The sequence below is a fragment of the Paenibacillus sp. NPDC055715 genome (assembly GCF_053617595.1).
Window position 1 is genome coordinate 1 of the sequence record NZ_JBSHGA010000001.1, and the last position, 57,671, is coordinate 57,671.

The window sequence follows — 57,671 nt, forward strand, 5'->3', positions numbered from 1 at the left end:
TTTTTCCACTGATCATCTTGGATTTCGTATCGTCTCTTCATACTTCTTAATTTACCACGATTTAACTTTGTTTTGTAGTTTGAATACACGCCCTAGAATGAGATGGATTCACTTTAAGTGACAAGGCATGTCCAAGTCTAACAGTATGCATACCATTAAATAAATGGAGAAAACAAAAGTATCCCTTGGCCTTGTTACATGGGTTTCGGGATACTTTTTGTTAAGATAAGTGATTGGGATTACCAAATCAGGCTTGCTTTTGCAAGGGTGGCGGGCCTCCGGTCGGGCGGGGACGAACTCGAAGCCCGACTATCCATTTTCCCAGAGGCAAACGTGCCAGTAGCCATGTACCAGCAACAGAAAAGGCCATACAGAGAACGAACGAAGCCAGGGCACGAAGAACGTGGCTCCAGTCTGCAAACAACGTATCGTCAAAATAATATGTCACACGCAGCATAAAGGCGTGCATCAGATACGCTCCATAGGACAAGGTTCCGATGGCAGTCAGCAACCCCGCCGCACGTCCGCCCCTATGAGCAATCCACGTCGCTACACGATAAGCCACAAAAATAGATGTGACACAATATACAGCCATGACCGGACGCAGCAGAGACAAGTAGTTAAAGGAAAGGACCGTGCCTGTCGGCGTCTGAAACAGACCGATCATCTCATACAGCAAGTAGCCTGTAATCACAATAAACAGCGGCCAATATACGATCTGTGCCTTGGTTACCCAAGCATTCCAGCGCTTGACGTTCATCCCGGCCGCCGCCCCTAACACAAAATAAAAGAAAAAGTAAATCACATTCCGGTCAGCGTAAATCGTGAACCACGAGGTGATCGCCGGGAGCTGGAGCATATCCATGGCTCGGTATATTGGTCCAACGGCAAACATGAGCATGATGTACAGCACGCCGACTCCAGCCAATGCAGCGGGTCGCCATGCTGACGGCAGTAACGCTGACAAACGTCGAACAGCATAACGGAATACTGGAAATAGTACATAGCACTGGATAATCATCACGATATACCACAGATGATAGCTGCTTTTCCCATTCAATAGCTTTTGGAAAAAATCTAGCGGGTGAAGATTCCCTCCACTTTGGACAAGCTGATTTCCCAACTCGTATAAAAGAGACCATATGATATAAGGAACAACGATATCCATGAACCTTTTACGTAAAAACGTTCCGTATTTTAAAGCTCCATCATAATTGTAAAATAACACCATACCGGTGATAAACACAAACACGGGAACTGCAAATTTGGAACACAGCAGTAAAAGTGTCATCAAAACTCCGTCCTGAATGCGCGCCCCATGCGCAACCGCAGAATGTGCGATAGAATGCTGAAGAACAACGGCGGCAAACGCCAGCCCTCTCAGCAAAGCGACTTCGGAAATTCTCTCTTTTTGACTCATGTCACTCTCCTGTTATGTCTAGCAATATATATGTCTATTATAACTACAATTCTGTAAAATATATAGAAGGATACACGTCCAGTCCAAGCAAAGCTTCGCTGATCTCCGGTTTATCAATAGGAAACATATGGAAAATCAGCAGCCTTTCCTTTCGGGGAGACTGCTGCTGTAAGAGTAAGCTACTGTGATGATCAGCAGAATCCACTAGCACTAATCTTGCCCTGATTGACGTATGTCTCGTGTTGACGCGCATCATCTTCCGGAATGCCCAGCCCGACCAAGCCACCTGCTCCCGCTCCAACAGCCGCTCCGGTAAGAGTAGCCGCGATAGGTCCAGCAGCGAGAATAGGTCCGATGCCCGGAATAGCGAAGGCCCCGATGCCTACCAGCAAGCCAGCGCCCCCGCCGACAACGCCGCCTGTAGCTGCACCTGTCGCCACACCCTCCGGTGCTTTGGTGCCTGTCAATGGTCCAATCGCTCGGGATGCTTCCTGTTCTGTATCAAAAACACCGACAATTTTCTTTTCGTTATAATTGTTTACGTTATTAACCATGGTAGTTCCCAATATTTTGGTGTTGAGTAGTTCGGCCTTCATTACTCGGCTGTCCTGACGTTTAAACCATTTTACGAAAATTCAAAAATAGATGCATGAAAACAGAACTTTATTTCAAACCAAACATTCGTATAAAAAAGCAGCTGTTCAACGCTTGGGCTTCGTTCTGTTGGTCGCCACGGCTTCCAGTGGATCATCTGGCCAATAATGCTTGGGATATCTGCCCTTTAGATCCTTTTTGACTTCAAAATAAGCCTCGCTCCAGAAACTGGACAAGTCGGAAGTCACTTGTACAGGTCGCTGCGCAGGTGACAGCAGATGCAACACGATTGGCACACGTCCGCGCCCAATACGCGGCGTATCCCGCATACCGAACAGCTCTTGCAGCCGCACTGCCAGCGCAGGCGCCTCGGGATTCGAATAATCGACAGGAATACGGGAACCGCTAGGCACATGGATATGCGTCGGCGCTTCCTGCTCAAGCTGCTGCCGTTGTTCCCAATTCAGCCTGCCCAGCAGCAAGGCAGCACCGTCCAGCCGTTGCAGATCGGATACATTTTTGGCTCCAAGGGCAAAAGGCAGCAGCCACGAGTCCAGTGAATCCAGTAATGCTGGCTCGGTGCTGTCTGGCCAATCCTCGGGCGATGAGAAATGCATAAAAATCAAACGCGCTTGCAACTGGAGGGTTTGCCGATTCCATGACAGCAGCTTTAGACCGCGTTCACGGACACCCTGCATCAATGCGGCAGCGATTTCTTCTGTCGGAGGACGCTCATAGGATGTTTCCTTTAAAACGAGAGATCCCAGTTGTAACACCTTACGGGCTCTTACTGCTGCTGCTGCGCTGTCCCAATATACGTTGGCTTTCTCCAGCAGTAATTCGTTGCAATGCTCGATCAGCTCTTGTAGTTCAATCGGTGCCGCCAGTTGAATGGCACCGTCTGCTCCCTCGTCGTCCACTTCGGCGGCGACGAGATAGGATGAACGCGACATCCACTCCACCTGTCGGAGTCGCGCACCCCGGCCGCCGCTAAGCAAAAAGCGGCCATCCCCCCGGCCCTGCGCGATCCGGTCCGGATACGCAAAGGCCAGTAGCAGCCCGCAGGCCCCGGAGCCATCAGGCTCGTCCTGCCCTGCGGCTGCTTTCGGCAGCGTGGCAAGTAGCTGCCGACTCTCCTGCACGATACGGCGAATCACCGTATCGTCTGCCGTCCGCAGCAGGCTGTGCGTGCTGCGGGCGTGAGCCGCCTCGCGCAAGGCGTCCAGCCGCGGGCGCAAATCCGTTCCGCCATGGGCGCGGAACGGGTCCCGCTCTTGCAGCAGCGCAGCAAGGCGGCTGGCGGTCGGCGCCAGGCCGAGGGCGGCCGCGCGCAGCAGCATGTGCCCGAGGCGCGGGTGCGTGCCCAGGGCGGACACCTCGCGCCCGTGCGCGGTGATGCCGCCTGCCGTGCCATCGGCTGCGGTATCCAGGCAGCCGAGCTGGCGAAGCAGGCCCGTGGCCTGGCGGTACGCCGCCTCAGGCGGAGCATCCAGCCAGGCCAGCTCGGCGGGCTCGCGGACGCCCCAGGCGGCCAACTCCAGCGCGAGCGGGGCCAGATCCGCCGCCACGATTTCCGGGCGGCTGGTATCGGGGAGCGCGGCATGTTCATGCGCGCTCCACAGCCGGTAGCACACGCCCGGCTGAAGGCGGCCCGCCCGGCCGCGCCGCTGATCGGCGGAAGCCTTGGACACCTTAACGGTGGTCAAACGGCTCATGCCGGTTCGCGCGGAAAACACGGATTCCCGCGACAGCCCGCTGTCTATCACTACCGTAATCCCAGCTATCGTCAAGCTGGACTCGGCAATAGAGGTTGCTAATACAACCTTACGGCTACCCAAAGCCGACGGACGTATCGCCTCATCCTGCTGTTCCAGCTTCATACTGCCGTACAGCGGAATAACCTTGACGTGTGCAGGCAAATTCCTTGAAGCCAGCTCACGTTCCATTCTATGAATTTCTCTGGCACCCGGGAGAAATACCAGCAGATCGCCTTCATGAGCATGAAGCGCCTTGTCTACCGTCTCTGCCGTAAAGGATTCTAATGGGATCGATGAAGGCTTGGATATATGAAGAGTCTCTACCGGAAATACCGTGCCCGGACATTCCAGCAATGGAGCGTTCCCCAATAGTCGGCATACAGGCTCTGCCTCCAGTGTCGCGGACATGATTAATATTTTTAAATCAGGCCGCAATAGCGCCTGACTTTGCAGGGCAAGCGCCAAGCCCAAATCTGCATGCAGACTACGTTCATGAAACTCATCAAACATGATCAGGCCGATCCCCTCCAATGCCTGATCATGTTGCAGCATCCGGGTCAGCACGCCCTCCGTAACCACTTCAATCCGCGTATTCGGCCCTACTTTTGTATCCATACGAACCCGGTAGCCCACCGTCTGCCCGGTTTGTTCTCCCAGCGCTTTCGCCATTTGCGCCGCTGCTGCACGTGCCGCCAAACGTCTTGGCTCCAACATCAACATTTTTTGCCCCGCCAGCCACGGCTCGTGCAGCAGTTCAAGCGGCGTGACCGTCGTCTTGCCCGCGCCCGGCTGTGCAATCAATACGGCAGCCGGATGGGATTGCAGCGCATTTTTAAGCTCGGGAATAATTTGAATGATAGGCAGTTGTTTATCTGACAATGAAATCTCTCCAATGATACGCGGATGCGTAGAATCTAAGTGTTGTTTCTATACGAGCAACAAATTCGCTTTATTGTTATGAATTTTTCACTACCTGTAATTATTATGGTTTGAATGACAAAGCTCCGCTTCTATCCCTCCAACCGCTTACGCACAGCCGATTCATATTCATAAAATACCGACGAAGCGTTCAGCCCTCTTTCCTCTAGCAGCATGCGTAGACGAAGCAATTTTTCAGTCAGCTTGCGACTAATGCGCTGTTGCTCTCCCGACTCACGACAAGCGTGGAGCAAATCGCGTAGCTGGACGCACTCCTTTTGCAATTGAAGCTCCTCCGGTAAAATACCCGCATTTTTCAGTAGCTTGTACGACATACGCAGCTCCTCTGGCACATGTGATAAATCCTCAATAATCAGCGGCTTGCCTGCTCCTGCCAGATTGTCAAACTCGCCTTTTGCCATGGCTTCGGCAATTTTTTGCTCGGCCATCCTGGAGAACATTCCCATAGGTCAACTCAACTCCTGTATAAACATATGTACAACCATATTGGATCATAAAAATGGGGTCTTTCGTCACTGTAGCATAAATCCCCAGAAGATGTCCTGCATTCATGGGGAAAAGAGGGGAGGGATTACTCTTCTATTCCAAGCAATTGGGATACTTGTGTTCTATGTTTCTTGGCCCTACGTGTTCCGTGAATGAGATTGGACAATCGGCTAGGGGGTATATGATATGTCTCACAAAATGTTTTCTGGTCAATTTGTTTTTCAACCAGCTTTTGTTTGATTTTCCACCCAAAAGGGGTTACAGCATTGCGTTTCTTCAACTTCATTACCTCCAGGTTAAGTTTTGCTCTAATTAAAAGTTAGTTAAGATTTTGATTTGCACGTTTGGTATTGATTCAAAAGATCATCCAGTTTCTTGGATTGTTCAATCACTTTGGGATGCGTTAAAAATTCGTATTTTTTCTGGAGTTGGTACAGTCTTTTTCTAGCCCGCTCGACACGAAGTAAAGTCACACCTTGATTCATCAGCATGATTCCCCCTTCTGTGTCATATCCTAATGCAAACCGTCAACTTTTGGATTATTTAATGATTCGCTCAACAAAAAAAGTGCTTCTGGAACATTCCAGAGGCACTTTATGTCGATGTATGTTCATTTTCAGTTGTGTCCAAGTTGCTCAGAGATAAACTTGCAATCAACAATACCCTCGAACCGTACGGTTAGCGAGTGTTATTTCTTACTCTCCCTTTTAAGCACCTCCAATGGTAACGTAAGGCTGAATACTATGGTGGTGGTTAAGGGCTTGATCCGGCACAGTGACAATAAACAAAAAGCTAGTTGCGACGATCAGCAGTACCATTTTTCTCAACATTGTTTATCCACACCCTCTCAATGAAATTGAAAAACTCTGCTTTGGTTTCAGGAACCGCATGGGCTTGAAAACGAACAAACAATCCCATACAGTTTATAAAATAATCCTTATTATTTAGTGTATGATAACTTACCATTGCATACATCAAATGTTTAAAACCATCACTGTAAGAACCTCGATGTAAATAATAATAAGCTAACTCGTAGCCAAACCACGCGATATAGTCCGGTATCACCTGTTGGGTATACATATCATCGGATGGAGGCTGTTCAGAAAACGAATTAATCTCTGTTTCAAACCGTTGAAGTATATCATCCACTTCCAATTCAAATCGGTTTGCTGCAATTATAACATTCAACAATTTGGAGATTTCCTCTTGTTCATTAGAGCCTGATGTTGCTGCAATATATTCAACATAATCTTGAAGCACACTTATATCTCCTGACAACAGCTTATATACGTAAGTATTACCTTCCGCCCAATGTTGAAACAAACCGATCCAGTGTCGGGTATCCTCGTCCGTCTCTTTGACCCAATCTAAATTAGCGTAGGCGTATGTATATTCTAAAGCTTGTTGATAATCGCCTTGGGCTTCACAGACACTTGCACACAACAAATCGGCATAGGTGATGTACACAAACATGGGACGACTTAGCTTCTTTTCAGACTCATTGCGCTCTCGCTTCTTCTGTTGATGTTTCATCGAATATTGAATTTCCGCTTTCTCCTTCATTTTTCTCGCTATTTTATCAACATTGTCCCATAGACGCAAAGACCTATACACGTTCGCCAAGTCCTTCAATGCGTCAAGCTGGTCTATTTCATCTAGGCGCTCAACAAAAGCTTTAAATATCGTAGCTGCATCGAGATTTTGGCGTTGATCGTCTCCAATCTGAATCGTGAATATACGATATTGACAGATTGCCAAGCGTTCAGAATGTTGATATTTTTCCACTTCTGCTACATTCTCATAGAGCAGCAACGCAGCAGCATGTCGTCCCTGTGCAAATAGCGCTTCCGCAATGTCAAATAGTCTGGGCGAATACAACGGATTGTCCATAATATGTCCAACCATTCGACGGATCGCATCCAGCTTGTCCAGCTCCGCACAACGATATAATAGTGGCTCGATTCGCCGCCAATTCGGGGAAAGGTCGATGATGTAATTTTCTATGTATCGTTCGTAAAAATAGCCCTCCGATAATCCCATGGCCAACGTGATTCGGTCAAGCTGTTGTACGGAAACAGGACGATGTTGAATAACCCAATTACTAAGCGTTCTTTGATAAACACCTGAACATTCCGCAAACTGGGCTAAAGTCAATTCGTTTTGCTTTAGATAATCTTCAAACTCCGCTAAAATCGTAGGTGTATGCTTCAAGTCATAACCACCCTCCACATAAAAATTCCATAATTTTAAAGATCAATTACTATTTTTGTCCAAAAATTAACAACTGTCAACATTTTTTTGCAACTCATGCGGAAAAACTACGTTTGGTATAAGTTATCCAGAAAAGACATGGTGACACGAGCGAGAGGATTAAAAGTTGGTAGACCCAAGGAAAAGATTTCACACGGGTTTTAAATGCTATACAAACAACCCCCGCATTGTGGAGAGTTGGGATTGAGCGACAGGACATTCCGCCGTATAAAGTCGGAAGCCCTTAATATTCTTGCCGCTGCCTTGAGGGTTGAAATGATTGATGAGGACTATAAAAAAGAAAAGAATGTATAGCTAAGATGCGTCATCCGTTATATCAATGGTTCGGGGCTCATTTTTCTTTTTTTCATTCTTTTTTTCATCCAGCGTTTCGGCAATATATATAAGGATGCCAATGATCATGACCAGTAAAATGTAAATCAGTTCATCACCTTTAATTATATGAATATTAAACAGAGAGAGGATGAAAACCAGGACATAAAACATGATGAGACTGACAAGCATGTATAAATGGACCATATTTATTACCTCCAATTTATTCAAAGGTACCGGGTGGGAATTATCCGGCACCTTATTCTTTTGTGAATTATTTTAGTAAGAAAGGCATTCCTCGTTTCAATGAGGAACGCCTTTTCAAAATAACTTTATAATCTTTATTTTTTAATTTGTAGCTCTTCCAAACCGTTATTATCTACTCCGGATGGTTCAGCAGTAATCCCTTTTTCAAGTGTCGCCTCAACTTTGTCTTTACTGTTAGCAGACTTCTCACTTTCAGGCCCGGAGTTCGTCCAAGTTTCACCGCCTAAAGCATCAGATTGCCACCAATAAAAATCACGATATACTAAATCTGCTGTCAAATAGAATAATACTTCATTATCTTTACCATCCATACCGTTTCCTTGCAATTCACCATAAACAGCTTCCAGAACCTTTGTCGACTCTAGGGAACCTTGGATTTTTTTCGAAAAGTCCGGGATATGAGTAACATCATTAGAAACAGCATCATAAATCGTTTTTCCATTCGCACCTTTAATAGCTAAATCAATATTTTTGATTTCATTGGTCCCGTTGACTCCACTCCGTACTTCATTTCGAACCGCGCGGATCGCTTTAATGTCATCAATTGTAGCTTTTCCAGAACTTGAAGCTGATTTCGTTTCCACTTTCAAGTCCTCCTGTTGGGCACTAATACTTGAAATAGATACTCCTTGCTGAGAAAGCTTGGTTTGAATAAGCTCAGTAGGACTCTCGGCAGAAATGGAATTAATATAAAATGCCCCACTAAGAATGCTAAGTGCAGCCCCAACGAGTAACAACTTTTTATGTTTCAATGCTTTCAGCCTCCTTTACAATCATCGTTTAATAGACTTTGTAATTTGCATTATCCGTTTTGCTGACATGATATGGACTATCGGCAGACGGGGCTGTATCATTTGCTTTCCACACACCACTTGTATTTTTGTATTGCACACCAGTAAATTGGAATGGCCCCATTTGAGTATTTGTTGAATGGGTTTCTGCTTGCGCTTGTACATTATTATTTGTTCCTAAGCTCCAGCTCCCCTTATCATAACCCCCAATATATGCATGCCATTTACTGTAAGAACCATATTGAACCATATATTTTACAGATGAAGATAAAAGGTGAGTCCCTATTTCCTGCATACCATAAGCACCATTAACAGTATGTTCAACGTAAGTTGTAAATCCCGAATATCCTGAATAATATCGGATACCTGTTTGAATCCAATCTCTATTTGGAGTGACATTTGTTACCCAAGCTGACTCACCACTAGTACCAAGCGTAGGCAATTTACCCGGAGTTGTAATGGTAGCAGTCATACCTAAATACTGACTTCCGTACTTGTTGACCCCAGCATAATAACTCTCTGCATAAATAGAACTAGAGCCAAAAAGAAGGAAAACAGTGCAAATAACAGAAAATAAAGATACCCACTTTTTCGTCATAATCTTTTTCTCATCCTTTCATGATATAGCGATAGGCTTCCCCTCATCTATATACAGGAGTTTGAATAAATTTACACTTAATTTCAATCTTAATTAGATTTGGAAAAAAAATCCTCAATGGATAGTAGACTGATCATGGATGGAAAAAGTTGCGGAGAAAAAACACTTTTCATAGAAAAGTGTTTCCGTGGCCTATATTTGTCCTGAATATGGCCTTGAAGTGGCCTGCCACTGGACTTTTGCTGTGGTAAATTTGTATCATGGAAAATCGAATAAGACGAATCGAGGCGCAACGCTTCAGTGATCAGGTCGGCCAATGTGCTGGCCTTTTTGATTTTTCGAAATACCATATTAGGAGGACATGAACCATGTCTGGATCGGCTACACTACCACGTTTCGCATTTTTGGATTCAGAAGGCTCCTGCATCTTCACGATGAGAAACATGCCTAGCAGCACTGGCAAACATGTATAAACTTCACTAACTGATGATGTGAGCGGCTATCCAGTTGTTGAGGGTCAAGGCGTTGTTTACTATGCCCGCGAGGTCAAGGCTTATGTTAAAGGCAACAGGTCGAAAGGCCCTCTCATCGCTACGCCGCCAGTGCTCAAGCAACTCGCAAGCAGAGCTTCTGTAACCAAGCATCACCAGAGTCATTCCACACTCTCATATAGAGTGCGACGATTCTGCTACTAATTTTTTATAACCCAATATGAAATTTCAATCCACGCACTCCATACAGAGTGCGACCACCTCCTACTTTACTGGACAACGTAACAAATACCGTAAAATTTCAATCCACGCACTCCATACAGAGTGCGACCTGATGATCGCCAGGCAGGACGGCCTGTGCTGTGAAATTTCAATCCACGCACTCCATACAGAGTGCGACCCGGATTCTCCAGACGTACGAGCTCAAAAGCTCCTGATCATTTCAATCCACGCACTCCATACAGAGTGCGACTTATTGGAGTGCATCACGCAACCGATAGTTAAGCTCTAATTTCAATCCACGCACTCCATACAGAGTGCGACGATGATACCGGGAATTTGTTGAATGGCTGTTATTACATTTCAATCCACGCACTCCATACAGAGTGCGACTGTAAACATTGTGGAGGGGCTATGGTGACAATGAATTTCAATCCACGCACTCCATACAGAGTGCGACAGCGAAAATGCAGCAATTCATACCTTATTGATATCAATTTCACACATTTCCGCAAAAAAACGATGCCAAAAAGGTTTGAATCAACCATTGGCTTTTACCGAATTGAACTAATTATATTTCTTTTCGACAAATTTCGAGGCGCGAAGGATCCGGGGTTTTTATGTGAGCTTCACATTCGCACCTTACAGAATCAGCGGGCTTTCCAAATCGTAAGGTTCTTTTGCCCTCATATGCTCTACTTTCTTTTTATAGTTATCTCCTAAATTGTGGAATCGAAGGTGAGCATGGCATTCTCATCTCGAAATATAATGTCTATCTCCTAGTATTATAGCTGTTATCACTACGTTTTGTCTTTTATTTCACCTTTATCTTTTTTAGCCAATTAGATGCATAATTAGCCGACATTTCTTCTTGTATAGTAGGTAAAACATTCTTATCACGCTCCGCGTTCTTAGTAAACCATCTATGTGAAGCCTCTTCATTTACATTATTTCGCTGTTCTCTAGGATCTGTCGTTTTCTCCAATCTTATTTGTGGATACGAAATTGTAGCCGTGGGTTTACTCTCCCAACCTGTGATAAGCTTCAAATCTTTCATAGCATCACTTTCAGGCAACTCCTCACGACATTTATCAGGAAACTGTTTCATTAACCATTCTCCTGTTTGTGAATCAATAGTTCGTTGCATGACTTGTTCAATTTTTAACTGTATGCTTCCAAAACCCAAGGGTTTACCTCGCCCAATTTTGTGAGAACAAGCCGAATCATTAAAATCAAGACTCCACTTTAATTGATTCAATTCATTCCATGTCAAATGTTCATAGTACACCTTAAATTTAAAAGCTGGACACTTTTCATGATTAAGAGGGCGCACGCCGACAGTCATACTTGTATTTACTGTTTTCCTAGGCAATTTACCATGTAATTCGTCTTTGAGCTGTTTCCAATTCTCACTATGCCAATAGAATTTCCGTCCGCGAATACCAAATGCTGAATCTTTGATTTGTGTCCTTGTCTTCTCTCCCTTCTTAACCAAATAATCATATGTCCAAAATAGCGCTCCTTCTTGATAATCCGACGGTTTTTTTGTATAAAACTCCACGGCCCCAGGTTTGGGTTCTCCCATCGCTGGTAAACGAATATCCCCGCGATAGTAATCTTTTCTTTCTTTCAACAGACTCGACTCCAATATGGTTGCATCTGTAAATCTAACTCTTGAGCCTAGAGCCTGCCTAGCTGTATGGCTCCTTGTTTTCTGCTCATCTGGAGGGATCATACCAAACAGCGCACAAGCCGGACACACACAATGACGATCTTCACACGGTTCATAACCACCATTTTTAGTCAGCATTTCTTTGATTTTTGTATAATATACTTGCTGTGAGATCATAGAGGGTGATAGATATTGAGCTTGATTTCCATTTGCTACTGAATAGAACACAAGGATGTCTTCTTTATTCTTTATTTTGGATAACGTTTGCTTTTTATAAGCTGCATATCCGGTATGAGGTGAACCAGCTTTTTTATTTCTCTCATAGAGATCTAGGACCGCCTCAAAATTGTATATTGTCTTCTCATCTACCGTTAGCTTGTTATACTTTCTATGACTCTCTTTTTCAAAATAAAACACGGACTCGTGATGCTTTTTCGTTCCAAAAGGTTCACCCTTGTGTAGATATCCCTCCTGCCAGGAAGAATCCATTGTCGGAGGGGATTCCTCAACAAGGAATTCCTCAATAACATGAGGCATATAAAAACGATTGGCATACCTAGCACCAGAAGGTTTAAAATTAATTTTTTGGCCTTCATCGCACTGATCGTACTCCTTATTGCTCATAAATTTGCCATGTTTATTTTTATCGCCGGGTTTATCATACCGCCTGTTCAACATGATTCGATCACACGAATAAACGAACCATTTTTCTTGATCTATGTCATATCTTAATATACCAGGCTTTTTAACATCATTTGCCGCTGAACGCCGATGCAAGACTCGCCCAGTATCTGTGGTGGATAGACACCCATTAAACGCTGCCTCAAATACGCTTCTCACCACGCCACGAATCTCTGAACCAGGAATGACAGGTACGCTATATACTTCCTTACGATCTCCTGGCTTACAATGGCTTAAATCATCATAAGAAAAGAAATCATAGCTCTTTTCATATTCAGCAACATTGTCTTTATCAACATCGTCTTCATCATCATTTTTGTTCTTCATATTACTTAAGACACATTCTCCTGAAGAATTTGGAATGAATATAGGCGTTTTCAGATGAATTGAACAATCTATATAACCCGAGTAAAGTTCCTTCCCCTCTTTGTAGGCATTCATAGGTTGTCGCTCACATTGAGCTTCTAAAGGAACAAAATTATAAGGATTAATGAATCGCTCTTCTGGAGCTACTCCCTGATTTGACTTCATTTCACTTCTCTCCTCTCAATCACAATCAACGAAATCAACAAAACGTTCATCTATGAACCGATAAATTGGCGTATAGGTTCCAAGTCCATTAGCAACCGGATTAAAATCAATATAATTCCGAATCTGAACTGCTTTTTGTGCACCTTGCTTAAGTTCTCCTGGAAAATACAGCCTGGTTCCCCGCGCGGCAACCAAAGGTGTCCATTTGTGTTCTTGTATGTCGTTGAGCTTCGATTTGGAAACATCCGCCGAACCCCAAAGTTTATGTTTCTCGTCGAGGCTACTCCAAGTCTGTGGGCCTGACTGTTCAAAATCACCTGATAACTCGGCCTGATCTGATAGATTTACTTGATCATGCTGATCGTCAGAAGCAGAAGCGTGACTATGATTGTCTTGGAGCAACCGCAAACGGAATTGTTGACCCACACGAAGGGCACGAAGCTCCTGATCCACATTGAAAATTCTCAACTCACGTAATTGCTTCACATCTTCTATTGATTTTAACTCCTTAACGTCCCAAGACTGAGCATGACCCATCCATAGTTGTTGATTATAATACCGACCTATAGCTACCTGATCATTCATGACCCCATATACATAAGCTTCAGAGGTATCGCTTGGCATGACAAACCACTGCTTTAACAATTCAAGAAGATTACTTTCTTCTACTGTCTTGTAAGATACAAAGGTTCTTTGTTCCATGATGGTTAAAGTACTCATGTATTCGCTCCTTGCTCTATATGTTCAGCTTGACACCACTTCAAGGCAGCAAGATAGTAAGGGCTATATGCTGATTCTAGTAAAGGCTGTCCGTCCAGGGTAATCGGTTTAGTGCTATCTTTTGAAAATAATCCACGTCCAATTGCTGTTTCCCCACCGACTGCAAGCAAGCCTTCTTCCAAGTCACGCACAATCCATAGTAGTAATCCACAAATAGCCGCATCTGAAATCAGGTAGCTTGCTCTTTCCCAACGTAGCACTAGCTCTGTAGCTCCACCCACCCAAGGTATAGACGTGAACAAAGCACCTTCAACCGTTCCTCCGGTGAATCGATCAATTTTGTTCCTCGTCATGGTCAGTGGGTGCCCACCCGCTACGACGGATTCCTCTACTCGAATGAGTGATGCAATAAGAGAGTTGGAATGGGTTCTACCCTTGTCATTTCTTTCAGCACCGATACGAGTCCCAAATAATTGCTCCAGCTTCCCTCGTCTCATTTGCCCATCTGTCACACCCACTTCTTCGAGCAGAACATTAAGGCGTTCTCTGATGGCACCCATCCAACTGGTTCCGGGGATCACTGCTGGATTCTCCTGTCCGTTCCCTGCTTGGCTACTCTTACGAAGTTGCTCAAAAACTGGAACCCCATTTTCCTGAAAACCTTTTGTCAAATAACTGCGAATCATAAGGGTATGACGAATTTGCAAGGGCACCACCAGCTTGCAGTACCTTGAATTGCCCGGTTCTCCCACACGTACAAAACCTGGAAGCTTACTGCTACCTGGTTGCCACTGCTTGATTTCCGTTTGTTTGTCAAAAGCATTCTCCTGTCGCCAATCCCATACAAGCCATTTCGTTGCTTGCCTTCGGTCGGTATAATCAAATCGGCGCATTTGTACCTGGTTAATCTGTAATTTACCAAATCCTCTGCGACCTTTGGCTCCAATTGTAAGATCACCGCTTACCAAACCATCTATTAATTTCATTAAAAGATTGGCCACTGATGCAGCAATATCTACATGTCCGGACTGTTGTCCAAGATGAAGGTTGTCGGTATCTCGTCGCAGCCATTCCAATCGCAATATAAAGCCTGCGCCAGCTTCAACCATTTGTACTTCGTATTTCCCTTCATCTTCTGCTGACTTATAGGAATCAAGCTTAACTCCATCACGGATTCCTATCACTGCGCTCTCATCTTCCAGAGACATATCATAAATGATCAACCGGCTTTGTTGTCCAGCATCCGTGAGACCCGTTGGAGTGGATATTGCTGAAGATCCGCCGAATAGAAAATGAAGAACCTGCTGATCAACAGATGTGTTGTCTGCCCCTTGTACATTCTCTTGCAAAAAATGACGGAATGCGCCCGCTAATGCACTTCCTGGTACGAAAGGACGACCCGTATAATCGACAATGACGTCACTATCTGTATTCCGGTCATCACCCGAGCCTGCAAGTAAGGGGGACCCCAGACGACCTGTTAATTGGATACAATATCGCTCGGTAATCTTACCCGTCAGTTTGAGATGCTCTGTAGGCTTTGATTGCTTATTCATTCTTTTCTCCCCTCACCTTCCATATCAGCGTTCTAAAGTACCCATCTTTAAAGGCCTTGCTATTCAAATTCCCTTTTTGAAAAATTTCAACGACCCCCTTATATCGGGACTTCACTTCTTCAGCAGTCATTTTTTGGAGTTCTTTCTCTAAGGTTTCTTTAGTGGTCAAGCTTTGGAATAAGTCCTGTAGCTGATGAAGCTTGGTCAATCCAAGCCCCTCGGTTTTCACTTTTCCAGCACATTCCCGTCCTTTTGCATAATCGCGATCATACGTGCTGATTCGCTTTTCCAGCTTTTCATACGCAGAATCTGATTGAAGCTCGTCTTGTATGGAATGACCTTCACCTTGTTGATGATCATCAGCATAAATAGTAGTGACATTCCATGCTTCTGCTGCTGTTGGGGCAGCTATTACCTTAACTTGTCCATAGCCTTCCTCGGTCAACTCTCCCCAGCGTATTTGCTCAATTTGTTCAGGCCCTACCGTTTGTGTATCTTCCAGTGTAATCGTGAACACCGAACCGACGTCCAGCATTGGACGTTGCGGTTTAGGCATACGCCATTTCGAGTTGTAACCCGAGACTGTACCAAATTTCAGTTGGAGTTCTGTAGTCTTAATGTCAAGAGCAAGCCTTGTCTTCAATTCTTCCAGGAAGAAAGCAGGATTCGCCTCCACGCGCCCACTTGCATCAGCCAGAACTAGTGGAGTGAGCAGGATAATTGTAAAACAATTCAAAGGATTCCGCTGCCCACCCACGGACATCAATAGATTAGGCTGTGAAGCTACAGAATCTGCCTTAAAAGTGACATTCCCATACTCTGCTGTACGAGAGCGCCCTAGCCGAAGCTGGTACCCGTTTTGCTTAATACATGATAATAGTTTATTTAAATCTGCTATATTTCCACGAAGCGTTCCTGAGAAGGATTGATCCTTTTTCAGTGCTACATACTGATAGAATTGCCCCATATTGGGGCCATGATCAGAACCCAGTGCATGTCCATATGACCGATCAAGTGGCCGTGCATGATGCATACGCACTTCTTTTTCCGGTTCGTATTTCAGTAATTGTGTAGTTCCTGAATTTCCTTCTGCTGAAAGTTGATCCAGATAGACATAGGAGTTAATGCCTCTAAACTCCATATTATTCAAATTTTTATTACTAGAGTTCCAGTTCGCTATATTTGCCTTATCGTAAGCTGCTTCTTCGTTTTTAACGCCTTGCCAGCTAACTGGACAAGGAATGAATACTCTGTCAGCTACGGTTGGAAAAGCATATCCGAACTGCACTCCTCCATTCAGAAAGATTCGTGCAAAATCTTCATTCGTATGGGCTTTTCCACCCAGCCCCTGCTGGTTTATATACATCCCTGCCAATGCCCCCAACATAGCCGAACCTGGAATGCAATTCGCACTACTGTAATATAGCCCGCCTTGACCAGGGATTAATACCGGCTGATCCAGGTGCAATGTATACGGCAGTTCCGTGATTTTCTCTGGAGGACCGGAAAGAATGGGTGTTATTAGCTGTTCTTGTTGCATCTCATCATGTGATTCATTGATCCAGATTAGCTGACAACTGACCTCACCTAGCCCTCTTGTATTCCCAAGCCCTATTCCACGTAAGCCATTGACACAATCTGTTAGTAATTTTACATAGTTTTTAGTTTTATTCGACCGATTTTTCTTGTCGCTCTCTTTACCGTTACCAAGACTTTCTTGAATGATAACTTGACTTCTGAGCACAATTCCCTTATGCAACACACGTATTGTACGTAATGAATGGGGTTGTGCTGTTCCGCTAATCGGGTCCATTGCAGTGCGAGTACGTAATTCCGTTAGTTCATTGAGAATATTCTGCTGTTTCTGTTGGGACTTACTTTGAGCCTGACTTAAAAATCGGTCATAATCTTCAATCCGGACGACGTCACCTCCTGAATCTTTGTCGGGGATTTCGTAGAGATGAGCGTCGTGAACTTGTAGTAATCCACCATGCTGTTGCCCAATTGTTCCAAAAAGAGCGTTCATCTCAGAAGATCCGGCTATCCCCCAATCGAGCAAATTCTGCCCAACGGCGCGTAGACAGCCTTTAATTCGCTTGGATGGAATGATAGGCAATCCTGCTTCAGTCGCTATATCTGTATCCACCATCCCAGCGATGCTATCACCTGTAGCCGCACATAATTCACTATGAAGTGTAATTTCTAACCATGCTTGTATCATTGAGTCTCCCCCACTCCGTCAAAACTAAACACCGCTGACTTATACAAATCTATCAACTCAAGTGCATCAAAAATAGTCGCATGCGGGTGATCAGACAGTTTCTCTTCAGCATAGTCCAATTGCCCAACATTATTTTGCTCCTTAGCTTGATAAAGCTGCTTAAGATGCAGGTTTCGAGAACGCAATTCGTCGATTAAAATATCCAGTTTCTCCCCATTAGCAAGATACTCACGATAGAGCCTGTTCAACCACGTACTCGGCCAAATACTCTCCTGATCGCTCTGCCCCTGGATACGTTCCAGGCATGTATGCAGCAAGTTAAATGAATCGGCTGCCATTGGATCTGTTGATAATTTTGGAGCCGACACGAGATACGGGCGACCGTGCTGTTCATCTTTTTTAAAGCCGAGATTCTTACGAATGTCCTTCAACTGTTGTACATAGCTTCCCCGAACCAAATGAAAGTCCAAATAGCTATCACTTTCCCGGTGACAGTCCTTCTCTTTGTGTCTCTTCTTTTTGGCTTCTTTACAGCATTCTTCGGCAATATCATAGGCAATGCTGAACGGAAAGTGACTATGTACTATGGCAATTCCGGCACAGGCAGACAGCGAAATGCGTTTATCTTGTTTATCCGACTTAAGTTTCGTTGATTCCAGATCCTGTAGAAAAGCCGCCGCCATCGGAACCGCCAAATCAGCGCGGCAAATAAATGTTAAATCGTCACCATCCATAATCAAGGGTCGAATGGGTAACATATTTTCCTTTAAGATTGAATCAACACATGCAATATGTTTGATGACTCGGTAGAAATTCTCACGGTACCCCTCGGATATCTCCAACGAAAGTTTCCTCATTTCTACAACAGCTTGTGCATACGAAACATTATCATTTTGCAATACTTCCATCTTATTCTTAAGCTGCTGCCCCATCCCATTACCATCAATATGTACAACGGCTACATAACCATCCTCTCCAGTTGAACGAACCATATCTTTCATTTCAAAACCCCACTTCAAACCCTTCAATTCTTTGGGCAAAGGGAATATTTCATTGAAGTGGCTGCTAGCATCACTCACTTTTGGACGTTCATCATCCGCCGCCTGACGTTTTAGTGACTGGACTGTCGAAATCCCTTCTCCGCTCTTCCTGTCATGAGAGGTGACTGGTAATCCGCCAAAGCTCTCTTGCTCGGATATGGGAAAAGCACCCGCCGGACGTTGACGTAGCATACCCGCTTTAACCCGCTCCAACTCCCCTTCCAGTCGCATTCGGTCAGTACCGAACTGATCAGATTTACCAAAGTTAGTCTCGATATGCGCCACTGCCATGGAAAGTGTGTATGTTGTCTCAATGATCCGCTTTGCAAACTCAACGTTCACCTGTTGAAAGTAATTCCGATCTCTGTATGCAACAATGGCACTCCCCCCACCGATATATACAATTTCAGCCGCTAATATAGAATCCTTATGTGCAATATCAAAAGATTCCTCGGCTTCTCGTTTACCTTCTCCTACCATCTGGTACCATTCGAGTTTCACTTGGGCTTGGGTTTGGTCAGCAACAGCTTGCATGACTTCCGGCAAGTCATTTTTCAGGATTTCCCCTACAATACGAGATGCCCCAACATTCTCGCGCAGTCGATTGGAGGCAAAAATATATTCCTGAATACCACTGATGTCATAGATCGCAAGCAGTCCTTGTGTGGAGGCTGTCATCGTTTCGTTTCACCCTTTTCTTTATTTTTTTGTTCCTTCTTTTGTTCTTTTTCCTGTACTATTTTTTTGTACTTGGCATAGTTTTCGTTGAACATTGTCGCATAAGCTTGATGTGGAAACGGGATGGGGTTGTTGAGCAACATAAGTAGTTGGTTCAGTTGAAAGGTTAGCGACAGAAGAACGTTTTCTACTTTTTCATCAGTGTCAGCCACTTTTTCACTCACTTTTAATGAGGATAATTTCTTGCCTATCGGCTTGATCGCGTTCTCATTCACAAGTTTTCTATACTTCTCCTCCTCTTTCCCATAACGTTTAAGACCGTAATGATTCAAATCTTTATACCAATCGCTATAGTCAAATTCATCTTCGTTGATCATTGTTTTTTTTATGGTATTGTTCTCACCCGCGCTTAACACGATGTCAAATTCCTTATAAGTATCTTTAGTAATACTTGCACCCTCTACAGATGTACAGAGAATCAGGATTGGGCGTGTCGAGGTCTGCCCCTTAGGTGGTGTTGATTGCTCGAGTCCATTGTCACACAAGCCACCAATTATGCGATAGACAGAGTCAAGGGATGTTCTGAGGGGCTTTATCGTCCCCGCCCAGTCACTAGCATTGCTAGTAGATTTACTCTTACATTGAATTGCTACAGCAACTGCCTCAATAGGGATAAACTTTATATTTCCAAAACAAAAAATATACGGGGTGTACTGTTCATCAAAAATAGCTAAATCTACTTCCGCCGAAATGTTACCAAATGAATCAATAATAAACACACCCTGGTCAATACAAAACTTCTTGGGGATCATAGATCTAAACAATTCGCCCCATACTAGTTCACGAGTAGTCCCAGTGGTTAGATTATGACTAGGGATTTTGAGCTTTAATTGACTAACAATCGCTTTCCCCTGATCAGTATAATTTTCTGTAATAGCTTGAATTGTTTCTGCAGGTGATACATGCGATTCAGTTGAATCTTTTTGATCTTTTGTTTGTGTTAGCTTACTCATTTTCAGCTTCCCTCTTCCTAATTATAATTCACCTGATAGTGCCCAAATCCAATCGTGGCGTTTTTCCCAATATGAAGTTGTTCACCCGCTTTAAGAATTGGTGTAAAAGGTGTTAAATCCCCCTCGTACTGCGCCCAGCCTTTGATGGCTGGAAGAGGCAGTTTTCCCCCTCTGGTCATAGAATAACGTTCAAAATCCACCTGTTTCCAATTTGCTGCAACGGTTCTAATTTTGTTCGCTTCATTCAACATCGCCTGCTCATCCCATTGCAGGATGTGACCTGTATAGGCGTGCGAAAGCAACGCAATCCTCCGCGTAAGAGAATGAATCATCTCCGCAAAAGTTAATTGCCTGCGCAATTGCTTACTTACCAATATGCGAACCGGGCTATCAAAGCGGACGACGGCAGTATGAGCACGACGTTGCTCACAACTTAGTGGACGTGGTAGACAATTCCTCATCCATAATTTACTTGAACTCCAAATCAGAGCCTGACGTTCAGGGTCTATGATCTGCTGAAGTCGAAAGGGTAGTCTAGCCGATCCCCAACCTTTATTTTCCATTTCTAGTAGTGCATCAATAAAAAGACCTGCATGTTCCGTTGCATCACCAATTAGCGTGATATCGAATTGGCACTCATCCTGTGGTTCCCATCGTAGCTTGTCTCTGGTAAGTGAGTGAATCACATAAGGATTTACAGCACCTGCTTCATTTCCTGGTGAGCAAAAGTTTTTAGCATAAGCACAGTCTGGCGACAGTTCACATTTATGACATTGTACATTAGGTCGCGTGCACACAAATTCCCGGATACAATGACCCATAATTCCACGTAACGTAGAACCCAGGTAGAGAGGTAATTCTCCTTTGCCCTCAGCGGTAAAAACCACTCGAAGTGTTAAAATATTGATGTGTTCAAACATGTTGATCTCCCAACTGTATATTTTTTCAGAGAAACTCTGTACCCTTGTGATTCCTTGAAATGCCTCTGCATAAGCATAGTGAGAGAATAACATGGGATTATTAAGCAGCATTAGGAGCTGGCTCATAGACTTAGTAGATTTGTTCTCCTACCCTTGCTTCTTCAACAAATAATATCCCACTAAGAAATACGACTTTAAACCTAGTTCCATACAAACCCTATAAGATGAATATACAAGTCTAAAGTACCAGTAACATGAAATATTATACCTTCAAAAGACAATAATAGACATATTATTCTTCGTAATTCTACATTTTCATATTTACTAGATTTTCATCAATCATAAAAAGCCCATTCCAACCGTATTTTCGTACAGTCTCGAATGAGCTCTTCATATAATTCTTATAATTTCTCTACTAATGCTTGGACTTCGTCCCGGCAAGATAAATCACTATGTTTATTATGAAAAAATTGGTTCCACAATCGACAGCCTGTGAAATAGCGTAAGGTACCACACGATATGTTCATGTCAATACTTGAGACACGACACTGATTATACCAATGCTGAACTGACAGTAATTTCAATCTACGCAACTCATATGAAGTGCGACGGATGGAACTGAAAGTCAAGAAGTGGGTTGGGGAATTTCAATCCACGCATTCATATGGAGTGCGACGGAATTGAGCAAGTTGGTACAAGGTGGAGTTCAAGAATTTCAATCCACGCACTCATATGGAGTGCGACTTCTGTAAACCCAAGCAACTCTTCGTACTGATGGATTTCAATCCACGCACTCATATGGAGTGCGACATGATCATTGAAGGATATGGCGTTTTAAGAATTTCAATCCACGCACTCATATGGAGTGCGACGAGTTTGGTTTACCTGAGCTAATGACCATGAAGATTTCAATCCACGCACTCATATGGAGTGCGACATCGTCTCTCCATTTATAGTTATCATCCAAATATTATTTCAATCCACGCACTCATATGGAGTGCGACTTACCCAAAGAAACAGTCAAGGAGATTCGCAGATTATTTCAATCCACGCACTCATATGGAGTGCGACCCGATGAATACAGGCAAGGTAAATGCCTGCGGAGTGGGAATTTCAATCCACGCACTCATATGGAGTGCGACTACGTAGGAAGTAGGTCGGTGGTGTGGCTTTGAATATTTCAATCCACGCACTCATATGGAGTGCGACGAAATTAGTGTTCCCAACCTTTTGTACATACTAATTTCAATCCACGCACTCATATGGAGTGCGACGTTAATACTGAAATACGGTAAGTATTGGCTCAAAATTTCAATCCACGCACTCATATGGAGTGCGACACTAAGCTTGTCTGGGGCTGGCTCTCTTGCGGGGATTTCAATCCACGCACTCATATGGAGTGCGACCAGGTAGTGATCGACAAGATCCATCAGGAGCGGCTGATTTCAATCCACGCACTCATATGGAGTGCGACCGAAAGGGAACTTGAACGCGAACTGCCTGCGCTCATATTTCAATCCACGCACTCATATGGAGTGCGACTGCGCAAAAGGGTCAAAACAAACCCGTTTCAATTCATTTTAGCGTAATTTTGACCATAAGGCATCAAAAAAAGCATGTTCCCTTTATGATGCATTCACAAATCATTCACATTCGACAGAATTTCGACAAAATCTGAGGTGCGAAGGACCCGGGGAATTCATGTGAGCTTCACATTCGCACTAAGTATGCTGCACAAAAAGAAGAAGCATACACAGTAATCTCTCACTGGAAATGCTTCTTCTCAACCTCTCATATCTATCAGCCTAGGTTCATTTCACCTTGGCCAATTCTACTACCTGTGAAAGAGGAAGCGCCCCTTAGAATATACTAAGTTCATCAATAGCGCCTTTAAAGGCAGGTCCCACCAGTTAACACCCAAGCTGAACGTTCCTGCTTTGGATGTACTTCTGGGAATCCTGTTCCTGCAAACTGGGGTTTGCCGTTCACGTACACGGACAACACTCCATTGTCTACAGTGAAGGCGAGATGTGTCCACTCATTGGTTTTGATTTTCATACCGGTGCTGCCGGTATACCAAGGCGAGCTACCGGACCAAAGCATCGTGTTGTCTCCCTCGGGACCTTTGGGCAGCAAGCTAATCCAGTGATTACGATCCATAGCTCCGAAAAAAGTGGGGGTATACAGCGTCAGCTCACTCGGATGAACCCACAGGGACACGGAATATGCAGAACTGGATATACTCCCTTGGGGCAGCTTAATTCCAGATTTTCCATCCAGCAAGACCGCTTGACCACTTGTACCCTCCGTATATGTGACTGTTCCTCCTTCACGATCAATCCGGTCACCGATGAACTCACCATTCGCAAAAGTAGCTTAACGTCCTCAAGATTATTTTCAAATTTATATTGTGCGGTCAGAGTGGATGATACAGCCTTTTCTCCGATTTTAGGACGTTTAACCTCGCCTGTATCAGAAATGACGCTCGGGTCTGAACTTTTCCAAGTAATCGAGGTTTGCCGACTTTCTTGCGTCTCTCATTCCCAATGAAGACCCTGCAATCATTAGGAATAATGCTAACGTTATTAAAAAACCTCTCTTGATTCCATTTGCTGCAACCCGCCTTTTCATTCTCATCTGCCCCTCTCTGGAATTGGAGTACAGCGATATCTATTCTACATTGATCAGTAAATACTTTTATGTTTTCAAGAATCATAAAGGTATTTGTAAAATATATTTTGAGTAGATAAGAGGATTTGCGTTGTTTTCTAGTTTTTTTAAAATGGACGCAGTGTATGATGGAAAGGTCGCACTCCATACAGAGTGCGACTTGCGCAACAGATGATCCGTTCTATCCGGAATGCAAAATTTCAATCCACGCACTCCATACAGAGTGCGACGGCTTCCACCGGACATCAAACCAAACGAAAGGATATTTCAATCCACGCACTCCATACAGAGTGCGACGACCAAGAAAACGGTTATGTGTCTTTTGTGCAGCAATTTCAATCCACGCACTCCATACAGAGTGCGACAATAGACGGTCCTGGCGAAATCATCTTCTACGAGCCAATTTCAATCCACGCACTCCATACAGAGTGCGACGAATGGTCTGGATTAATGTCTTGGATGGATAGCCTAATTTCAATCCACGCACTCCATACAGAGTGCGACTCGGTGGCTGCTGTGAATGAGGTCGGAGAGTCAAAATTTCAATCCACGCACTCCATACAGAGTGCGACTTTCATCCAATCGGTTTTATCTTGCACATTGAATTCATTTCAATCCACGCACTCCATACAGAGTGCGACAGCGAAAATCCAGAAATTGATACCCTAATGATATCAATTCCATACATTTTCGCAAAAAACGATGCTAAAAAAGTTTGAATCCACCCTTGACTTCTATTATAGAAAATGGATTCTAATCCTTTTCGACAAATTTCGAGGTGCGAAGGACCCGGGGTTTTTATGTGAGCTTCACATTCGCACCTCACAGAATCAGCGGGCTTTCCATATCGTAAGATTCTTTTGCCCCCATATGCTCTACTTTCTTTTTATAGTTATCTCCTAAATTGTAGAAACGCAGGCTGTCTTCTTTTTTGTCTATCAATTCTTCTAATTCATATTTTAAACGGCGGAACTGGGTGGAATCTAAAATACACTCAAACACGGAATTTTGCACCCTTTGTCCGTGATCCACACACTTTTTTGCAACCTTGGCCAGTCTTTTTCTGCCTTCTCTGTCTACTGTACTCACATCATACGTAATTAGAATTAACAAGATCACACCTACTTCCACAGAAATGGAGGATACTCATCCAGATCTCCCCGGATATATCTGGCCAAGAGCAAAGCCTGTGAATAGGGCACAAGCCCCCAAGACATTTTCTCATTCAAATAAGGATGAATAATCTTGTCCTGCTTCCGTTCCTGCCATGCCTTCAATACGATTTTCCTCGTATCATCGTCCATCATGACAGCTCCGTTTTCTTTTTTGTAAAATCCTTTGCCATGAATCAACTTTTTATTAATTAAGGACAGTACAAAACGGTCGGCATATACTCCTCGAAGCTCCTCCATCACATCCAGTGCCAATGAGGCTCGCCCCGGACGATCTCTATGCAGAAAACCTACATAAGCATCCAGCCCGACGGCTTCGAGAGCGGATTTCATGTCGTTGGACAGCAGTGTATAGGCAAAGGATAGCAATGCATTCACATTATCCAGCGGCGGGCGCTTATGGCGTCCATGGAAATAAAAATCTTCTTTTTGCTGTAAGATCAGCTCATCGAAAACCGAATTGTACTGAACCGCCGCCGTCCCTTCCAAGCCGCGTAATATGTCCAGCTCCTCCACTTCACGAACCTGCTTCATGATTTCGGACAAAGAAGCGCTTACCTTCTTCATTCGTCCTGTATCAATACGAAGAGGGTAGTCCCGCGTCGCCCGTTCCAAAATCCATTTATGGTTATATAATTTCCCTATAATCATGTTTCTGGAAACAAGAGCGCTTCTTCTATCATCATCTGAAATCCGATACTGTTCTTTTCTCAGTACCACATTTCCCCGGCTTTCACCCGTAACTCGTGCCAGAAAACGTCCGCTTCGCGTCATAAAGGTTAGGTCTATGTTGCGTGTGGCGCAAGCTCCCATTAGGCCGGGGCTGGCTCCTGCATAGCCAAAAGTGCAAACCGCCTCCAAATTGTGCAAAGGATATCGTGCAAGAATGGACTCTTCTTGCTTGATTACGATATTTTCCCCATCCAGTGACAAGTACGTATCTGGCATCGTGACAAATAATGTGTTCAGTAGTTTTTTCATTCAGCCAGCCTGCTTTCAATAAAGCTTGAAACTGATTTTTTATTCAAAATCTCCGGCACACATATGTGTTGAAGCGAGCAGCTTTGGCAATTCGGCCCCGCTTTGGCTTTAGGCGTATGGTTGCGCTCAAAATAATGCCGCATTTCCTGCAAACTTGTTCGCACACGTTCACGGTCAGACGCCGTGATCACGACCTCTACCCGATGTTTGATCTCATCGTAATAAAAGCAGCCCTTGGAAATCTCACACACGAGCATTTCTTCAAGACACATCACTTGTGCGACCAACTGGGCATGATCCGAATCATTTCGTTTCGGTTTGCCGCGCTTGTATTCCACAGGAATAGGAAGGTACGTACCTTCCTCCCCTGCAAGCGGAACACCAAGGGGATCACGTATAAACTCTACCACGTCGCAGATTCCGGTGATTCCAAGCTCTCTGGAATGCACAGGTAATGCGCGAACGACGAGCTTATCCCCTCTTTTCTCACGAATCATCGGCTGATCCGCTTTTCGATGCAAATGATTGCCTTCAATCGTCCGCACGTTTTCTTCCCATTGCTGCTCGATATGAATAAGCGCCCATTGTCTTCTACAGAAATTAAAATGCTGTATACCGGATAATAGCAAATAATCTTCTTCGTTATAGCCCTGCATACTCTTGAACCTCTAAGCCTTCGAGCGGTGTTACTATGCATTCATAATGGGTGTCAAAAGATTTGTCGATTGCACTTGCATCTTCTTTCGGTTTCACTTCTAAAGAACGGTGTACTTTAGCAGATGAGTATTTTCCAAGCTTGGAATTATGCTCCCACCAATAGACTTTATGAACCTCCATGCTGCCGTCAGGACGGGCGGAGGATATATCATTTTCAAACAAGGAAATTAGCGCTTCCTTGATCTTTGCGGCATCTTCGTTTGTAAATCCTGTTTTTTCGGCTAGCTGTGTATTAATGCTTCCCTTAAAAACGTACACACCAAAATCCACCCGATGCTTCATCCCCATGGTGTCGGAGCCTTTTTCGCTCCCTGGTTCGGAATTTACACTTTTGGTAATTTGCATACTGGTAATATCAATAGGGAGAATACTGGTTGCTGTATGTATAGATACAGGCCCTCTTACCCCCACAGATACTCCTGCCCCTTTACCCGCCGCTTTGAATGCAAAAACTTGACCAAAACTACGAACATCCATCCATTCCTGACAGGCAACTCTGGCAAAATCCTCACCTGAGCCTTCCTTATTCTTGAACATTTTCCCCAGCTCAGGATTGGCTTCAGCACGTTCTCTTAAGCTATGAAAAGCATCCAGTTTCCGATCATTTGATTGAACAAAAATAGACTCGCCCATATCCTGCAGACGATTTCTTATTTTCCGTTTCAGAGCCACATCTGAAATTTCACCATAACCATCGTAATTTTGCCGTGGGCGATTGCCATTCAGGGGATCACCATTGGGATTAGCTTTCGCGACAGACAATACAACAGCAAAATCAATTTTATGATCCAAAATAGACATATGATTACTCTCCTTTAATGTACCTACATAGTTTTAAAGTCACTTAGGATTCCTGCTGTTCATTCATGTTTTTATGATTATTATGGTAGATTTCATAGCGTTGACTACTGAGTCCTAACAAGTATTTCCCGGTCAATGGTTTATTGTTGAACTCGTTGAAGGGGATTTTGTCAAGCACTTCATCAATCATATTGGTATAATAGTTTAAGCGTTTGCCAAGTCTGGCCTGATGTGGCTGCAGGGCATTTTGAATGGTCCTCCAGGTTCTTTCTGGATGTTGTGAGAAAACACTCATATACCGAATTGCATTAGTGGATCGCTTCTCATCCTTGTCTAATGCGCTTCGTTCCATCACATCAGCTATCGCCAACAGTCTGCCAAATAAATAACTACGATCCATATTTTCTTTATCTAATGCCACATTGTATCCCTCCTGTTGGTTAATCAATGCACATGCTATACTCAGTGTCTTCTCCCATTCCCATTTATCCAAAGCTACCGGGTTAGAGGCACGGTGAGTAGCACTCCTTACAATATCCTGCGGAATTTTTCGACCATCTACGATACACGGAAGCATTCTTTCCATTAAGCCTTTAACGAGCTTGTCATTCGCTTTAGAACCGTATGCTGCGAAAGCAATATCCTTCGTCGCCGGAGCACCCCAAAATTGTAAAAGCTCACCTTGCTCATCCTTCTGGTAACGGTGTAACCAGGCACATGTAGAATGCCAGTCTATCAGCTTGTCAAAATACAATTGTTTATCCAAATTCCGATAATACAGAACAGCCATGCGTCCCGTTGTCGCTGAGTCAAGCACAAGAATATTGACGTTTGCTTTGGACGCCGATTTGATAGCCAGTTTATTACGATAACCCGATAGTGCTTTGGCCAGATCAAAAGCAAACTCCTCGTTAGTATGACCTTTGATTGCTATCGGCCGCGATGATTCAGAGCCAAAATCCATTGCAAAGATGTTGTCATTGTCGGTAAGGCTCGGCATATCCGGGGCATCATTCCCCCAGACGAGAAAGACACGATTCTCTATGATTTTCCCTTGACGATGAATCAGCCACTTTAAGGCATTATGAGCTTTTTGCGATACCTCGTAGCTGATGCTTGCTGCTTCATGACTGTGAGCAAACCGTCCTCTAAATGTGAAACCGCTCGTGTCATTTGCCGAAATCAGCTTGGCTTTATCTCCGGAATTTCTGATTTTATTCGCGTGTTTATCTGTACCGGGAAGCTTCTTCCCGCTTACATAACAAATATCTTCTTCGCCCAATAGTTGGCTGTAGTAACTAACAAATGAATCATATAGTTCTATATCCTGCCAGACTTTAGTTAACGCTTTATCTGGTGAATACACGTTAAAACGAATAAATACGCTCTCCACTTCACCGGGAACTGCCGTAAATATACGTGGTTTTTCCCCATGTAAAGGTTCGTACTTCTTGTCCCATGTACTTATTAATTTCTGATCCACATCAAGATATAAAACAGGCGCGCCTACCAAGTCTTGAATCAGTCGGCGCTTGCTCAAGTAGCGATAGATGCTTTTCAGCTTGGGCGTAGCAAATTCTGAATTAGCCCAACCCTCTAACTGCTGAATATAAGCCGCAAAAGGCTCTTCTTTTTTGATCTTTCCACCATAGGCGACAAAATCTCCGGCAACATAGCTTAATTTATCATGCAGCGGATAAGGCGCTACGACAGAACCAGCCCGACTGGCTGACTTCTCCGTGCAAGGAATTAATGTACTAAAATCGTCTTTATCCAGCACTCGGGCTGAATGAAAATCACCTTGTTCGGTAATTTCCACTTCGATTTGTGCATTTTGAGTTGTATGAGAGATGGGCAGGAGCGTGTATTCGCGATCATTATATTTTTTTTCAATCACACCGACATATTTGACGTTGGATTTATATGTTTCATATAGATTTAGCAGCCAGCTCATTTCATGCCCCACCCCTCCCATTCAGCAAGCAGCTCATCTACGGATTGAACGTTATTTTTACCAAATTGTTTGGGCTGCATCTCGCCTATGATACGAATTTGTGGGCATTTCTCCGGTGGAATAAATTCAATGACTCCGTCCTTCATCACCGTATTCCACAAGCGCACCTCCAACTGATTCCGACCTGTCTCATCCGGGTAGTTAATTCCATGCACCATGTTTCCCAGATGAATTTCGCCGTAGCCATCATAGAAACCAGGGGACTCACCAAAGACACAAGGCTCCACATAAGCTTGGCATTCCCGTGTACCGAGGAAAATATCTCTGCGCCCACCCGCAAGCAACGAGCGTTTGAGTATATTGTGATGCTTATTCTCATTACGATCATATTCCATCTCGGGACGATGCAGATTAAAAATAAAATGAGCCTGAACCTCATAGCAAGGGTCTTTCAGATAGGTATAATTAGCAAGCGTATTACCGCCGCTATATTCAATGGGCCGAATCCCCTTCGATTCCATTCGTATAGCATTTAGGACACGAACCTTGTCTATTACCATCGTAATGGTAGGCTTCCAATAAATACTTTCTACGATCCCTTTTAATGCCTGATAGGTGGGGACACTGTAGGTTAGTTTCTCACCACCCAGCTTGGTTAGCGGGTCAGTGAACAGTGCATAATCTCCATACACTCTAAATTCGATTGCGTTTCTCAACTGGAAGCTTCCTCCTTTCTAGGTCTTTTTATCTAAAAATAGTACCAGAATATTACTTTTGGCATGGTCAGTCAATACAAAATATAGGCTCTTTATCTCCCATAAAGGCATTCTTAGAGAATAAAACCATCATGCAAACTATCATTGTGAAGATTCAGCCCAAATAAATCATCATAGGCCCCCTCAGTCAAAGCCCATATCTTTCCATCCAAATAAGGAATCAGCGCCTTATTGTGATCCAGTTCTTCTTTCTCATGGTGCAATATATTAATGGTGAACTGCTGTGCTTTGCGCAGCAGACTACTAAGGTCCTCTATGCTTTGCTGTCCGTTGAGATCAGCGATAATATCTTTTCCTTCCTTCCCTCCATTTCCATATGGAACGATAACTGCTGTTGTATGATCTTTAATGACTTGAAAGTGCTCTGCTGCTGTCTTATAGCTATTCGCTAGAAATAAAGGGAGAATCGTACCCTTTTCATCGTAATAAGAGCGATAGTACGTATTTTCACTGCGACTAACAGTTAATAGCTCAGTCATGTTTTTTCTTAGCTTAGGTATAAAATAGTTCAAGTCGGTTGCCAGCTCGGTATAATATTTTTGGAAATATATTTCCATAGCCTGTGCGGATAATACGTTACCGCCGAAGCTGGTTTTGTCACGTTTTAAGTCAACGAACATTTTTCTAGTAATCTCTTTGCCGATTTTGATTTCTTTGAGCCGCTTGAGATTCTCTTCTTCATGATCAACGACATACACCTGCTTTGTTTCATCTCTTCCGTGGCGATTACATCGGCCTGCCGCTTGTGCAATTGAATCCAAACCAGCCAAGGATCGAATGACACAGGTAAAGCTAATATCCACTCCTGCCTCTATGAGCTGTGTGCTGATACAAACGACAGGTTCCTTATGCTCTAAATGTTGTTTTACTTTCTCCAATATGCGATTGCGATGAGCCGGACACATGGATGTACTTAGGTGGTAAACCGGGATTGCACTGTTTCCTTCTGTTAGTCGAAGATATAAATTTTTGACCACCGCTTTTGTATTGAGAATAACGAGTACGCTTGGCTCATCAGCGAGCTTTTGCTCAACAAAATCGGCAAGTTTTTCCGTATTCACAGTACCGTTCGTCGCCTTGTCCACAATTTCAACCCGTTTAAACTTCTCTATGACATGATGGAGATCATGCACTATTTCCGCATCCGGCTCGATGTCCAGCTTGTTATGTACAAAATCCATTTCCGGTTGGGTAGCAGTGCAAAGAACAATACTTGAACTGGCATACGTTTTCAAAAAATTCAGCGCTTGATTAAACAATGAAATACAGTAAGTGGGGACTTTTTGGACCTCATCAAAAATGATGACAGACTCACTCAAATTATGAAGTCTGCGGACATTTCTGCTGCCATCTGCGTAAAGTACATTTAAAAATTGCACCATAGTCGTGAAAATGATGGGCGAATCCCAATTATCCTTAGCCAGCTTTAATTTTTGATGTGTATTCACAACAACATCTTCAAGCTCATGCTCCTGCCGATCTATATCTTCTACCTCGTTCATGACCACATTCGAGTGATGCTCCAGAATGTTAGCGTCATCCCGTATAATTTTGCGAACCTCCTGAGCGTTTTGTTCAATAATCGTCGTGAATGGAACGACGTAGATGATATGCTTCTTTTTGAATGTGACCGCATGCTTGAGGGCATAACGCAGACTAGCCAGCGTTTTTCCACCCCCAGTGGGTATGGAGAGCGTATGTATCCCCGAAGGCTTATCTGCAAATTGCTCACATTGCTCGGACATTTGTTTTCTAAGCAGATTAATGGTTGTCTCGGCGTTCTCTCCTGATTGCAAAGCGTTAATACGCTCCATTAATCTTTCGTAATACGTTTGAAATAGCTGTTGGCGATTCATCGGTTCATTGTCATTCTTTTCGCCTTTAATATTAATTTCTTCAAAACAACGGGTATTCGTGCGATCCGCATCAATCAAAGCGCTAAAAACAAACTTGGATAAGAACATCATTTTGAGTTCAATGTCTGGATTATGATCCCGTTTCATATAATGAGCCAACTCGGCTCCTGCTTGATTCACATAATGGTAAAATGTAGATTTCTCCATCACCTGCTCATAAAAAAGGCCGACTGCATGATCAAATCCCTCTAATTCCCGGTCACGCACCCGATCCAAAAATTTTGATTCCAGGTCGGGGTCTAAAAAATCCTGCAGATATGCATGGTGTGAAATAATCGCATTCCCTACAACTTCGGATAATAAAGCTTTGTTCATGAAATCCTGCTTATCAAATGTCCCTTGAGGTTGAATGTGAAAAAGATTGTATAATAACTTTCCACCAGCGGTAGAATGATCTACGCTTCCTCGTTTCGGTGGATTGTCAGGATTTTGCACCGCCAAACGTATGTAATCTTGAAACTTTTCTGTGTATTTGCCCAAATCATGCAGCATACCAGCGAGTCCGGTAATATGTCGGATACCTATTTTGTCTCCATAAGATTCTGCTAGCTGTTGAGTTTCCAACAGGTGGTCTGCTACCGTCTGAATCTCTTGGTCACTTTCCAATATGTGGGCAATATATTGCATGTTTTAATCTCCTTATTCAATGGTTGGGGTGTTAGTCTGAATATGCCTATACTTTTGTTCAATGTTGGCTTTACGTTCTGCTGAACGATGCTTATGAACTAAGACCTATTTACCAATAGGTTGATAAAAAAGGAACAAAGATATATTTACTTTTACTCTTTCGACATTTATTTACCTTTTCCTCCAAAAAATAAATTCAATAGTTAACCTGAATCAAACATTTAAAAATCCCCAGAGCTTCCCTCTGAGGATTCTTGGCGTATTCCCAAATTAAATGCAGCTGCCTATCCCATTTTCAACTCACGCACTCTCTATACAACAGAATGGGACCTAAGTTCCTATCCCTCCTTACACCCTCCACGATTTCAATCCACGCACTCCATACAGAGTGCGACAACGTTCGGCGACAACAGAGGTGCGACTGGCTGGAATTTCAATCCACGCACTCCATACAGAGTGCGACGCAGATGCAGCAACAACTTGGTGAGTTAACCAGCCAATTTCAATCCACGCACTCCATACAGAGTGCGACATCGCGAGAAATACCTGATCACCAACGGACGGATTTCAATCCACGCACTCCATACAGAGTGCGACCTGCTGCAGGACAAATGGGGGAACATCATCGACGAAATTTCAATCCACGCACTCCATACAGAGTGCGACTTAAGGGTATTGGTAGATAAGGCATTAACCGCTTTTTATTTCAATCCACGCACTCCATACAGAGTGCGACTCCACATGCTTTAAGACGCGCCATTGCCGCTGAAATTTCAATCCACGCACTCCATACAGAGTGCGACGGTGCTGCTCTCTCTTTGTTTTCCATGTTATAAGAATTTCAATCCACGCACTCCATACAGAGTGCGACGTGAAGCGTGAAGAAATAGGACGGGTTGTAAAGAATTTCAATCCACGCACTCCATACAGAGTGCGACGACGCCATTTTATCAATTCCATCTTGCAAACTACCATTTCAATCCACGCACTCCATACAGAGTGCGACAGCGAAAATACAGCAATTGATACTCTAATGATATCAATTCCATACATTTTAGCAAAAAACGATGCCAAAAAAGCTTGAATCAACCATTGACTTCTACCGAAGAAAGCTGATTCAAATGCTTTTCGACAAATTTCGAGGTGCGAAGGATCCGGGGTTTTTATGGGAGCTTCACATTCGCACCTTAACCAAGACGTTACACTCAGGATACCACAAAACATTTTTACCTCACAGAGAATTCTTTAACACTAAAACAATAAGGACTCTGCCCCGTCGATCACGATTTGCGCACCGGTAATATGACGCGAATGATCGGAGGCCAGGAATGTTACCAAATCAGCTACCTGCTCGGGTTGACCGGGCCCATTAGCCAACGGCTGCCCTCCTTCGGGAAACTGAACGGGGATGGTAATCCGCTTTAATCTTTCCGATATCTCCGTCGTTTCGTCAATATTGGTCGAGATAGCTCCCGGATAGATCACATTGACACGAATACGGAACTTAGCCAGCTCCAGCGCAGCCATTTTAGCAAAACCGGTTTGACCTGCCTTGGACGTACTGTAGGCTGACATTCCAAAGCTGGTAAAGCGCTGATTTCCATTAATAGAGCTGGTAATGATAATGCTGCCGCCACCGTTTTTTTTCAAATGCGGTACGGTATACTTCACCGTCAGGAAAGTACCATCCAGATTCGTAGACAGCGTCTGCCGCCAATCCTCAATGCTCAAATCCTCAATCGGTCCGACAACCCCATTAATCCCCGCATTGGCAAAAATGATATGCAGTCCGCCAAACAGTTCAACCGCTTCCAAAACTGCTTTTTCCACACGCACCGGATCGGCAATATCCACGTCAAAAGCCCGAGCGGCACCTTCACGTATAGCATTAATCTCTCTCTCCGTCTCTACAATCCGTTCATTACTGACATCAAAAAGTGCAACATTCGCTCCCTCTTTGGCCATTTGAATAGCCGTTGCCTTGCCAATACCAGAACCAGCCCCCGTGATCAAAGCCGTTTTGCCTTCAAAGCGCGCGCCTCCTGCCAATACGTAGCTCATATGTATCGCTCCCTTTCAGTATCCTGTATAATCACAAGATTACCCAAAAAGGTATACTTTATAATCACAAGATTACCCAAAAAGGTATACTTTATAATCACCATTTTTGCGCATTTTTTGCTATTTCGTTGCGATATTCGAGAAGAGGGCCCAGCATACACCCATTATCGCATTTTTTCTTCTGCTTTCTTGTTGACCGTTAGTTTCTTTCTATGTATCCATCAAAAAAGGACGTTATACAGCCATCAAATATGGATGCATACGTCCTTTCCTTATTCCGTTTACCACTGCAATTCAATAAATGCAGCATCATCTTCAAGCCCTCCGGTATGGGAGGCATCCAGCAAAACCTGTATCTGTTCATCAGGGACGGGCTCACGAATAGGGTCCAGATCAGATAATCCGTCACTGTATACCTGTAATCTCATCGGCATATCTGCGGGTATGCTTCTTTCGTACCAATGAGGCTTACCGCCAATCGACCCACGACTTGTGGACCAGCGCTCCGCTGTGGAGAAGGTATGATCAAATAATTGGCTGATCTCCTCCATACCGTTCCATAGCCGCAATCGTGAATCCCCTTGCCAAGCAAGCCTGAGACGCCCGCGGGTACCGCGCTTCGGCAGCTCGATTTTACCGCAAATATACATCGACTGGCTTCCCTGACGGCGTTTATCCTCCAGCACCGAACGCATCAAGCCCAATTCATGATGCAAAGGCTGCCGATCCAGTTCCTCTGCAGCCGTACCTGCCAAACGTTCGAGGTACAGCCCCAGTTTTACCGCAGACAGATCCTGCCCCTGTTCCATCCAGTCTAGCAAAGAGGAACCCAAATAGCGGGCTGCAAAATCTCCCTGGTAACTAAGTCCGACACCATCACACAGAACAAAACAACAGACAGATTTATGAATGCGCACTGCGGTGAAATCCTGTCCGCTTTCACCCATACTGGCAGATTCGGCAGACCTTCCGTAACCATAACGGCACATAAAGCGGCTATGATGAGTCGATAGTGGCTGATCGCCCATCTGAGAGCTTATGTAGGAAAAATGCTGCGCCAGCCGTGCATTCATTCCCTTCCTTTTGCTCGTGGGGAGCAGAGACAGCAGTCGATTCATGCGTTTACCTCCTTACCGTACAGGCGTTGCGGCCGACATTTGAAAACCGATGGACACCAGTTCCGGGCAGGTTCCGGGCAGCATCATAACCGCTCCCTCACCTAGCTGATAATCTGCCTCAAACAGCATTTCCCGATAGCTTTCAGGAAGGACAGAAGACATATTACGTAATTTCACAGCATGTTCATCCTGTAACGGCGTATTATGCGTAAGACCTTTCCAACGGCGAGGGTCCTGAATAGGCGTTTCCAATAATCTGTCCGATAAAAATATATTTTCCACCAGTATATTACCGTCCGGCACACTCATGCTCATAATACGCTTCGCAATCGGTTCCGGATCATCACCTGTGGAAACACCATCTGTCATGTGACAAACCAAAGGCGCAGGGCAATCCTGCATCCCCGGCAGCTCCGCCTGTAAAATACGTTCGGCTTGCAAGAAAGCTTTTGCCGAATCTGAAAATCGTTTGGGTGTCAAATCGGGCAACGAACCAATCGCTGCGACTTCATCAATCCCCTTCACACCGTTGAGCAGATCATATACGTCGTCACTATAAGCCAAAATCGCAATCCGGTAACGTGCAGTCAGTCGATTCCCTTTAGTCGAACGGAAAACCATCTGCCGAATCGCCAGTGATATAGCTTCATAGACAACGTCAATTCGCCGCCGCCCCTCCATGAGCATGTTCATTGACGCGCTAATGTCAATTAGGTAAATGATTAGGGCGGGGGTACGCTGTGAAGCCTGTATGGTATAATTCATCGTTTGCATACGCTCCTCTCAGTTACCTTTTATCATCTTGTGTCACTTCTTCCAAGTATGAAAATATGAAAATTCAAATTTTAGGCAGTCTAAAATTCGTATCGCTTAAAAAGTTATAGATAGAGGAAGCCCGATACCCGACTTCGCCTACCGAACGATAATAAGAAGAATTACTATCATACAACGCTCTAAAACGATTGGCAAAACCCTTCGCCTTCGCCGTGCTTCCGCCCTCCTGAGAGGCATAAGCCTTGTTATACAGGGAAATCAGCTGGAGAACATTCTGTTTGTTACTTGCATGAATTGATGCTTTTTTCTTTTGCTCCGCCTCTGCCTTACGTGCTGCCTCTTCCTGCGCTGCACGGGCAGCCTGGTTCTCTTTCCAAGCCAAATATTTTTCGTACTTCGCCTGCTGATCATACACTTTTTGCTTTGCCAGCTTGGCGGCTGCCTGCCTGTTTTGTTCCTTTTGAGCGAGGTAGGCTTCATATTTGACCTGCTGAGCTACAAGGACCTGTTGTTTGGCCTGCTGCTCAGCTTGCTGCCGTTGCTTCTCCGTCAGTGCCTTTTGAGCGGCCTCCTGTTCGGCAGTCAGCTTCGCTTCCGCCGTCTTTGTGGCTTCTTCCTGCTTCGCTACCTCGATTTGCCGCTGATTGGACTGATCTGCCAGAATATTCACGGCTGGAATGCCAACAACCAGCAAAACGACAGCCGCCGCCGTTGTCACAATGAACGTTTTGGAACGGAACCAGGCTGCTGATTTTTCCGGCTGCTCGGGCGGCTTGGGATTCAACTGCTCCTCCAGCCCCATAATGGCAGCCGATACCTCCAGATGCAGAGGGCTGCCGTCTTCTACAAAATGATATAACGACCGATATACCTCCAGGGCCGCAGCAGGCTTGTTTTGCTTCTCCAGTTCACGCGCCTGCCGGAACAGCTTGTCCGTCACCCCACGCTCTCCTTGCTCCTCGACCGTCTGATTCAGTATCGCAGCTTGTTCCGCTTGGAGCGGTGCAACCAAGGAGGATGCAGCTTTCCCGAACTCGCCAGTAGCTAATGCTGCTGCCTCTGTCGCCTCGGGTTCCACCGTCTCTACTTCAACAGGAATCTCTTGCTCGGTAAGTGCATTGAGCACAACTAGCCATTCGCCAAAGGTAGGGCAACTGCTCAGATCTTGACTGTCCCAGGCACGGCTAAACAGCTCCACCACTTTGCTTCCCCAGCGGGCTTCCAGCGACTTGCGTAAAATATAATAACGTTCGCAAGGCGTTTGCATTTCATGCTGGTCAAAATAACTTTCGCCCCACGCCTTATCGACCACCACACGGTCTGACCACCCCAGCATTTCGCCGATAATAATGGCCCCTGCAAAACGATCCGCATACGCGCTCCATAATCCGCTGTGAATGGTACGGTGCGCAGCATACCCCGGCGAACCCGCCAATAGAGCATCCGGACGATCCATTTTGGTACTGTACATTTGTTCCACATCGACCAATTCTACAGCTGATGTGCCTTCAGGCAGTTCCACTTCAGAAAAAAACGGAAGCATGACATTCGGCGCAGATAAATCACAGTGCGCCAGTCCTTTTTGCTCCATAGCCGAACCAATCCCTGCCAGCGCTCTGGCTAAAGCCAGACTATCGGAAGCCTCAAGCTGCTGCTGAGCTGTGAGACAATCGAACCATGTCGTCCCATGAATCCATGGCATCAGCACTGCATACAGCAAATCAGGATGCTCGGCGATCAGACTTCCGTTTCTTTCTGGAGTGAGCACATCACGCCTGCATACCTGCAAACCGGGAATATTCCCGTACGCTTCCATATGCTCAGATTGATAAACCATGGCCGGGATACGAAACTTTGGAAAAAACACTTTAAGGGCTTTAGCCTCATGCGGCGCTCCGCTTTTGGCATTCAGCTGGTATACGATCCCCTGCCGCCCTGCTTGAGCATAAGCCAAACCGGGTGCAACAGGATGTCGCCCAACCATGTAGGCTGTGCCGTTTATGATCAATTCGTCTCCCGGATTCGGTTGAAAAGACATGGATCATCTCTCTCCTTACATCGTTCAGTATGCTAGTTTCCTCACCCTATTATATACAATCTGTGGTTATCAGGAAAAACCGGGTGTCCGAAGATCGCCCGGTTTTTCCTAATAACCACTATACCAAATGTACAAATCACAAGAAATGGTTTAACCCTATTGCTTCTTCATAGAGTGGTATTTTATAAGGTGATGCTTATCACGCATCTTACTTCGTTTGGTCAACCGTACGGAATTTGTTAGCGATAGCCGTCAGTTCCTGGCTGATGCTGTTCAAAGTCATTACGAAAGCTTGCATTTGTTTGCTGGCTTCCTGAAACTCTTGAAAGAAACGTTGTTTGGTCATACCTTCCCATTGACCTTCCATACCTGAGATGGATTGTGTCAAGCTGGAAACGATCTGCTGGCTTTGTTCACCGCTTTGCTTAAATTGGTTAGCTACCTGTTCGACCTGTTCCGGGGTAATTAAAATGCGTCCTGCCATATTATGAGGCCTCCTTGATGAGTAATAAATATTTTATTTAACTGGTTCAAATTGTACTATGTTTATTTAATTTCCTACAAAAGGCGAAGGTCCCAATTGTAACAACCCCCCTTTTTGACTATAAAACAGCACCTAACAGTATAATACTAATAGAATTAGTGCCTAATAAGTCCCGAAAAATCAGGATTCCATGAACTGGATTTATATGGACCTCATGTCTAGCATGAGAGTCCCGGGAAGCTACTAAGCGACAGGCTGATCCTTAACTATAGCCGGGTCAGCAAAATACCATTCCTGCGGATTGCTGGAAGACGCCTGTTTTAAAATATCCTGATTCAGCCTACCTGCATCCGACGACTGTACACCAGCAATGGCATGCACGACAGACTGCGGGTCCGAAATCGGACCGCTTCCTTCCGAAGGTTGCCCGGGCAAAATAGACGGTGACTGCTGATTCCACCAATCCAGCATCGTGACTGGTCGTCCTAATGGTGGGCTGGCAAATGACAGAATCGTATGATAGTTGTGGTCAACAGACTGAAACTGTTCTGCCTTTCGATTCAGTTGTGTACCTGATGTATGGAGGTAAGCATGGATTTGCTCCGACATCCGTTTGGCCTGCACCCAATGATTCAAGACCGACTCACGCTCAGATATATCCCAATCAAGCAATTGTAACGTCTGCTCCAAACCTGCTGTTAACTGTTGAATTTGCTCCGCCGTATGCTGTAGCTGCCCGCTAAGCACCCGAAGCACATCCGGTTCAACTCGAATGCGCATATCCATCACCCTTCTTCTGTCACTGTCGACTGTCTCAACCAATTCAATAATAAATCCACAAACTGATCTCTTGATGCCATGGCTGCAATAAGCCAATCTCCGTTGCCACTAGAGCTCATACGTAATATCCAGTTCATCGTTGGACACAGGACAAAGGCAACTCGCTGTGATTCCCACTCCTTGCCATTCCAGACTAGCAATTGCAGTTCTCCTTCGGCTATACGGGCACTCAATGACTGAGCAATTCTCGCAGAACCTTCTGCATCTCCGCTCGCCTCGGTCAGTTTGCTTTTAATTTGAGAAACACTGTCTCCTGCAGATTGCTTGTAAATTTTATTAAATGCCTGCTTGGAGAACATGAGCGCGGGAGATTCAGGCACGAGCCGATCTACCCAGCCCATTTTATCAATCAATGTCTCGCAAGCCTTCTCCACATTACCCAGATCATACAGGCGGTACTCGTCGGGTTCATCAACGGATTTTACTAGCTCCACAACACGCTCGTTCGTGCAATGGAGGTAACCTTCGAACTGCTTGCCGCCCCGTGCATAGCGTATGCGGCAAGCCCGGTTAGATAATCCCGCGATAGCAACCCTCGAAAAAACAGTAGGGGACATGGCCAACTCAGTACCCTCATCTACTCGCTTTAGATAACCTTTTTTCAGAAGAGAGGCTTTTACCCGCTCCCACTCTTCCGCCAACTCTTCTGCCAGATAGCCCTTAAACGGATCTTCAACTCCAAGCAGCCTGTCAGAACCCAGTACGCCTGCCAGGAAAAACAGTTCCTTTGACTTGAGGACTATTAACTTCTGCTTGGAAGCTTGAAACGTTAACATTATGAGCCACCTCCCTTCAAACTACAACATGCCATCGGTCACGAATTTTCGTTATCCAATCCTCACAGCTCACTTGCTCTGATAAGGGAATTGCCGCTTTTATCCTGATAAATTTACGTCGTACGTAGTATCCCTGCCCAGAGGGCAGAACTTTTAGGCCACCAGCGGCGGCGTTCGCTTCTGATAAGGGGATACGAAAGAACGATAAATCATTCGGATCCAGTGTTCCGAAAAGCATACCGCTTTGACTTGCCCTAACATCATTAAACCAATCCACGCCAAAGGTTGGGAAATCAGATGGCACGCCCGACAGCACAACATGCACATTGCGATCACGTCCCAACCGCACAATGGCAGAAAGCCGATCCTTTATCGTAAAATCGTTCAATTGCTTGCTTAGCATATCCGCATCATCAATGACCAGCAGCAATTCGGGATCATTTCCCTCCTTGTTCCGCTGCTGAACGATATCATACATTTGCTGTACCAAAGGTCCAAGCTCTTCCTCGCTTTCAGCAGCAGCCTTGACATGAGGAAGATGCCGCAATCGTGATAGCCCCCCGCCTCCATAGCGGGTATCGACCGTATAGACTTCCAATTGTCTAGGCGATGTGTAATAAGCCAGCGATATAATCCAGCTCATTAGAAAAGAGGTTTTTCCTCCCTCCATAGGACCACCAACGATAAAATTAGGACCTTCCTTAAGATTCAGTAAGAAAGGCTCCAGATTGTCGCTCTGTAGCCCTACAGGCACCTCATAAGGAAGCGCGCCCGAAGGCCCACTCGTCCCGTCCCACTGCTGAAGCAGTTCCGCCAACGGGATTCGCTCGGGCAACGGAAGAATGGCTGGGGCGTTTTTGCCCTTCCATTCCTGTACGATGCCCGCGATATTGCGGCGCAACCGCGCTGAACGTTCCGTTTCATCTTCTCCGGGTGAAGGCAACGCCGTCTGGAACTCCAGCGGCGGGATATGCCCTTTAACCAAAGCCCGGCCCGGAATTAAAGGCCCCGGTGTTTTGGCTGGTCGTCCTACCGCATAATAATAATCACTTGGGTCAGACATTTCAAAAGAAACAGCGTTCGGAATATTACTGCGAAACTTCTCAAACACATCGGTAATCCGATTCGCTGTAATGATAAATGTAATACCGAGACTACCACCTTCACGCAAAAGAGATTCCAGCAGTTCATTTTCATCTGAATAAGCATTACGGAAATTAAGGTAGCCATCAATGACTACGATAATCTGCGGCACATCCTCAACAGCAGAACGTCGATAAGAGCTTATCGTTTTGACACCAGTTTCAGAAATCATTTCCTTACGTACAGCCACCTGCTTGAATAGATAACGGAACAACCGCTTGATCCGGTCGTCCTCCTCTGCCATCATAACAGCACCGATCTGGGGAAGTTCTCCAAAGTCGCGCATCGTTCGACCCATATCAATGATATAACCGTTCCAACGGTTGGCATGAAATCGTTGAGCCATTGACATCAGCATTGTCTGCAAAAAGGTCGTTTTACCCATGCCCGACATACCGTACACTGCCCAATGACCATGATCCAATGATGCATAAATCGGAACCTGTCGCTGGTTCGGCAAATCATCAACCAGACCTATGACCGCCTTCAGCTCTTGAGGCGATGTTGGACTGCCCGTTTCGGCGCATGGAGGCAAATTAGTTAAATCCAGCAATTCCGGCAGCGGCGGAAGCCACGGTCCCTGAAGCCGTTCGATCCCTGCCTTTGCTGCTTCTTCTGCAATATAATCAATGAATATCTGAAGCTGTTTGGGAGCTTCTTCCCCTTTTAAGCCTGAGTTTACCCGTTCGCCGCCAGTCAGCAGCGCTTCACGCTTGCCATTCAGTCTCACCTCGTGCACAGGCAGTGCGGAAGAAATATCACTGTTGCCTACATACGGTGCACCGCTCCAGGCAAACTGCATCTCTTCAAACACCTCATCACTGCCGACTTGAAAATACCCTCGGCCCGGCTTCGTGATCCACGCGGCATTCGGTATTTTCAACATATCACGGCTGTCGCCTTCGCTTTGCACCCGTAAGCAGATACGGAACCTGGAGTTACTCCAGATTTTATCGTCCACCACACCGGCAGGCTTTTGGGTCGCCAAAATCAGATGGACACCCAACGTCCGTCCAATGGCGGCAATACTGATTAGCTCATCCATGAACTCGGGCTGATCCCGTTTTAATTGTGCAAATTCATCAATAATAATAACCAGATGAGGCAGCGGTTGTGCGTGCCGCTGCCGGAGCAATCTGTAATATTCATCAATATGCTGCAAATTACCTGCATCGTTTAATATTTTCTGTCGGCGAACCAGTTCTGCTTTTAATGAAATTTTGGCGCGTTCGATCAGATCATTGTCCAAATTCGTAATCGTGCCCACCACATGCGGCAAATTGACGAACGTATTGGACATGCCGCCACCCTTGTAGTCAATCAGCATAAACGCGAGATCATGCGGGTGAAACTCAGCAGCAAGGGAGGCTACGATGGACTGAATAACCTCACTTTTCCCTGAGCCTGTCGTCCCCGCGATCAAGCCGTGCGGACCGTGTCCCTGACGCTCGATTTTATCATGCAGATTAATCATAATTTTCTTGCCGCCTGCCCGCACACCCATGGGTACAGGTAAGGTATCAGGATGGCGATTGCGCCGCCACCGTTCTGTCACGTCCAGTTCTTCCACACCCGCTACGCTCATCATATCGAACAGAGGTAGCACAGAGGGAATATCGGAAGCCGAGGAACGCTTCAAGCGAATAGGAGCCATATACCGCGCCAATGCATCTGCTTCCTCTCTCGACAAACGATCCGGTTTAAAACTTTGCTGTTCAACCTCTGCTGACTCCGATTTACGGGCATATACGCCCTGTTCCTTGGAAGCCTCCACGATAAGCTGACACTGCATCGGCAAAGCTTCCTTGCGGGAAGCCAACACGATGGTACACGCATCAATTGCCCGTCCGTCCTCCAACAGCAACGGGAGCAATGGTTCTTCTTCAATTAGCTGGCTATCTGATAAAACAACCACATAACACGGGACTTCCATCCCTTTTCCATGACGTTCATTACGGTTGTTTTTACGGCGATTCAATCTGGCAAACAGAAAATCGGCCAATTGATGGGCGCTGCTGCTACGGTCTGACATCATCCGCCCGGTTCTGTCATCGTCCCACACATGCGGAAGCCAACGCATCCAATTCCACTCATTTTCTTCACGCTCATCATAAAAGGAAGCGATTTTCACTTCATCCGGCGAGTGACGGACAGTCACTTGTGCCAAAATTACTCTTAATGCTGCAAGGGTATGCTCTCGCTCTCCAACCAACCCAACCACCTTGGATTGGAACAGCGGCAATGCAATGGAAGCAGCATCCACCAGACGAAACTCTTCCCCCAATTCATCCGCAGCTCCCAGCAACGGGTCTCGGTCATAGCCTTCCGGGCGCGGGATTTGCAGCTTGATATGAAACGGAACTTGTCCGGTTCCAATACGCACTTGCAAAAAATCCCCATCCTCCGGCGAACGCTCCCAGAGAGAGCTGTTACGGTTTTTGACGATTTGAGCACAGATTTGCGGGTCACCGTGAATTTCATATAGCGTGCGAATTTGCTCTTCGCGTTTCAATTCAAGCTCTTCCCGATGCTTCTGAAGCTGTTCCCGATACATTCGGTCACGTTCCTCCAGCTTGCGCTTGTATTCCTTCTTATTGTTCAAATACACGAAAAAAGGAATGGTATAGGATGTAAGCATCATGACCACAGTAACCATCTGGAACATCAGGTAGTTACTGTTACCCATCTTGCCTGTTTTGCTCATATACACATAAAAACCAATTGTTACCAACGTCATCATTAACGGAATAAGTATAGATATAATGGAAAAAGACGGCTTGCTCGGCTCAGCCGGAGGCCGTAAAATCTCCAGCTTCTCCTCTCGGAGCGCCGGTCTTAATCTCGGGGAGCGCTGGTATAATACATTCAAGACAAAAGTCCCTCTTTTCGCTTACTATTTCATTTTACCAAGGTTTCATATAATTTCATGTGTGTATTTACCCATTTTTCTCACTTTGAAACAGCGAACGCCGTCCATATACAGGAGCTTCGTCCCGGGTTGTCGAAAAAGCACGCTGAATACGCACCGTACAGCCTTCCCGCAGACTTGCACCTATCAACAACTGGTCGTCCTCCACCCTGAACCAAAGCCCCTCCGGGAATTTTGCTTCCATAATATATTGCATTCCTTCCGCCGGGGGCTCACCAAAAATACGAACACCCAGCATCAGCTTCAAATGATCCACCGAGTATTCATCAGCCACCTCAATGTCGAACCACTCTGTTTCCTGTCGTCCCGAAAGCACGGTCAGGATCATTTGTCATCCCTCCCGATCCTTAATATATACAGTAAAGCTCACACAAAGAGCCTATTTTCTATGAAAATATAGCTATCGTAACTGTAGCATCCGCCTATTAGACTGTCAATTTGTTACAAACTACCCACTCGCACTATCAAATCATGACTTTAGTTGTATTTTTATATATTAAAAGAGTCATATGAATCAATAATTGAATTTTCATAGTTTTGCAGAATTCGCATATACGTCATTTTGTCGATGGATTGAAGCAAATTTGATTGTTTGCCAGAGTATTGTGAACACTTTGTAAATTTTTCAGACCTTTATGTTTTTATAAGGTGTTTTTAAGGTAATTTTAAGAAACGGACACTACAATAAAGCCATGAAATAACTCAAGCGAGGTGATTTTTGTGAGAACATTAATTACATTTCAAAACAAACGTATTCCCGTATACTTCAACCAAGAAAACAAACAACCTGTACAAAAAACATTAAAACTTCTAAGCAACACTTTGGAAAACAAAATCTCCAGAGGAAAGCGTGCCCTTCAAAAATGTCTTAACTCTTTGATCAGTATAGAAATTGTCGGTTGTGAAGCCATCCTGCATAGCGTTAGTGAAAATGATTCATTGGCACTGTCCCTCTACTAAGAGGGACTTTTTTGTTCCGAAATCATTGCAAGAAGAGAGAGCCGGGTGGTTTTTGTGGACGGGCATCTGATGTTTTTAAATTCGTTGTGGCTTTGTACTTCTTCACGGTTCTCGACTTCACCCCCAGCTGCTTCATGATTCGGGCTACTGTTTTTACGGATACATCCATTCCTTGTTTGATGACAGAATGATAGATTTTCCGACTGCCATAGAGTCGGAGACGTCAAACCATTCGCACATCTTTGCAACCGAGTACTGGAAGCGGTATTGATGTATAAATGCAAAGGTTAGTGCCGTTCTTTGGCAAATAGTGCATGGCCTTTTTTTAGAATATCGTTCACCTGCTCTAAATCACGAATTCGTTTCTGTAGTTCTCGTGTGACTTGATCTTCCGTTTTTAGATGACCTTTGCCTGGAAAGGCCTCACCGCCATCCTGCTTGTATTCTGCTAACAGACGATACAGCGTGTTTGCGGAAATTCCCAGTTCTCTCGCCACTTGGGGGACCCGCTTCTCAGTGTCCACTTTTTAGTCTAGCATCAAAATATCAGGGGACGGAAGTATAGACAGGAAAAACGTAAAGGTTACAGGGCGCTCCAACCTCCCCGCCGGAGCACGGATTAAGGGTAATCTCGCGGTCAAAAACTCCCTGCTCACCGGGTACACGGACGAAGCGACTGTTCAACAGAATGGAAGCGCGGAAAACGTCTTTCGGGCACGCTAGTCAAATCCGCAGACGACAAAGAGGGCTCCAAACGGATTGAAGCCCGTGTCCCTATTCAACCCAAATCATAATTGGACAGCACATGGATTGCAGAGTATTGTAACTTGTCGGTCACTAAGGCTGTATGATGACTGGCGTGCCGATGCTCACCTTTTCCTGAAGCTCCAGCACATCCTTGTTCTGCATACGTATGCAACCATGCGACACCAGCTTGCCAATGGACCAAGGCGCATTGGTGCCGTGGATGCCATAATGCGGCTTGGACAGCCCCATCCAGAACGCTCCGAAGGGACCGCCGGGATTGGGCTGTTTGTTGATGATGGTAAACTGTCCGTACGGTGTCTGTGTAGCGATTTTACCAATACCGACTGGATAACTAAGTACGGTCTGATCGCCATCTTTTAAATACAGACGACGATCCGACAAACTCACCACGATACTATAATTCGGCATATACTCACCCCTCTACAGGATATGCCGACCACACCGCAGATTCTCTTGTGATTTTTACAAATGCCCTTTCTTCATCTCACCACTCCACATCACGTCTCCAGCCACTTCGATTATCGCCTCGGCTCTGGTTTGTGCTTGAACGTTGATCCTTTTTCCGCCGATCTGCCTCTTTACGCGCCTGATACTCCAACTCCCGCTGCATTTTACGATAGTTGTTCACTCTGGATTCAGACAGCTCCCCACGCTGCACAGCTTCCTCCACTGCACATCCAGCTTCACCCTGATGCTTGCAGTCTGCAAAACGGCATTTTTGTGCCATTTCAGTAATATCCGCGAAGGTATTGGCGACCCCGGTGGAATCATCCCACAGATTCAGTTCACGCATTCCCGGCGTATCCAGCAGAACGGCTTGCTTTAATATGGGGAACAACTGTCGGTGGGTTGTTGTATGACGCCCTCGACTGTCCTCTTCCCTCACATCCTGTGTAAGCTGAACTTCGGCCCCGGACAGCCAGTTCACAATTGTTGATTTGCCGCTGCCGGATGAGCCTGTCAACGCAACTGTGCGTCCGGGTTGAAGAAACGCCTCCAGTTGCTCTCTCCCTTCGTTCTGCAAAGCGGAAATGACGATAACTGGTACACCAGGGGCAACTCCCTCCGCTTCTGCCACCCGCTCTTCCACATCAGGACAAAGATCGCTTTTGCTCAACACAACGACCGGGTCGACTCCGCTGTTCCACGCCATAATTAAATATCGTTCCAGCCTGCGCACATTAAAATCGTGATTCAGCGCATTGACGAGAAAGAGGGTATCTACATTTGTCGCAATCAGTTGCTCTTTTGTCTCAAAGCCCGCAGCCTGCCGAGAAATCCGACTTTTACGTGGCAGCACGGCATGAATCACTGCATCCGAGACTCCATCTGGCAGTGTGATAGCCACCCAATCCCCCACAGCCGGCATTTCCGCCGGATCGACGATAGCATGTCTCAGCTTGCCGGAAGCTGCTCCCCAGCGTTCTCCATCCATAGTCATAAGCTTTACTTTTTGACCGTAATCGGCAATCAGACGGGCCGGGCGTACCTGTGTATTTCCTGCTCGTTCTTCAAAGCTTTGTTTCCATTGATCCCAAAAGCCGTTCCAGTAATCAGACCAGCCGTATTCATGTATACTCATTGTTTTCCTCCTGTGAATCATCGTTTATTGCTGATGTTTAAAGTTGGTGTTTTTTATTTTCGTGCTACTCTGTACTTATAAACGTTCTCTCCCGCGAGCAAACAACGCAAAAAATCCGCAGGGAAACCCCTGCGGAGGGTGTATGATTCAGGCCGAGGCTATCCAAAGACCCTAATCATAAAAAAATCCGCAGGGAATCGCTCCCTGCGGATTTCATCGGTTCTACTGCTCAACCGAATGCCATGTGAAAACTATACTTATTTCATATAGTTTTCAACTGTGCATCATCCGTGCGGGAGACAATGTCATACTGCTGCTGAACCGATCCATTCATGTTCGTACGCATATAACATCGCCTCCTCCTAAAATTTCCTTAATCATACAAGTCCACAAATCGTCTGTCAAGTCTGCCGCAAACCTTTTTTTAAATTTTTTTCAAGTTCTTTTAACGCACTTGATCCCAACGCGTCCACATCTCACGTGGGTTCAATTCATACATTTCACGTTCCCTGTACATAAACTGATGCATAATCAACTCACGCCGAATCGTCGCAAAATCTTCATGATACTGCTTAATCCACTCGTTTAGCTCACGTTCAGGATACACGCGGCCCGGCTCCAGCTTTTCTGCCAGCATTTGAAGCACGATCAGCTTTTTCTTGTATTGCGAGGGAATTTGACGCAGCTTGCCGTCCTTAGAAAAAAAATTACGCAAGACTGTCGCTTCCAGCGTTTCATTAACCTCTGACATTTCTTCCTCCCCCTCTCCTTTTTCAAAAATAAACCGCACTGTCGCCTCGGCATGCTGCCTGATCAGTTTAGGATTCAGTGTGAAATATACCGTATTCTTATCACGCCGCTCCTTGATTAACCCCGCCTCACGAAGCTTGGAAGCATGGTGCGTGACAGTCGGTTGGGATAAATTCAGTTTTTCCGCTAAAGCCTGACCATGCATCTCTCCACGTGACAAGAGCAGCAATATACGCATACGCGTAGGATCAGCAAGCGCTTTATGATAGTTGACCATTTTATCCAGTTGCATCGTTAACGCCTCTTTTCATCGCTACATACTTTCCGTATTTTTCCGTGAAGAAATAAAATAAACACACCATATTAGATATTCATCTAATTATATGTATGTTAAAAATGGCTGTCAATCGTATCATTCTTTTACTTCTTTCTGAAAACGGCTGGATATTGTGTACGCATTGCGGTAGGATGATATTACTTGACTTTTGTGCAGAGATTGCATATATTCATTTGTTTCTCTTTTTCAAATTTTTGTGAATTAGCGCTTTGAAACGTCTACCATATTACTGTAAAACTGGCGCAACAGACCAATACAACGGGAGGTTCATCGAGATGCACGACGTAGTCATTATCGGAGGCGGGCCTTGCGGGCTGTCTGCTGCAATTGAATGCAGCCGCAGAGGCTTGCAAACCGTCATTATCGAAAAAAGTAACATTGTTCACTCCATTTTTCTGTACCCAACGAACATGCAGTTTTTCAGCACGGCCGACCTGCTGGAAATTGGCGATGTTCCGTTCAGTACGCCTAATGACAAGCCTTACCGTCATGAAGCACTGGCGTATTATCGCAAGGTGGCGGCACATTATAACCTGAACGTCTGTCATTACGAAGAAGCAAAAACGATCACACGACAGGATGATGCTACATTTACTGTACATACGGTGAGCAAGCAGGGAATAGCCAAAACATATTCGTCACGCTATGTCGTCGTGGCTACAGGATATTTTGATCATCCGAACTATTTGGGCATTCCCGGTGAACAATTAGACAAAGTTACTCATTATTTCAGTGAAGCCCATCCCTATACCGGCACGCGGGTCGCAATCATCGGCGGCAGCAATTCTGCGGTGGATGCAGCAATGGAACTCGTACGTGTCGGGGCTACCATTGACATGGTGTATCGCAGATCCGAACTGTCTGAATACATTAAGCCGTGGGTTCGTCCACTGTTCGACAGTATGGTGCAAAAAGGAAAAATTACGCTCCATCTGGGCGCACGCATCATTGAGGTTCATCCGGATCATGTAATGGTCACCGCGTTGGAGGCAGAAGCTTTCCGGCTCGAAAATGATTTTGTACTAGCACTGACCGGGTTTCACCCGGAACGGAAGCTACTGGAGTCGGTCGGTGTCCATATGGCTGAGGATCTAGACAAACCGGAATATGATCCTTCCACAATGGAAACTAACATACCGGGTATATATGTGGCAGGTGTCATCGCTTCTGGCAGCAATGCCAATGAGGTGTTCATTGAAACAGGTCGCTGGCATGGTCGCCAAATCGCTGAACATATTCAAAGCTAAATGAACTAAGGAGAACACATATATGGATTACAGTTCACTCATACTGCTGGTACTGGCTGGTCTTGGAATTGTCAGCGGCAACTCCACCGTCACCATTGCCATGGTCGTACTATTGCTACTGCGGGTAACCCATTTTCATACTGCTTTCCCCTGGCTTGAAAAGTATGGATTGACGATCGGAATCATCATTCTAACCATTGGTGTGATGACCCCTCTGGCCAGCGGTAAAATCAGCATCAGCCAGGTGATGGAGTCCTTCCTTCACTGGAAGTCGTTGCTTGCTATTGCCATTGGCATCATGGTAGCTTACCTTGGCGGCCGCGGGGTAGCCCTGATGTCCGGACAGCCCACCATTGTGACGGGTTTACTTATCGGAACCGTGATTGGTGTCGCCTTCTTCAAAGGCGTTCCTGTAGGTCCACTAATCGCCGCCGGACTGCTGTCGCTGTTAATTGGGCGAACCTAGCCCCTCTGCTTACCCTTCGTCTGGCCGCTGGCAGGTGCTGTCCATAAAAAAACGTATTTGACCAGTGGCAGGCATAAGATTAAAGAAAGGCAGTCAACGTAAAAAACGAATGAACCGGAGCAATCTGCATGAAGGGCTGAATTCAGTCCCGATTTGTGTTATACTCTATCGCATAATTTGGTAAATGCAGGAGGCTTGACCAATGTCTCGACAATTTGTAACGGAAGCTGTAATGGTTGCCATATATGGCCAACTACTTACAACTCCCGCCCCTGTGGAATATATAGTGCCTTACACGTCGCTGCTGGAGCTATACGAATTTCAGGATAGCACGGAACCGCTCATGGATAGTGCTGTTGACGATCAGCATGTGAAGCGAAAGGTATGCGAATTAATCAGCTATTTTGAGGAACCTTTGAATCAGAAAAAAATTCGGCGCGCGCTTCAGATGCCTTGGGCCAAAAGCCTGCCCATCCTGTTCGACGCCAACACCTCACTGATCATCATTAATGCCGTCGATACTGCGCATTACGGAGAATATTTTGATCCAATCGAGACCGAACTGGTGCTAACAGCCCAGCGTGAAGAATTACCCATTTTGACAGATCAGTTGGACTGGATTCATCGCATTATTGAAGCTTCCGTACCTATACATGTGTACGACATTGATGATTTTGATTTTGCGGTGGATGGTCCGATGCTTAACAACTCTTAACAACCCTTAACATGCAGCACATGCGCCCAAGGACAACAAAACGGCGGAGTATCACACACAGGTTAATCCCCTGTAATGCGATACTCCGCCGCTTTTTCATGTCCCTAAACGGTTACCTGCACGCTATTTCTAACGTTAGAGCTTTAAGACTAATCTTCCTCGGCATACGTGTAAATAATGTCGTCATGTTCCTCCAGATACTTCACTTCCAGATGATGACCCTTCAAATACCAGTAATCCTGATCCTCCATATAAAACGTAATGCCAGCCGCTTTATGTTGTAACACGGGGTGCTGCGGAGGCTCTACAGCAATTCCCAGAGAAAAACCCGGATGTAACCCACCGCCGGAACTATAGCGGGCAAAAAAACGGATCGTATCTCCGCGGTTCAGACCAAGCTCCTTGATGTACCATTGTGCCGCTGGCTCAGTTACCTGTATACTCATACGTTATGCTCACCTCCTTGTACAATTACATCCTGTTAACTATATCATAGCATTATTTAGAATGGCCACCAACCGCGCCTTACTCAAGTGAAAATCTCCAGCGAGCGATAACCATTTTTTTGAAAAAGGTTTGACAATTCGCAAAAGACGGTGTTAAGATTCAACCATACGAGATCCATTTTGAAATTAATTACCAATTTGAACGATTACATCAAATGTTAGAATGAATCCAATTCGAAGAAGAAAGGAGTGCTACCGGTGCCAAACATTCATCTCGCCTTTAACCCAACTCTACAAACACAACAATTTCATACCGGAGCATCTCCCCTGACGCATCCTTCAAAATTGGGCCATTCACGTTGTATGGCTTAATACGAGTGGCTGCCTGCGTTTGAGCAGTTTTCCAGCGGTGAGTGTGCTGAAAACATCTGCGCGCCATATGATATTGAGATTTAAGGCATATCGTCTGCGGACGGTATGCCTTTTTTGCGCCTGTTACCGGATTGAAGCTAGTGGTAGCAAGTCGTTATTGTTTATTCAAAATGGTACACAACTCTCGCATGAGCTTTTCATGAAAGGATGGGATTTCTCTTGTTTTCGGTACTCAAAAATTTAAGCTGGTTTTTTAAAAGAGAACGAAGTCGGTACTCGATTGGACTGTTTTTACTGATAGTCGTTGGCGTTCTGGAGTTGGCTCCACCCCGGCTGCTAGGCAGCGCTATTGATGAGATCGTACGCGGTTCAATTTCATGGTCCTCGCTCTGGCGTTATATTTTTTACATTTTAGGCATTCTTGCCGTCATCTACTACATTACGTACATATGGATGCACAAGCTGTTTGGGGGTGCAAATCTGGTGGAGCGCCTGTTGCGCACACGCTTTATGAACCATCTGCTGCGGATGACACCTCCATTTTTTGAACGCAATCGTACGGGTGACCTGATGGCTCGTGCTACGAACGACCTTCGCTCCGTGGCTAACACTGCGGGCTTTGGCATGCTGACGCTAACTGACTCTACAGTTTACCTGAGCGTCGTGCTGGTCGCCATGGGCACCCTGATTAGCTGGAAGCTGACGCTGGCGGCGGTTCTGCCCCTGCCTTTTATCGCACTGGCAATGAGTATTTACGGCAAAGCCGTTCACGAGCGTTACACACTGGCACAGGATGCATTTGGCGATATGAACGATCAGGTGCTGGAATCCGTGGCAGGTATCCGGGTTATTCGCGCCTATGTACAGGAACGAATGGATGAAAAACGATTCTCCGATATTACCGATGATGTATTTCGTAAAAATCTGGCGGTCGCCCGGATGGACGCTCTCTTCGAACCGACGATCCGCTTGTGCGTAGGACTTAGCTATGTGATCGGGCTTGGCTATGGTATTTATCTGGTATTTCATAACGATATCACACTGGGTGAGCTGGTATCCTTTAACATGTATCTGGGGATGATGATTTGGCCGATGTTTGCCATTGGCGAACTGATCAACATTATGCAGCGCGGTAGCGCTTCCCTCGATCGGGTGAACGAAACTCTCCATGCGGAGCCGGACGTACAGGATGCAGCTCAGCCTGTAACGGTTAACCACCCCGAGTCCATTACGATGAAAGATGTTACCTTCCGCTATCCAACCTCATCTGTTGACAATCTGTTACATGTGAATTTGGAGCTGAAACGTGGAGAAACACTAGGTGTCGTCGGCCGAACAGGCAGCGGGAAATCCACCCTGCTCAAACAGCTACTGCATGAATACCCGACGGGTAGCGGTGACATTTTAATCTCTGGCACTCGTCTGGAGGACATTGCAGTTGAACAACTGCACAGCTGGATCGGCTACGTGCCACAGGAGCAAATTCTGTTCTCCAAATCAGTACGTGAGAACATTCAGTTCGGTAAACCGCGTGCAGATGATGACGACATCATGGAAGCTATCTGTACCGCAGCCTTTGATCAGGATTTAGGCACTCTATCCGATGGACTGGATACACTCGTCGGGGAAAAAGGCATTGCCCTGTCCGGCGGCCAGAAGCAACGTGTTTCGCTGGCACGCGCCTTTATCGGCGATCCGGATATTCTGGTGCTAGACGATGCACTGTCCGCGGTTGATGCTCGAACAGAAGCACGTATTATTGACAATATCCGACGTAAACGCTCGGGTAAAACAACTCTGATCTCCACTCACCGTCTCTCGGCTATAGAACATGCAGACCGGATCGTCGTGCTGGAGCAAGGACGCATTATTGAGGAAGGAACCCACAACGAGCTGCTTCAGACGGACGGATGGTACCGTCAACAGTATGAACGGCAGCAAGTGGAATCTATTCTGACCTCAGGGGAGGTTTCCTAATGAAATCCAATATCGGCAAAAGGCTATTCCAGTATGCCCTGACGAGCAAAGCGGGCTTTACCGCCGCACTCATCGCACTGGCTATCGGGGTTGCCGCCGAGCTGGCCGGGCCCTTCATCGCCAAAACGATGATCGACGACCATATGCTCGCTATTGAAAAACCATTTTACGAGACAACCAGTGTGGACGGTACCGTAAGCTATGCCGGGACCCATTTTAAGCGTGAAGACCGCTTTGAGGCCGGAGAGGCCAAAGGGCATGAAGCGAGGATTTTACAAGTCGGTAAATCCTTCGTATTTATTGATGGCTCGGTGCAGGTGGCTGACGGTAACCGCTCCTTTGCGAACGGCATGCTGACGGTGACACGCGGCTCCGACACCTTTCGCTATGATGCCAAGACTTTGACAGCCGATGAGCTGTATAGCTTTTACAAGCCGGAAATGCCCGGTATCTTTCAATTGATTGGCTGGTATTGCTTCTTTCTGGTCATTTCGATCTTTGCCGAATTTGGCAAAACCTACTGGCTGCAATCCTCAGCCAACAAGGTTATTCAAAAGCTTCGGCTTGATCTCTACGCACACATTCAACGGCTGCCAGTTTACTTTTTTGACAATCTGCCCGCAGGTAAGGTCGTATCCCGTGTTACGAATGATACAGAAGCGGTAAAAGATTTATTCGTGGCCGTACTGTCGAACTTCACTTCAGGTATTGTGACGATGGCCGGTGTATATGTCGCACTCTTTTTGCTGGACTTCAGACTGGGTCTGATCTCTCTGTTCATTGTACCGCTGTTAATCTTGTGGATTGTACTGTATCGCAAAGTCGCCACCCGCTTTAATACGATCATTCGGTCCCGGCTCAGTGAGATTAATGCAATTATCAACGAATCTATTCAAGGTATGTCCATTATTCGCGTGTTCCGGCACCAGAAACAAACGCAACATGAGTTTGAAGAACTGAATGATGATTATATGAAGCATCAGAATAAAATGCTAAATTTGAACGCCTTCACTTCACACAATCTGGTCAATGTGCTGAGAAATCTTTCCTTTGCCGTCGTGTTGTGGTATTTCGGAGCCGAGGCGCTTGGCACGACAGGCAGTGTTGTATCACTAGGCGTACTATACGCCTTCGTCGATGTACTGGGACGACTGTTCCAACCGATGACTGGTATGGTCAACCAGCTTGCGGTGCTGGATACTTCAATCGTATCCTCTGGACGGGTATTTGAACTGATGGATGAAACCGGAGAACAGGTAACGGACGGCACAATGCCTCGTTACAAAGGTCTGGTGGAGTTCGACGATGTGACCTTTGCCTACAAAAAAGATGCTGTCCTTAAGCATATTTCCTTTACTGCTCATCCGGGCCAAACGGTTGCTCTCGTCGGACATACCGGGTCAGGCAAAAGCTCGATTATTAACCTGCTGTTCCGGTTTTATGATCCGCAAAAAGGAACGATCACCATTGACGGAACCTCTGTCAAGGATATTCCCAAGCAGTGGCTACGCCATCATATGGGTATCGTTCTTCAAGATCCATATTTGTTTACAGGAACAGTAGCCTCCAATGTCAGTCTGGGAGACAGCCGGATTACCAGGGAACAGGTAAACAAAGCATTGTGTGATGTCGGGGCTGACAAACTGCTGGCCCACTTGCCGCAAGGCTTTGACGAACCAGTGATCGAAAAAGGAAGTACTCTATCAGCCGGACAGCGTCAGCTCATTTCCTTCGCCCGCGCGTTGGCCTTTGATCCGGCGATTCTGATTCTCGATGAAGCTACTGCCAATATTGATACCGAAACCGAGGCGCTTATCCAATCTGCGCTGGAGGTGCTCAAGAAGGGACGTACTACCTTCATCATTGCTCACCGTCTGTCGACCATCCGCAGTGCGGACCAAATTTTGGTGCTGCATCGGGGTGAGATTGTCGAACGAGGCAACCATGACGAACTCATGGCTCAGGGCGGTCGCTACTTCCAGATGTATCAGCTCCAGTCAGGAACGGCGGGAACAGATACAAATGCATCCTCTACTGCATCGCCGGAACAAATAGCTTTGCTTGCAGAGCCAACTGCTGTAGCAGCAGGAGCCGCGTCTTCTGGAAAATCCGATACTCGAGCAGGTACCAGCTCTTTGCAGAAACAGGGCGCAGGCCAAAACGGACCCGGCTTGGCTGGAGGAAACGCATAAAGCAAGCACACAAAGCATGCATAAAAAAAACAGCAAGTCTCCAGATAAACACAATGGAGGCTTGCTGTTTTGCTTTTTCTAAATATATGTTTCGTGTGTAGGTTACAAGTATTATTGGGCTACCGAGGTGCCTGATCCTGTAGGAGGAAGAACGGTTCCCTCTACCGCCTTAATCGTAACTTTATACTTGCTGGCCACCAGTGTACTTGTGTGGGTATCCGTAATGACCTGAATATTCATTTCCCCCGGCTTTGGACTTGTCAACTTATAGTAAATCACTGCATTGGCGTCATCTACGTAGTCGATATGATCCACTTCAATGCCGTAACCTGGATTGGGTGCCTGGAATCGGGTTAATGTTACCTTATTCTGCTGGTCATTCACTTTCTCTACACTCATACTAATGCCATTTTGCTGGCCCGGATCTGAAGACTCAGCCGGATTTTCTGGAGTGGACTCAATCGGTTTATGATTTTGCACAAATTCGGATGCATTATAGACCATCTCTGCCGCCTCCATTCGGGTTACCTTACGATTTGGATTAAAGTTTCTCTTTTCATCTAATTTTGCAATTTTGGTCAACAGCAGGAACTGAACCGCTTCGCTTGAATCTTGGTCCAGCTTCTTGCCATCCGCAACATTAATGTACATGCGGACTGTTGGATATTCTCCGGTTGCACTAACCGATTTGTACAGTATATTCGCGAATTGTACTCTTGTCATCTGCGTGCTTGGATCAATGTCCGGTGACAAAGGAATTTGGTGTTGAGCCGCAATCCGGTAAGACTTGGCATACCATGCCGAAGACGGAATATTTGCGAAGGAACCCGTCGTGAAATCCGGCATAACTTGAAGGCCCATCGCATTAATAACCAAATGCACCCCTTGTGCATACGTAAGTGATT

At 45.5% G+C, this 57,671-nt stretch carries 46 protein-coding genes, 2 pseudogenes and 3 CRISPR repeat arrays (1 of these 51 running past the window's edge); of the genes and pseudogenes, 6 read left to right on the top strand and 42 right to left on the bottom strand.

The window, feature by feature from the left end; translation table 11 throughout:
• Positions 1 to 247: 247 nt before the first annotated feature.
• From ACWGOO_RS00005 to ACWGOO_RS00175, 35 genes and pseudogenes are all read right to left on the bottom strand, one after another.
• Positions 248 to 1,420, bottom strand: a complete 1,173-nt coding sequence (locus ACWGOO_RS00005; protein WP_452480405.1) for an acyltransferase — start codon at positions 1,418 to 1,420, stop codon at positions 248 to 250.
• Between the two features lie 191 nt (positions 1,421 to 1,611).
• A complete protein-coding gene (locus ACWGOO_RS00010; protein ID WP_452480407.1) occupies positions 1,612 to 2,016 on the bottom strand; it encodes a hypothetical protein in 405 nt (134 codons plus the stop codon).
• Positions 2,017 to 2,121: 105 nt separating this feature from the next.
• Positions 2,122 to 4,650 (bottom strand): ATP-dependent helicase HrpB, encoded by a 2,529-nt coding sequence (gene hrpB, locus ACWGOO_RS00015; protein ID WP_452480409.1) that lies wholly within the window; start codon positions 4,648 to 4,650, stop codon positions 2,122 to 2,124.
• Positions 4,651 to 4,781: 131 nt separating this feature from the next.
• A complete protein-coding gene (locus ACWGOO_RS00020) occupies positions 4,782 to 5,156 on the bottom strand; it encodes a DnaJ family domain-containing protein (protein WP_452480411.1) in 375 nt (124 codons plus the stop codon).
• A gap of 125 nt (positions 5,157 to 5,281) precedes the next feature.
• Positions 5,282 to 5,476, bottom strand: a complete 195-nt coding sequence (locus tag ACWGOO_RS00025) for an XRE family transcriptional regulator (RefSeq protein ID WP_452480412.1) — start codon at positions 5,474 to 5,476, stop codon at positions 5,282 to 5,284.
• Between the two features lie 43 nt (positions 5,477 to 5,519).
• Positions 5,520 to 5,687: an aspartyl-phosphate phosphatase Spo0E family protein gene (locus ACWGOO_RS00030; protein ID WP_452480414.1), complete on the bottom strand. Its 168-nt coding sequence runs from the start codon at positions 5,685 to 5,687 to the stop codon at positions 5,520 to 5,522.
• A 301-nt stretch (positions 5,688 to 5,988) separates the two neighbouring features.
• Positions 5,989 to 7,407, bottom strand: coding sequence for a transcriptional regulator (locus ACWGOO_RS00035; protein ID WP_452480416.1), 1,419 nt, complete (start codon positions 7,405 to 7,407; stop codon positions 5,989 to 5,991).
• Positions 7,408 to 7,761: 354 nt separating this feature from the next.
• A complete protein-coding gene (locus tag ACWGOO_RS00040; RefSeq protein WP_452480418.1) occupies positions 7,762 to 7,986 on the bottom strand; it encodes a hypothetical protein in 225 nt (74 codons plus the stop codon).
• A 134-nt stretch (positions 7,987 to 8,120) separates the two neighbouring features.
• Positions 8,121 to 8,798, bottom strand: a complete 678-nt coding sequence (locus tag ACWGOO_RS00045; RefSeq protein WP_452480420.1) for a hypothetical protein — start codon at positions 8,796 to 8,798, stop codon at positions 8,121 to 8,123.
• Between the two features lie 28 nt (positions 8,799 to 8,826).
• Positions 8,827 to 9,435 (bottom strand): hypothetical protein, encoded by a 609-nt coding sequence (locus tag ACWGOO_RS00050; RefSeq protein WP_452480422.1) that lies wholly within the window; start codon positions 9,433 to 9,435, stop codon positions 8,827 to 8,829.
• Between the two features lie 716 nt (positions 9,436 to 10,151).
• Positions 10,152 to 10,605: a CRISPR direct-repeat array (repeat unit 33 nt; unit sequence ATTTCAATCCACGCACTCCATACAGAGTGCGAC).
• A 354-nt stretch (positions 10,606 to 10,959) separates the two neighbouring features.
• A complete protein-coding gene (locus ACWGOO_RS00055; RefSeq protein ID WP_452480423.1) occupies positions 10,960 to 13,029 on the bottom strand; it encodes a TIGR03986 family type III CRISPR-associated RAMP protein in 2,070 nt (689 codons plus the stop codon).
• A gap of 15 nt (positions 13,030 to 13,044) precedes the next feature.
• Entirely contained in the window at positions 13,045 to 13,749 is a 705-nt protein-coding gene (gene csx19, locus ACWGOO_RS00060) for a type III-D CRISPR-associated protein Csx19 (protein ID WP_452480426.1), read from the bottom strand.
• Complete coding sequence (locus tag ACWGOO_RS00065) at positions 13,746 to 15,305, bottom strand: RAMP superfamily CRISPR-associated protein (protein WP_452480428.1); 1,560 nt, start codon at positions 15,303 to 15,305, stop codon at positions 13,746 to 13,748. Before ACWGOO_RS00065 ends, csx19 begins: the two co-directional genes overlap by 4 nt.
• Positions 15,298 to 17,526, bottom strand: a complete 2,229-nt coding sequence (locus tag ACWGOO_RS00070) for an RAMP superfamily CRISPR-associated protein (RefSeq protein WP_354450913.1) — start codon at positions 17,524 to 17,526, stop codon at positions 15,298 to 15,300. The genes ACWGOO_RS00065 and ACWGOO_RS00070 overlap by 8 nt, the downstream gene beginning before the upstream one ends.
• Positions 17,523 to 19,244, bottom strand: coding sequence for a Cas10/Cmr2 second palm domain-containing protein (locus ACWGOO_RS00075; protein ID WP_452480430.1), 1,722 nt, complete (start codon positions 19,242 to 19,244; stop codon positions 17,523 to 17,525). Before ACWGOO_RS00075 ends, ACWGOO_RS00070 begins: the two co-directional genes overlap by 4 nt.
• A complete protein-coding gene (locus ACWGOO_RS00080) occupies positions 19,241 to 20,257 on the bottom strand; it encodes a DUF6602 domain-containing protein (protein ID WP_452480433.1) in 1,017 nt (338 codons plus the stop codon). The genes ACWGOO_RS00075 and ACWGOO_RS00080 overlap by 4 nt, the downstream gene beginning before the upstream one ends.
• Positions 20,258 to 20,274: 17 nt before the next feature.
• Positions 20,275 to 21,303, bottom strand: coding sequence for a CRISPR system precrRNA processing endoribonuclease RAMP protein Cas6 (gene cas6, locus ACWGOO_RS00085; RefSeq protein ID WP_452480435.1), 1,029 nt, complete (start codon positions 21,301 to 21,303; stop codon positions 20,275 to 20,277).
• Positions 21,304 to 23,067: 1,764 nt separating this feature from the next.
• Positions 23,068 to 23,460, bottom strand: coding sequence for a LamG domain-containing protein (locus ACWGOO_RS00090; protein WP_452480437.1), 393 nt, complete (start codon positions 23,458 to 23,460; stop codon positions 23,068 to 23,070).
• A pseudogene (locus ACWGOO_RS00095) lies at positions 23,367 to 23,699 on the bottom strand (immunoglobulin-like domain-containing protein); the annotation flags it as partial. The pseudogene ACWGOO_RS00095 and the gene ACWGOO_RS00090, both read right to left, overlap by 94 nt.
• Before the next feature lie 345 nt (positions 23,700 to 24,044).
• A CRISPR array of direct repeats spans positions 24,045 to 24,488; the repeat unit is 33 nt; unit sequence ATTTCAATCCACGCACTCCATACAGAGTGCGAC.
• 181 nt (positions 24,489 to 24,669) lie between these two features.
• A complete protein-coding gene (gene cas2, locus ACWGOO_RS00100; protein WP_025684321.1) occupies positions 24,670 to 24,960 on the bottom strand; it encodes a CRISPR-associated endonuclease Cas2 in 291 nt (96 codons plus the stop codon).
• An 8-nt stretch (positions 24,961 to 24,968) separates the two neighbouring features.
• Positions 24,969 to 26,000 carry a type I-C CRISPR-associated endonuclease Cas1c gene (gene cas1c / locus ACWGOO_RS00105; protein ID WP_452480439.1) on the bottom strand — a complete coding sequence of 344 codons (1,032 nt, stop codon included), beginning with the start codon at positions 25,998 to 26,000 and terminating at the stop codon, positions 24,969 to 24,971.
• Positions 25,997 to 26,656 carry a CRISPR-associated protein Cas4 gene (cas4, locus tag ACWGOO_RS00110; RefSeq protein ID WP_452480441.1) on the bottom strand — a complete coding sequence of 220 codons (660 nt, stop codon included), beginning with the start codon at positions 26,654 to 26,656 and terminating at the stop codon, positions 25,997 to 25,999. The genes cas1c and cas4 overlap by 4 nt, the downstream gene beginning before the upstream one ends.
• Positions 26,643 to 27,518, bottom strand: coding sequence for a type I-C CRISPR-associated protein Cas7/Csd2 (gene cas7c / locus ACWGOO_RS00115; RefSeq protein WP_452480443.1), 876 nt, complete (start codon positions 27,516 to 27,518; stop codon positions 26,643 to 26,645). Before cas7c ends, cas4 begins: the two co-directional genes overlap by 14 nt.
• 43 nt (positions 27,519 to 27,561) lie before the next feature.
• On the bottom strand, positions 27,562 to 29,472 hold the full coding sequence (gene cas8c, locus ACWGOO_RS00120; RefSeq protein WP_452480445.1) for a type I-C CRISPR-associated protein Cas8c/Csd1: 1,911 nt from the start codon (positions 29,470 to 29,472) through the stop codon (positions 27,562 to 27,564).
• Complete coding sequence (gene cas5c, locus ACWGOO_RS00125) at positions 29,469 to 30,188, bottom strand: type I-C CRISPR-associated protein Cas5c (protein WP_452480447.1); 720 nt, start codon at positions 30,186 to 30,188, stop codon at positions 29,469 to 29,471. Before cas5c ends, cas8c begins: the two co-directional genes overlap by 4 nt.
• Positions 30,189 to 30,301: 113 nt before the next feature.
• Positions 30,302 to 32,791, bottom strand: coding sequence for a CRISPR-associated helicase Cas3' (gene cas3 / locus ACWGOO_RS00130; protein WP_452480449.1), 2,490 nt, complete (start codon positions 32,789 to 32,791; stop codon positions 30,302 to 30,304).
• 362 nt (positions 32,792 to 33,153) lie between these two features.
• A CRISPR array of direct repeats spans positions 33,154 to 33,797; the repeat unit is 33 nt; unit sequence ATTTCAATCCACGCACTCCATACAGAGTGCGAC.
• A gap of 245 nt (positions 33,798 to 34,042) precedes the next feature.
• On the bottom strand, positions 34,043 to 34,852 hold the full coding sequence (locus tag ACWGOO_RS00135) for an SDR family oxidoreductase (RefSeq protein WP_452480451.1): 810 nt from the start codon (positions 34,850 to 34,852) through the stop codon (positions 34,043 to 34,045).
• Positions 34,853 to 35,133: 281 nt separating this feature from the next.
• Entirely contained in the window at positions 35,134 to 35,970 is an 837-nt protein-coding gene (locus ACWGOO_RS00140) for a hypothetical protein (protein ID WP_452480453.1), read from the bottom strand.
• Between the two features lie 12 nt (positions 35,971 to 35,982).
• The gene (locus ACWGOO_RS00145; RefSeq protein ID WP_452480455.1) at positions 35,983 to 36,735 is read right to left on the bottom strand and encodes a vWA domain-containing protein; all 753 of its coding nucleotides are present in this window, start codon (positions 36,733 to 36,735) and stop codon (positions 35,983 to 35,985) included.
• 73 nt (positions 36,736 to 36,808) lie between these two features.
• The gene (locus ACWGOO_RS00150) at positions 36,809 to 38,782 is read right to left on the bottom strand and encodes a hypothetical protein (protein ID WP_452480457.1); all 1,974 of its coding nucleotides are present in this window, start codon (positions 38,780 to 38,782) and stop codon (positions 36,809 to 36,811) included.
• A gap of 208 nt (positions 38,783 to 38,990) precedes the next feature.
• Positions 38,991 to 39,266, bottom strand: a complete 276-nt coding sequence (locus ACWGOO_RS00155; RefSeq protein WP_452480459.1) for a WXG100 family type VII secretion target — start codon at positions 39,264 to 39,266, stop codon at positions 38,991 to 38,993.
• Between the two features lie 243 nt (positions 39,267 to 39,509).
• The gene (locus ACWGOO_RS00160) at positions 39,510 to 40,046 is read right to left on the bottom strand and encodes a WXG100 family type VII secretion target (RefSeq protein ID WP_452480461.1); all 537 of its coding nucleotides are present in this window, start codon (positions 40,044 to 40,046) and stop codon (positions 39,510 to 39,512) included.
• A gap of 5 nt (positions 40,047 to 40,051) precedes the next feature.
• Positions 40,052 to 40,882 carry a hypothetical protein gene (locus tag ACWGOO_RS00165; protein WP_452480463.1) on the bottom strand — a complete coding sequence of 277 codons (831 nt, stop codon included), beginning with the start codon at positions 40,880 to 40,882 and terminating at the stop codon, positions 40,052 to 40,054.
• 16 nt (positions 40,883 to 40,898) lie between these two features.
• Positions 40,899 to 44,894, bottom strand: a complete 3,996-nt coding sequence (gene essC / locus ACWGOO_RS00170; protein WP_452480464.1) for a type VII secretion protein EssC — start codon at positions 44,892 to 44,894, stop codon at positions 40,899 to 40,901.
• 67 nt (positions 44,895 to 44,961) lie between these two features.
• Positions 44,962 to 45,282, bottom strand: coding sequence for a hypothetical protein (locus ACWGOO_RS00175; RefSeq protein ID WP_452480466.1), 321 nt, complete (start codon positions 45,280 to 45,282; stop codon positions 44,962 to 44,964).
• A 392-nt stretch (positions 45,283 to 45,674) separates the two neighbouring features.
• Between ACWGOO_RS00175 and ACWGOO_RS00180 the strand changes: the two genes are divergently transcribed.
• Positions 45,675 to 45,914 (top strand): hypothetical protein, encoded by a 240-nt coding sequence (locus ACWGOO_RS00180; protein WP_081473730.1) that lies wholly within the window; start codon positions 45,675 to 45,677, stop codon positions 45,912 to 45,914.
• Positions 45,915 to 45,936: 22 nt separating this feature from the next.
• Here ACWGOO_RS00180 and ACWGOO_RS00185 read toward each other — a convergent pair.
• The 5 genes and pseudogenes from ACWGOO_RS00185 to ACWGOO_RS00205 all read right to left on the bottom strand — a co-directional run.
• Positions 45,937 to 46,116: pseudogene (locus ACWGOO_RS00185) on the bottom strand (IS3 family transposase); the annotation flags it as partial.
• 85 nt (positions 46,117 to 46,201) lie between these two features.
• On the bottom strand, positions 46,202 to 46,438 hold the full coding sequence (locus ACWGOO_RS00190; protein WP_452480468.1) for a transposase: 237 nt from the start codon (positions 46,436 to 46,438) through the stop codon (positions 46,202 to 46,204).
• Positions 46,439 to 46,751: 313 nt separating this feature from the next.
• The gene (locus ACWGOO_RS00195; RefSeq protein WP_354450880.1) at positions 46,752 to 47,090 is read right to left on the bottom strand and encodes a L,D-transpeptidase; all 339 of its coding nucleotides are present in this window, start codon (positions 47,088 to 47,090) and stop codon (positions 46,752 to 46,754) included.
• Between the two features lie 76 nt (positions 47,091 to 47,166).
• Positions 47,167 to 48,264, bottom strand: a complete 1,098-nt coding sequence (gene rsgA, locus ACWGOO_RS00200) for a ribosome small subunit-dependent GTPase A (RefSeq protein WP_452480470.1) — start codon at positions 48,262 to 48,264, stop codon at positions 47,167 to 47,169.
• A 445-nt stretch (positions 48,265 to 48,709) separates the two neighbouring features.
• The gene (locus ACWGOO_RS00205) at positions 48,710 to 49,306 is read right to left on the bottom strand and encodes a DUF2087 domain-containing protein (protein ID WP_452480472.1); all 597 of its coding nucleotides are present in this window, start codon (positions 49,304 to 49,306) and stop codon (positions 48,710 to 48,712) included.
• Positions 49,307 to 49,626: 320 nt separating this feature from the next.
• Here ACWGOO_RS00205 and ACWGOO_RS00210 point away from each other — a divergent pair, with 320 nt between their 5' ends.
• From ACWGOO_RS00210 to ACWGOO_RS00220, 3 genes are all read left to right on the top strand, one after another.
• A complete protein-coding gene (locus ACWGOO_RS00210; protein WP_452480474.1) occupies positions 49,627 to 50,598 on the top strand; it encodes a YpdA family putative bacillithiol disulfide reductase in 972 nt (323 codons plus the stop codon).
• Between the two features lie 22 nt (positions 50,599 to 50,620).
• On the top strand, positions 50,621 to 51,064 hold the full coding sequence (locus ACWGOO_RS00215; RefSeq protein WP_452480476.1) for a DUF441 domain-containing protein: 444 nt from the start codon (positions 50,621 to 50,623) through the stop codon (positions 51,062 to 51,064).
• 202 nt (positions 51,065 to 51,266) lie between these two features.
• On the top strand, positions 51,267 to 51,779 hold the full coding sequence (locus ACWGOO_RS00220) for an ADP-heptose synthase (protein ID WP_452480478.1): 513 nt from the start codon (positions 51,267 to 51,269) through the stop codon (positions 51,777 to 51,779).
• A 149-nt stretch (positions 51,780 to 51,928) separates the two neighbouring features.
• On the opposite strand, the gene ACWGOO_RS00225 is transcribed toward ACWGOO_RS00220, so the two are convergent.
• Positions 51,929 to 52,225, bottom strand: a complete 297-nt coding sequence (locus tag ACWGOO_RS00225; protein WP_452480480.1) for a HesB/YadR/YfhF family protein — start codon at positions 52,223 to 52,225, stop codon at positions 51,929 to 51,931.
• Positions 52,226 to 52,816: 591 nt separating this feature from the next.
• Here ACWGOO_RS00225 and ACWGOO_RS00230 point away from each other — a divergent pair.
• Positions 52,817 to 54,574 (top strand): ABC transporter ATP-binding protein, encoded by a 1,758-nt coding sequence (locus ACWGOO_RS00230; protein WP_452480482.1) that lies wholly within the window; start codon positions 52,817 to 52,819, stop codon positions 54,572 to 54,574.
• Positions 54,574 to 56,766, top strand: a complete 2,193-nt coding sequence (locus ACWGOO_RS00235) for an ABC transporter ATP-binding protein (RefSeq protein WP_452480484.1) — start codon at positions 54,574 to 54,576, stop codon at positions 56,764 to 56,766. The genes ACWGOO_RS00230 and ACWGOO_RS00235 overlap by 1 nt, the downstream gene beginning before the upstream one ends.
• Positions 56,767 to 56,877: 111 nt before the next feature.
• On the opposite strand, the gene ACWGOO_RS00240 is transcribed toward ACWGOO_RS00235, so the two are convergent.
• Positions 56,878 to 57,671 carry the 3' portion of an S-layer homology domain-containing protein gene (locus tag ACWGOO_RS00240; RefSeq protein ID WP_452480486.1) on the bottom strand. 175 nt of this gene lie beyond the right edge of the window, so 794 of the gene's 969 nt are visible here — the last part of the coding sequence; the start codon falls outside the window, past its right edge; its stop codon occupies positions 56,878 to 56,880.

Excerpts from the sequence above, each read along its gene's own strand:
- ACWGOO_RS00050 (WP_452480422.1), bottom strand. The coding sequence starts at position 9,435 with ATGACGAAAAAGTGGGTATCTTTATTTTCTGTTATTTGCACTGTTTTC.
- ACWGOO_RS00020 (WP_452480411.1), bottom strand. The coding sequence starts at position 5,156 with ATGGGAATGTTCTCCAGGATGGCCGAGCAAAAAATTGCCGAAGCCATG.
- ACWGOO_RS00040 (WP_452480418.1), bottom strand. The coding sequence starts at position 7,986 with ATGGTCCATTTATACATGCTTGTCAGTCTCATCATGTTTTATGTCCTG.
- ACWGOO_RS00135 (WP_452480451.1), bottom strand. The coding sequence starts at position 34,852 with ATGAGCTACGTATTGGCAGGAGGCGCGCGCTTTGAAGGCAAAACGGCT.
- ACWGOO_RS00030 (WP_452480414.1), bottom strand. The coding sequence starts at position 5,687 with ATGCTGATGAATCAAGGTGTGACTTTACTTCGTGTCGAGCGGGCTAGA.
- ACWGOO_RS00210 (WP_452480474.1), top strand. The coding sequence starts at position 49,627 with ATGCACGACGTAGTCATTATCGGAGGCGGGCCTTGCGGGCTGTCTGCT.
- ACWGOO_RS00070 (WP_354450913.1), bottom strand. The coding sequence starts at position 17,526 with ATGATACAAGCATGGTTAGAAATTACACTTCATAGTGAATTATGTGCG.
- ACWGOO_RS00215 (WP_452480476.1), top strand. The coding sequence starts at position 50,621 with ATGGATTACAGTTCACTCATACTGCTGGTACTGGCTGGTCTTGGAATT.
- ACWGOO_RS00150 (WP_452480457.1), bottom strand. The coding sequence starts at position 38,782 with ATGTCTTTTCAACCGAATCCGGGAGACGAATTGATCATAAACGGCACA.
- ACWGOO_RS00140 (WP_452480453.1), bottom strand. The coding sequence starts at position 35,970 with ATGAATCGACTGCTGTCTCTGCTCCCCACGAGCAAAAGGAAGGGAATG.
- ACWGOO_RS00220 (WP_452480478.1), top strand. The coding sequence starts at position 51,267 with ATGTCTCGACAATTTGTAACGGAAGCTGTAATGGTTGCCATATATGGC.
- ACWGOO_RS00155 (WP_452480459.1), bottom strand. The coding sequence starts at position 39,266 with ATGGCAGGACGCATTTTAATTACCCCGGAACAGGTCGAACAGGTAGCT.
- cas6 (WP_452480435.1), bottom strand. The coding sequence starts at position 21,303 with ATGAGCCAGCTCCTAATGCTGCTTAATAATCCCATGTTATTCTCTCAC.
- ACWGOO_RS00075 (WP_452480430.1), bottom strand. The coding sequence starts at position 19,244 with ATGACAGCCTCCACACAAGGACTGCTTGCGATCTATGACATCAGTGGT.
- ACWGOO_RS00235 (WP_452480484.1), top strand. The coding sequence starts at position 54,574 with ATGAAATCCAATATCGGCAAAAGGCTATTCCAGTATGCCCTGACGAGC.
- ACWGOO_RS00175 (WP_452480466.1), bottom strand. The coding sequence starts at position 45,282 with ATGATCCTGACCGTGCTTTCGGGACGACAGGAAACAGAGTGGTTCGAC.
- ACWGOO_RS00065 (WP_452480428.1), bottom strand. The coding sequence starts at position 15,305 with ATGAATAAGCAATCAAAGCCTACAGAGCATCTCAAACTGACGGGTAAG.
- cas4 (WP_452480441.1), bottom strand. The coding sequence starts at position 26,656 with ATGCAGGGCTATAACGAAGAAGATTATTTGCTATTATCCGGTATACAG.
- cas1c (WP_452480439.1), bottom strand. The coding sequence starts at position 26,000 with ATGAAAAAACTACTGAACACATTATTTGTCACGATGCCAGATACGTAC.
- ACWGOO_RS00225 (WP_452480480.1), bottom strand. The coding sequence starts at position 52,225 with ATGAGTATACAGGTAACTGAGCCAGCGGCACAATGGTACATCAAGGAG.
- csx19 (WP_452480426.1), bottom strand. The coding sequence starts at position 13,749 with ATGAGTACTTTAACCATCATGGAACAAAGAACCTTTGTATCTTACAAG.
- rsgA (WP_452480470.1), bottom strand. The coding sequence starts at position 48,264 with ATGAGTATACATGAATACGGCTGGTCTGATTACTGGAACGGCTTTTGG.
- ACWGOO_RS00010 (WP_452480407.1), bottom strand. The coding sequence starts at position 2,016 with ATGAAGGCCGAACTACTCAACACCAAAATATTGGGAACTACCATGGTT.
- ACWGOO_RS00080 (WP_452480433.1), bottom strand. The coding sequence starts at position 20,257 with ATGAGTAAGCTAACACAAACAAAAGATCAAAAAGATTCAACTGAATCG.
- cas3 (WP_452480449.1), bottom strand. The coding sequence starts at position 32,791 with ATGCAATATATTGCCCACATATTGGAAAGTGACCAAGAGATTCAGACG.
- cas7c (WP_452480443.1), bottom strand. The coding sequence starts at position 27,518 with ATGTCTATTTTGGATCATAAAATTGATTTTGCTGTTGTATTGTCTGTC.
- ACWGOO_RS00005 (WP_452480405.1), bottom strand. The coding sequence starts at position 1,420 with ATGAGTCAAAAAGAGAGAATTTCCGAAGTCGCTTTGCTGAGAGGGCTG.
- ACWGOO_RS00165 (WP_452480463.1), bottom strand. The coding sequence starts at position 40,882 with ATGTTAACGTTTCAAGCTTCCAAGCAGAAGTTAATAGTCCTCAAGTCA.
- ACWGOO_RS00145 (WP_452480455.1), bottom strand. The coding sequence starts at position 36,735 with ATGAATTATACCATACAGGCTTCACAGCGTACCCCCGCCCTAATCATT.
- ACWGOO_RS00195 (WP_354450880.1), bottom strand. The coding sequence starts at position 47,090 with ATGCCGAATTATAGTATCGTGGTGAGTTTGTCGGATCGTCGTCTGTAT.
- ACWGOO_RS00055 (WP_452480423.1), bottom strand. The coding sequence starts at position 13,029 with ATGAAGTCAAATCAGGGAGTAGCTCCAGAAGAGCGATTCATTAATCCT.
- ACWGOO_RS00160 (WP_452480461.1), bottom strand. The coding sequence starts at position 40,046 with ATGCGCATTCGAGTTGAACCGGATGTGCTTCGGGTGCTTAGCGGGCAG.
- cas8c (WP_452480445.1), bottom strand. The coding sequence starts at position 29,472 with ATGAGCTGGCTGCTAAATCTATATGAAACATATAAATCCAACGTCAAA.
- ACWGOO_RS00205 (WP_452480472.1), bottom strand. The coding sequence starts at position 49,306 with ATGCAACTGGATAAAATGGTCAACTATCATAAAGCGCTTGCTGATCCT.